49 protein-coding genes (1 of these 49 running past the window's edge) are annotated in these 57,064 nt (G+C 69.7%); 19 read left to right on the top strand and 30 right to left on the bottom strand.

From position 1 onward, the window contains the following. Window positions 1-177, bottom strand: partial view of a MerR family transcriptional regulator gene (locus D457_RS0110530; protein WP_017580628.1) — the 5' portion only. It extends 615 nt beyond the left edge of the window; the window shows 177 of its 792 coding nt (coding positions 1-177); its start codon is at window positions 175-177; its stop codon lies beyond the left edge, outside the window. Between the two features lie 448 nt (window positions 178-625). Here D457_RS0110530 and D457_RS34060 point away from each other — a divergent pair, with 448 nt between their 5' ends. Beyond that, entirely contained in the window at window positions 626-2,434 is a 1,809-nt protein-coding gene (locus D457_RS34060) for a serine/threonine-protein kinase (protein WP_160167396.1), read from the top strand. Between the two features lie 201 nt (window positions 2,435-2,635). On the opposite strand, the gene D457_RS0110520 is transcribed toward D457_RS34060, so the two are convergent. Beyond that, window positions 2,636-4,084: a DUF6891 domain-containing protein gene (locus D457_RS0110520; protein ID WP_017580627.1), complete on the bottom strand. Its 1,449-nt coding sequence runs from the start codon at window positions 4,082-4,084 to the stop codon at window positions 2,636-2,638. A gap of 220 nt (window positions 4,085-4,304) precedes the next feature. Continuing rightward, the gene (locus tag D457_RS0110515; protein WP_026116524.1) at window positions 4,305-4,499 is read right to left on the bottom strand and encodes a hypothetical protein; all 195 of its coding nucleotides are present in this window, start codon (window positions 4,497-4,499) and stop codon (window positions 4,305-4,307) included. 113 nt (window positions 4,500-4,612) lie between these two features. On the opposite strand from D457_RS0110515, the gene D457_RS0110510 reads away from it, so the two are divergent. After that, window positions 4,613-5,458: a hypothetical protein gene (locus D457_RS0110510; protein WP_017580625.1), complete on the top strand. Its 846-nt coding sequence runs from the start codon at window positions 4,613-4,615 to the stop codon at window positions 5,456-5,458. A 33-nt stretch (window positions 5,459-5,491) separates the two neighbouring features. On the opposite strand, the gene D457_RS0110505 is transcribed toward D457_RS0110510, so the two are convergent. The 3 genes from D457_RS0110505 to D457_RS0110495 all read right to left on the bottom strand — a co-directional run bounded on the left by D457_RS0110505 (window position 5,492) and on the right by D457_RS0110495 (window position 10,283). Beyond that, on the bottom strand, window positions 5,492-6,541 hold the full coding sequence (locus tag D457_RS0110505) for a hypothetical protein (protein ID WP_017580624.1): 1,050 nt from the start codon (window positions 6,539-6,541) through the stop codon (window positions 5,492-5,494). Window positions 6,542-6,877: 336 nt separating this feature from the next. After that, entirely contained in the window at window positions 6,878-9,340 is a 2,463-nt protein-coding gene (locus tag D457_RS0110500) for an ATP-binding protein (RefSeq protein ID WP_017580623.1), read from the bottom strand. A 283-nt stretch (window positions 9,341-9,623) separates the two neighbouring features. Further along, window positions 9,624-10,283, bottom strand: coding sequence for a GmrSD restriction endonuclease domain-containing protein (locus D457_RS0110495; RefSeq protein WP_017580622.1), 660 nt, complete (start codon window positions 10,281-10,283; stop codon window positions 9,624-9,626). A 548-nt stretch (window positions 10,284-10,831) separates the two neighbouring features. On the opposite strand from D457_RS0110495, the gene thpD reads away from it, so the two are divergent. After that, entirely contained in the window at window positions 10,832-11,752 is a 921-nt protein-coding gene (gene thpD, locus D457_RS0110490) for an ectoine hydroxylase (protein ID WP_193374477.1), read from the top strand. A 209-nt stretch (window positions 11,753-11,961) separates the two neighbouring features. Here the strand turns inward: thpD and D457_RS36410 are convergent, their stop codons facing one another. The 3 genes from D457_RS36410 to D457_RS0110475 form a co-directional block, all read right to left on the bottom strand. Next, window positions 11,962-16,038, bottom strand: a complete 4,077-nt coding sequence (locus D457_RS36410; RefSeq protein ID WP_026116523.1) for a TcpE family conjugal transfer membrane protein — start codon at window positions 16,036-16,038, stop codon at window positions 11,962-11,964. Between the two features lie 19 nt (window positions 16,039-16,057). Continuing rightward, window positions 16,058-16,381 carry a hypothetical protein gene (locus D457_RS0110480; protein ID WP_017580620.1) on the bottom strand — a complete coding sequence of 108 codons (324 nt, stop codon included), beginning with the start codon at window positions 16,379-16,381 and terminating at the stop codon, window positions 16,058-16,060. Window positions 16,382-16,464: 83 nt separating this feature from the next. Then, window positions 16,465-17,430, bottom strand: coding sequence for a conjugal transfer protein (locus D457_RS0110475; protein WP_026116522.1), 966 nt, complete (start codon window positions 17,428-17,430; stop codon window positions 16,465-16,467). Between the two features lie 413 nt (window positions 17,431-17,843). On the opposite strand from D457_RS0110475, the gene D457_RS0110470 reads away from it, so the two are divergent. Further along, a complete protein-coding gene (locus D457_RS0110470) occupies window positions 17,844-18,425 on the top strand; it encodes a Uma2 family endonuclease (protein WP_017580618.1) in 582 nt (193 codons plus the stop codon). A gap of 49 nt (window positions 18,426-18,474) precedes the next feature. Here the strand turns inward: D457_RS0110470 and D457_RS0110465 are convergent, their stop codons facing one another. Together D457_RS0110465 and D457_RS0110460 are read right to left on the bottom strand one after the other, a co-directional pair. Then, window positions 18,475-18,732: a Txe/YoeB family addiction module toxin gene (locus D457_RS0110465; RefSeq protein ID WP_017580617.1), complete on the bottom strand. Its 258-nt coding sequence runs from the start codon at window positions 18,730-18,732 to the stop codon at window positions 18,475-18,477. After that, window positions 18,729-18,998 (bottom strand): type II toxin-antitoxin system Phd/YefM family antitoxin, encoded by a 270-nt coding sequence (locus D457_RS0110460; RefSeq protein WP_026116521.1) that lies wholly within the window; start codon window positions 18,996-18,998, stop codon window positions 18,729-18,731. The genes D457_RS0110465 and D457_RS0110460 overlap by 4 nt, the downstream gene beginning before the upstream one ends. A gap of 361 nt (window positions 18,999-19,359) precedes the next feature. Between D457_RS0110460 and D457_RS0110445 the strand changes: the two genes are divergently transcribed. Continuing rightward, window positions 19,360-19,800, top strand: a complete 441-nt coding sequence (locus D457_RS0110445) for a VOC family protein (protein WP_017580613.1) — start codon at window positions 19,360-19,362, stop codon at window positions 19,798-19,800. A gap of 205 nt (window positions 19,801-20,005) precedes the next feature. Further along, complete coding sequence (locus D457_RS0110440) at window positions 20,006-21,031, top strand: hypothetical protein (protein WP_152514206.1); 1,026 nt, start codon at window positions 20,006-20,008, stop codon at window positions 21,029-21,031. Here the strand turns inward: D457_RS0110440 and D457_RS34645 are convergent. From D457_RS34645 to ychF, 4 genes are all read right to left on the bottom strand, one after another. Continuing rightward, a complete protein-coding gene (locus D457_RS34645; RefSeq protein ID WP_152514205.1) occupies window positions 20,992-21,435 on the bottom strand; it encodes a GNAT family N-acetyltransferase in 444 nt (147 codons plus the stop codon). The genes D457_RS0110440 and D457_RS34645 overlap by 40 nt on opposite strands. Then, the gene (locus D457_RS0110435) at window positions 21,432-21,857 is read right to left on the bottom strand and encodes a type II toxin-antitoxin system VapC family toxin (protein ID WP_017580611.1); all 426 of its coding nucleotides are present in this window, start codon (window positions 21,855-21,857) and stop codon (window positions 21,432-21,434) included. Before D457_RS0110435 ends, D457_RS34645 begins: the two co-directional genes overlap by 4 nt. Then, on the bottom strand, window positions 21,854-22,087 hold the full coding sequence (locus tag D457_RS0110430) for a FitA-like ribbon-helix-helix domain-containing protein (protein WP_017580610.1): 234 nt from the start codon (window positions 22,085-22,087) through the stop codon (window positions 21,854-21,856). The genes D457_RS0110435 and D457_RS0110430 overlap by 4 nt, the downstream gene beginning before the upstream one ends. 121 nt (window positions 22,088-22,208) lie before the next feature. Then, a complete protein-coding gene (ychF, locus tag D457_RS0110425; protein ID WP_017580609.1) occupies window positions 22,209-23,294 on the bottom strand; it encodes a redox-regulated ATPase YchF in 1,086 nt (361 codons plus the stop codon). A gap of 168 nt (window positions 23,295-23,462) precedes the next feature. Here ychF and D457_RS0110420 point away from each other — a divergent pair, with 168 nt between their 5' ends. Continuing rightward, entirely contained in the window at window positions 23,463-24,428 is a 966-nt protein-coding gene (locus D457_RS0110420) for an FkbM family methyltransferase (RefSeq protein WP_017580608.1), read from the top strand. Between the two features lie 54 nt (window positions 24,429-24,482). Here the strand turns inward: D457_RS0110420 and D457_RS0110415 are convergent, their stop codons facing one another. From D457_RS0110415 to D457_RS0110405, 3 genes are all read right to left on the bottom strand, one after another. After that, complete coding sequence (locus tag D457_RS0110415; protein WP_017580607.1) at window positions 24,483-25,181, bottom strand: alpha/beta fold hydrolase; 699 nt, start codon at window positions 25,179-25,181, stop codon at window positions 24,483-24,485. 188 nt (window positions 25,182-25,369) lie between these two features. After that, window positions 25,370-25,651 (bottom strand): hypothetical protein, encoded by a 282-nt coding sequence (locus D457_RS34640; protein ID WP_239646059.1) that lies wholly within the window; start codon window positions 25,649-25,651, stop codon window positions 25,370-25,372. Between the two features lie 92 nt (window positions 25,652-25,743). After that, complete coding sequence (locus D457_RS0110405; protein ID WP_017580605.1) at window positions 25,744-26,337, bottom strand: hypothetical protein; 594 nt, start codon at window positions 26,335-26,337, stop codon at window positions 25,744-25,746. 278 nt (window positions 26,338-26,615) lie between these two features. Here D457_RS0110405 and D457_RS0110395 point away from each other — a divergent pair, with 278 nt between their 5' ends. Both D457_RS0110395 and D457_RS0110390 read left to right on the top strand, forming a co-directional pair. Further along, complete coding sequence (locus tag D457_RS0110395; protein ID WP_017580603.1) at window positions 26,616-28,100, top strand: DNA recombination protein RmuC; 1,485 nt, start codon at window positions 26,616-26,618, stop codon at window positions 28,098-28,100. A gap of 192 nt (window positions 28,101-28,292) precedes the next feature. Then, window positions 28,293-28,880, top strand: a complete 588-nt coding sequence (locus D457_RS0110390) for a DUF6542 domain-containing protein (RefSeq protein ID WP_017580602.1) — start codon at window positions 28,293-28,295, stop codon at window positions 28,878-28,880. A gap of 41 nt (window positions 28,881-28,921) precedes the next feature. On the opposite strand, the gene D457_RS0110385 is transcribed toward D457_RS0110390, so the two are convergent. From D457_RS0110385 to D457_RS0110375, 3 genes are all read right to left on the bottom strand, one after another. Continuing rightward, on the bottom strand, window positions 28,922-29,164 hold the full coding sequence (locus tag D457_RS0110385; protein ID WP_017580601.1) for an exodeoxyribonuclease VII small subunit: 243 nt from the start codon (window positions 29,162-29,164) through the stop codon (window positions 28,922-28,924). Window positions 29,165-29,166: 2 nt separating this feature from the next. Then, window positions 29,167-30,585: an exodeoxyribonuclease VII large subunit gene (gene xseA / locus D457_RS0110380; protein WP_017580600.1), complete on the bottom strand. Its 1,419-nt coding sequence runs from the start codon at window positions 30,583-30,585 to the stop codon at window positions 29,167-29,169. A gap of 232 nt (window positions 30,586-30,817) precedes the next feature. Beyond that, window positions 30,818-31,531 (bottom strand): hypothetical protein, encoded by a 714-nt coding sequence (locus tag D457_RS0110375; RefSeq protein WP_017580599.1) that lies wholly within the window; start codon window positions 31,529-31,531, stop codon window positions 30,818-30,820. Between the two features lie 297 nt (window positions 31,532-31,828). Between D457_RS0110375 and D457_RS0110370 the strand changes: the two genes are divergently transcribed. Then, the gene (locus D457_RS0110370; protein WP_083926724.1) at window positions 31,829-32,800 is read left to right on the top strand and encodes a 4-hydroxy-3-methylbut-2-enyl diphosphate reductase; all 972 of its coding nucleotides are present in this window, start codon (window positions 31,829-31,831) and stop codon (window positions 32,798-32,800) included. Between the two features lie 991 nt (window positions 32,801-33,791). Here the strand turns inward: D457_RS0110370 and D457_RS0110365 are convergent. Together D457_RS0110365 and D457_RS0110360 are read right to left on the bottom strand one after the other, a co-directional pair. Then, the gene (locus D457_RS0110365; protein WP_017580597.1) at window positions 33,792-34,406 is read right to left on the bottom strand and encodes a DUF4245 domain-containing protein; all 615 of its coding nucleotides are present in this window, start codon (window positions 34,404-34,406) and stop codon (window positions 33,792-33,794) included. 102 nt (window positions 34,407-34,508) lie between these two features. Next, window positions 34,509-35,120: a TetR/AcrR family transcriptional regulator gene (locus D457_RS0110360; RefSeq protein ID WP_017580596.1), complete on the bottom strand. Its 612-nt coding sequence runs from the start codon at window positions 35,118-35,120 to the stop codon at window positions 34,509-34,511. Between the two features lie 180 nt (window positions 35,121-35,300). On the opposite strand from D457_RS0110360, the gene glpX reads away from it, so the two are divergent. Both glpX and D457_RS0110350 read left to right on the top strand, forming a co-directional pair. Further along, window positions 35,301-36,326, top strand: coding sequence for a class II fructose-bisphosphatase (gene glpX / locus D457_RS0110355; protein WP_017580595.1), 1,026 nt, complete (start codon window positions 35,301-35,303; stop codon window positions 36,324-36,326). Window positions 36,327-36,472: 146 nt separating this feature from the next. Next, complete coding sequence (locus tag D457_RS0110350; protein ID WP_017580594.1) at window positions 36,473-38,194, top strand: hypothetical protein; 1,722 nt, start codon at window positions 36,473-36,475, stop codon at window positions 38,192-38,194. Window positions 38,195-38,256: 62 nt separating this feature from the next. On the opposite strand, the gene D457_RS0110345 is transcribed toward D457_RS0110350, so the two are convergent. Then, a complete protein-coding gene (locus D457_RS0110345) occupies window positions 38,257-39,078 on the bottom strand; it encodes an ABC transporter permease (protein ID WP_017580593.1) in 822 nt (273 codons plus the stop codon). Next, window positions 39,075-40,004, bottom strand: a complete 930-nt coding sequence (locus D457_RS0110340) for an ABC transporter ATP-binding protein (RefSeq protein ID WP_017580592.1) — start codon at window positions 40,002-40,004, stop codon at window positions 39,075-39,077. Before D457_RS0110340 ends, D457_RS0110345 begins: the two co-directional genes overlap by 4 nt. 393 nt (window positions 40,005-40,397) lie before the next feature. On the opposite strand from D457_RS0110340, the gene D457_RS0110335 reads away from it, so the two are divergent. The 6 genes from D457_RS0110335 (at window position 40,398) to D457_RS0110310 (ending at window position 46,716) form a co-directional block, all read left to right on the top strand. Continuing rightward, window positions 40,398-41,363, top strand: a complete 966-nt coding sequence (locus D457_RS0110335; protein ID WP_017580591.1) for a lytic polysaccharide monooxygenase auxiliary activity family 9 protein — start codon at window positions 40,398-40,400, stop codon at window positions 41,361-41,363. Window positions 41,364-41,703: 340 nt separating this feature from the next. Further along, window positions 41,704-42,051, top strand: a complete 348-nt coding sequence (locus tag D457_RS0110330; protein ID WP_017580590.1) for an RNHCP domain-containing protein — start codon at window positions 41,704-41,706, stop codon at window positions 42,049-42,051. Continuing rightward, the gene (locus D457_RS0110325; RefSeq protein ID WP_017580589.1) at window positions 42,048-42,485 is read left to right on the top strand and encodes an RNHCP domain-containing protein; all 438 of its coding nucleotides are present in this window, start codon (window positions 42,048-42,050) and stop codon (window positions 42,483-42,485) included. The genes D457_RS0110330 and D457_RS0110325 overlap by 4 nt, the downstream gene beginning before the upstream one ends. A 136-nt stretch (window positions 42,486-42,621) precedes the next feature. Beyond that, the gene (locus D457_RS0110320) at window positions 42,622-43,191 is read left to right on the top strand and encodes a DUF1707 SHOCT-like domain-containing protein (RefSeq protein WP_017580588.1); all 570 of its coding nucleotides are present in this window, start codon (window positions 42,622-42,624) and stop codon (window positions 43,189-43,191) included. Between the two features lie 124 nt (window positions 43,192-43,315). After that, the gene (locus D457_RS0110315) at window positions 43,316-44,704 is read left to right on the top strand and encodes a class II fumarate hydratase (RefSeq protein ID WP_017580587.1); all 1,389 of its coding nucleotides are present in this window, start codon (window positions 43,316-43,318) and stop codon (window positions 44,702-44,704) included. Between the two features lie 173 nt (window positions 44,705-44,877). Continuing rightward, window positions 44,878-46,716 carry a serine/threonine-protein kinase gene (locus D457_RS0110310; RefSeq protein ID WP_017580586.1) on the top strand — a complete coding sequence of 613 codons (1,839 nt, stop codon included), beginning with the start codon at window positions 44,878-44,880 and terminating at the stop codon, window positions 46,714-46,716. 85 nt (window positions 46,717-46,801) lie between these two features. Here D457_RS0110310 and D457_RS0110305 read toward each other — a convergent pair whose 3' ends face one another. Then, window positions 46,802-47,458, bottom strand: coding sequence for an aggregation-promoting factor C-terminal-like domain-containing protein (locus tag D457_RS0110305; protein ID WP_026116518.1), 657 nt, complete (start codon window positions 47,456-47,458; stop codon window positions 46,802-46,804). Between the two features lie 59 nt (window positions 47,459-47,517). After that, window positions 47,518-48,222 carry an aggregation-promoting factor C-terminal-like domain-containing protein gene (locus D457_RS0110300; RefSeq protein WP_017580584.1) on the bottom strand — a complete coding sequence of 235 codons (705 nt, stop codon included), beginning with the start codon at window positions 48,220-48,222 and terminating at the stop codon, window positions 47,518-47,520. Between the two features lie 449 nt (window positions 48,223-48,671). Here D457_RS0110300 and D457_RS0110295 point away from each other — a divergent pair, with 449 nt between their 5' ends. Next, window positions 48,672-53,714, top strand: coding sequence for an SCO7613 C-terminal domain-containing membrane protein (locus D457_RS0110295; protein WP_026116517.1), 5,043 nt, complete (start codon window positions 48,672-48,674; stop codon window positions 53,712-53,714). Window positions 53,715-53,804: 90 nt separating this feature from the next. On the opposite strand, the gene D457_RS0110290 is transcribed toward D457_RS0110295, so the two are convergent. The 3 genes from D457_RS0110290 to D457_RS0110280 form a co-directional block, all read right to left on the bottom strand. Further along, window positions 53,805-55,163 carry a PhoH family protein gene (locus D457_RS0110290; RefSeq protein ID WP_039831161.1) on the bottom strand — a complete coding sequence of 453 codons (1,359 nt, stop codon included), beginning with the start codon at window positions 55,161-55,163 and terminating at the stop codon, window positions 53,805-53,807. A gap of 306 nt (window positions 55,164-55,469) precedes the next feature. After that, entirely contained in the window at window positions 55,470-56,231 is a 762-nt protein-coding gene (locus D457_RS0110285) for an isoprenyl transferase (RefSeq protein ID WP_017580582.1), read from the bottom strand. A gap of 93 nt (window positions 56,232-56,324) precedes the next feature. Then, window positions 56,325-56,936 (bottom strand): RNA polymerase sigma factor, encoded by a 612-nt coding sequence (locus D457_RS0110280; RefSeq protein WP_017580581.1) that lies wholly within the window; start codon window positions 56,934-56,936, stop codon window positions 56,325-56,327. Between the last annotated feature and the right edge of the window lie 128 nt (window positions 56,937-57,064).

Here is a 57,064-nt window from a genome sequence, read left to right as displayed (position 1 = left end):
CCGGTAGACCAGCACGCGGTGGATGCGGGCGATGTCCGCGGCCGTGTAGATCCGGTAACCGGCGGCGGTGCGCTCACTCGGCCCGGCGAGCCCGATCGCGTCCCAGTGGTGCAGCGTGCGGACGGTGACCCCGACGAGGGAGGCCACCACCCCCACGGTCTTGGCCCTGTAGCTCACAGCCCTGTCACCCGCTTCACTGCCGCTCATCATTCGTGCACTGCCACAATCGTCGTCACCCAGAGTAGGGAACGGAGCTCTCTGGAGAGGCTTCGGAGGGACGGTGACCCCTTTGGGCCGCTGATTCTCCACCCCTTCGGGTCAGATCATCAAAGTCTTTCTCACATGCCCCCACCTGCGGGTGGGGGCAGAGTTTCGCGGATTCCGGACCGCTCCGGAGATGATGAAACGCGAAGCGCTGTCTCTGACCGCAACCGGTCACCTTCCGTTGACTCCGGTTCCGCTGTCAGTGGGCAGGCTTACAGTTGGAGTTCGGTCGAAACCGGTTCATTCAACTTCACTCAACGGCGGTTCCCCCACCTCCCGCCCCAGGGCGGCGGCCGGACCTTTCACGAAAGACGGTCCGGTCCGTGCAGGACCCCCGCACCGCCAGAAGGGAAGCCAGCCCATGTCGATTCCCGGGCGTACCTCTGTCGGCCGCTATGAGTTGCGTACGAGGCTCGGCGCGGGCGGTATGGGCACGGTCTGGCATGCCTGGGACCCGGCCCTGCAGCGGGACGTCGCGGTCAAGGAGGTGCTCCTCCCCCAGGGGATGAGCGCCGAAGAACGCGCGGAGGCGCACGCCCGGACCCTGCGCGAGGCGCAGGCGACCGCCCGGATCAGTCACACCGCCGTCGTCACCATCCACGATGTGCTTGAACACGACACCAGCCCGTGGATCGTGATGGAGCTGCTGAGCGGTTCCTCGCTCCAGCACCACCTGGACACCGAGGGGCCGTTGCCAGTCGAGCGGGTCGAGCAGGCGGCGTGGTCGCTGCTGGGCGGGTTGAAGGCGGCGCACGCGGCGGGGGTGACCCACCGCGACGTCAAGCCCGCCAACATCATGTTCACCGAGGACGACCGGACGGTGCTGACCGACTTCGGGATCGCGAACGTGGACGGGAGCACCGCGCTCACCCAGACTGGTGTGTACATCGGCTCCCCCGAGTACATGGCGCCGGAGCGGTTCGAGGGCGAGCGCGCACTGCCCGCCTCGGATCTGTGGAGTCTGGGCGTGACCCTGTACTCGCTACTGGAGGGGCGTTCGCCGTTCAAGCGGGACAGCGTCACGGGGATGATCAGCGCGGTGCTGACCGCTCCGATGCCGCCCCAGCTCTCGCGGAACGGGACCGCGGAGAACCCCCGGAGTCTGGCGCTGCGCGCGTTGATCGCGGCGCTGCTGACCAGGGACGTGTCCGCCCGGCCGAGCCCGCAGCAGGCTCTGGACCTGCTGGAGCGCGAGCGCCAGGCGGCGCAGCGGCACGTGGGGACGCACCAGGCTCCGCTGCCCGACCTCGGAACCGGCCCGCGTCCGGGTCACCTGACCGGGGCGGGCGCCGGAGGAGGCCCCGGGACTGGCCCCGGAGCTGGAACCGGGATGTGGCACTCCGGGCCGCAGCAGCCGCCGCGACCGCAGCAGCACGCACCCCCGGGCGGGCCCGGCCACGACACGCCCAGCCCTTACGCACCCGGCTCCCACCCACCCAGCCCGCACACACACGGCCACAACACACCCAGTCCCTACGGCAGCGCACCCGCGTGGGGGCAGCCGCAGCAGGTACAGGCCGCCCCCACGCGTCCTCCGGCGGCTCTCCCACAGCCACAGCAGCGGGTGCAGCAGCAGGTGCAACCTCACCCGCAGCCCCAGCCCCAACTGCGGCAGCAGCACCTGAGCGGCCCCCAGCAGCCGCAGGTCGGGTATCCGCAGGCCGTGTCGTCGGCGCTGTCCGGGAACACCGCGAGCACGAGCTTCGTGCGCGGGGTGGGGCACACCGGGACCAACCCCGAGACGGTGACGGACCCGGTCAGCGGCCGGTCCGGGAAACCGCCCATGGACAAACCCTCGGCGGTGCTCACCGCCATGGTGATGCTGGGGATCAACGCCCTGGTGCTGTTCGTGCTCACCGCCATCAGCGCGGGGCAGGTGAACGACACCGCCGCCGGGACCAGCTGGGGCACCGTGGTCTTCCTGGGCCTGTGGGGTGCGCTGTCGGCCTTCGGCTCCTTCGGCCTGATCACCCGGTCCCGCCTGGTGTTCGCGCTGGTGGTGGTCGTGCAGGGGGTCGCGGCGGTGGCGCTGGCGCTGAGCATGTTCATCGTGTTCATCTACACGCCGGAGCTGTTGGTGGTCTACGCGCTGATGCTGCTGTACACGCTGAGCATCGGCGGGCTGCTGCTCATCCCCGCCAGGTCCCGCGCCTACTTCGGCCTGGGCTAGACACCCTGGCGGTCTCGGCCGCCATGCCCGGCCTCGCGGTCCCACCCGGCTCACCCGGCACGGCCTGCCCGGGTGAGCCCGGCCGGGGCCGGTCTGTCAGCTCCGGCCGGGCGGAGTCGGTCGGCCGGGCTTTCCGGTGGCGGTTCGGGGCGGCGCGGCAGTACGACCGCGCCGGATTCCCCGAGGACCGTCCCGGTCCCGTCAATCCCAGGAAATGACATGCACGTCCGGCCTGCCCAGCAGTCCCGACGTGCCCTCCTCGGCGAGCTGGCAGAACAGCTCCTCCACCTCGGCGAGAGTGCCCAGACGGCCGTGTGAGACACGCCTGGCGGGGTCCGGGGTCTCCATCCACACAGTGCGGTTCTCCTGCCAGACCATCTGCACGCACACACCGTTGAACGCATGGGCGACCACGAACGCGCCCTCGACCGGGACCACCCTGTACATCAGCGACCGGCATTCCGCCAGGTCCATGGGGATTCCGAGAGCGCTGGTTCCCGCCCCGAGGTGGAAGCCGTCGTCGTAGCAGACGTCGAGGAGCCCGCGCTCGACGGGCCGGGTGTCGCCCTTGAAGGGCAGCGAACCGTCCACCGCCCAGCGGCCGAGGATCTCCTCCAGGTGGCCGAGGGGCAACAGCAGGTCCTCTTCCTCCTTACGGCCCAAACCGTCCAGGCGCTCCGGCTCCATGGTCAGGATCGGCCCCAGCAGGGCGACCGTCCCCAGCACCCGGATCCGGTCGAAGTCGCGTTCCAGGTACAGGGCGTCCCCGGTGATATGGCTGGTCACCTCGACCTGGTACCCCGTGGGCAGCCAGGGCAGGGCAATACGGGAGAACTCCCGGACCGAGGGATCCAGGAAGCTGTGCTCACCCCACCAGGGCACGTACCGATCCTCCAGCGCGTTGGTGAGCCGGACCCGGATCCCCGGTTCCCGGTCCGCGCGGGGGCCCGGGTGCGCGGCCAGGCGGCCCCGGCGCCGACAGCGCCACTCCATGTCCACGCGGATGCGCGGGACCGACTCGTCCGGCCACACGGCGTCGAGGCCGTGCGCATGCAGGACCTCGAGGATCTCCGTCGCCGCCGCCTGCGTCCGGTTCTGCTCACGCGCCGCGAAACTGACCCACAGGCCCCCGCCCAGCAGTGCGAGTTCGATGTCGGACTCGAAGAAGTACACGACTGAGCGGGCCCTGGCGTCCCGGCGGTCGGCGTAGCGCCACACGAACTCCTCCCCGCCGTGGTGCTCCAGACAGCCGTCGCAGCAGTCGAACGCCTCGAACAGCGGCGTCCCGATCCCGGCCAGGGCCTGGCCCGCCCGTTCGAGCCGTTCGACGTCGGTCCGGGCGGACCACCGGCGCTGGGTGCGCAGGTGTTTGGCGAAACTCTGGTCCACGAAGTCGTAGACCTCGGTGGCCCGGGCCCGCAGTTCTTCCGCCTCGCCCCTGTCCGTCTCGCTCTTGCCGGGGGCCGCGCCGTCGGCCGGGGCCTCATCGAACAGGGATCGGCCGGTAGGCGATCGCAGGTGGTCGAGCAGTCGGTCATAGGCTCTTTCCAGCACCTCGGAGAAACCGAGTCGGCCCACGGCGACCATCACGGCCACCCTTTCCCGAAAGTCGTCGAAGGGACTCTCCCCGCTCGACCAGTCATCGCTCATCCGCCCAATCTCTCAGACCGGCCGAACTCGTGTGGCCCGAACCACATAAGCTGCCCCTGGCCGGATCCGGCCGGGACAGGCAGGAAGTACTTCTACCGCGCCGAAACCGCTCCTACCCGCACGGGCGGGGCATCTAGGCGCAATCCTCGCGAAGACCGACCGGGCAGCTACGGAAATCCACCGCGGCACCCGGCACCCGGCACCCGGCACCGAACGGGACTCAGCTCGGATTGTGGGCATGGTAATAACGCGCGATGTCCTCCGGCTTGTGCGTCCGTTCCTCCGACTCCCCCACCAGCAGGAGGAAACCCCGACCAAGAGGATGCGCCTGGATGGCGAAGGGCCCGTCCCCGTTCTGGGACCACACCCTGGATCCGACGTCCACCCCGACCCCGTCCTTCGTTTTCAGTGCCATGAGCCCCTGATAGCACGGGAGCCGCGTCCGACGAGCCGGTGTGACCGGATGCGGTCATCGGTAATCTGGTGCGTCCGGCGGTTCGGTGCCAGAGTTGGAGGCGCCGTCCTCCCTTGCCCGAAGGATGCTTCCCGCTGACTCCGTCACCGTTCCTCGATCGAACCCGGTCCGTTCTCGAACGGGCCCTCTCCGCCCGGACGCCGCTGAGCGGGTCCGCCCTGCTGGCCTTCACCATGTTCGCGCTGGTGGCGATGGTGCTGCCCGAAGTGTGGCTGTCCTGGGACCTGCCCAACCCGCAGATCTGGACCGCGGCGTTCCTGCTGCTGTTGCTCCTGCACGCCGAACGCCCCGGGATGCCGCGGGGCGCCTGGCTCGAACTGTGGACCGCCGCGGCCGTCCTCGCGGTGATGCACCTGGCCCTGCTGGTCTGGTCCCAGTGGGAGCCGGTCGTCCACATCAGGCCCGACCCGGCGGACATGATCCCCTGGTTGGTCGTGTGGGCCTGTGTACTGGCCATGACGGGGCTGCTCATCGCGGCCGCGTTCCGGTACCGGGCCGTGACCTGGGCGGTGGCGGCCGTGCTGGCCGCCCTGCTGGCGGCGCAACTGGCCGGGCTCATCAACCTCCAGGACCTGGAGGCGGTACTCGGCGTCCTCCTGTGCCTGAGCACCGTTCTGCTGGCCGTGCGGCACCGCAGACGCCCCGAACCCCGGACCGCGCTGCTCCTCGCCCTGTGGCCGGCCGCCCTCCTGTTCACGGTCTTCCTCGTGATGAACCACCCCATTGCCTTCCGGTCCTACGGGGTCGTGGTCATGCCCACCACCACGCTGGTCACCTGGGCGTCCCTGGGCCTGCTCACCGCCGCGGTCCTGGTCCGCGCCCGGCAGATCACCCTCGGAGCCGCCGGCGGGACCGAATCCGCGGGCCCGGGGATCTCCGGGCCCGCGTCCGGAGCCTGAGAAGTCTCCGGGTCCTTCCTGGGCCTTCCGCGGTCACTCCTGGGGGAGCTCCATGAGACCGGTGACGGCGGCGTGCACCCTGGTGACGCTCTCGTCGCGCACCCGGCGGGCGACCTCGGCGGTGTCGGCGAGCTCGGCGACCTCCGCGGAGTGCACGGACATCAGGGAGGCCTCCGCGCGCAGATCCGTGTAGGCGTCCATCGAGTCCAGGGCCTCCTGGCACTGCTCCCACTCGCGATGCGCCAGGACCGAGGCCTCCACCAAGCGGCCGTATTCGACGATCTGGTCGACCCGGACCCGGATGTGCCCCTCCACCGCGATGAGGTGCCTGCGCTGGGGTTCGAGCACCTCGCGCACCCGGGGCGAGGAGGCCTGCTGCCACCGCCGGATGTACTCCCGGCGGAGTTCGCGCTGACGGGCCAGCAGGGAGGCGATCCGCCACTCCTGCTCTCGCAGGACCGCCAGCCCCCGCGCAGTGTCCAGGGTGTCGGAGCCGCCGAGCTCCACCCGGGCGTCGGTGACCTTGTCGATGGTCTGCTGGACCGCCACCAGCAGGCCGTGGTCGGCGGCGCTGATGTCCTCGGGCAGCAGGACCCGGTCCCGGTAGTGCTCCTCCGGGGGCTCCTTCACCTGGGCCGTGAGCGTGTCCGCGGTGACCATGCCGACCAGCAGCGCGAACAGTAGCCAGGGGGCACCGGCGGGCGGGTCCAGCGGTAGGAGGTCGAACAACCACAGGGGCGCGGCCACGAGCGCTCCGCCGCCGACCGCGGCGCCGACCCCGCGCACCACCGGGTCGGCCTGTTTGCGCAGGGACAGCGCGGCGACGTAAGCGACCAGGCTGATGCTGGCGATCACCATGCCCAGGTACCAGCCGGCGGTGAGCAGGGCCAGGACCAGGGTGAAGCCGACCCCGAGCAGCTGGACACCGCCCTCGCGTAAGCGCAGGGCTCGGCTGACAGCCTCCCCATCGGTGCGCATGCGGTGCGACTCCGGGGCGTTGGCTTCCCGGTAGATGTCCTCGCGGAGTTCCTCTGGCAGAGCGGTGTCGACTACGGGGCGCGGCCGGATGACGTCCTCACTCATGGGCGGTCCCTCGTGAGTGGTGAGTGTCGGTCGGGGGCTCGTGGCGATCAGGGAGCGCGAAAGGTCGGATGGCTGGGACTGGGGTCGGCTGGCTGAGGCCGGGATCGGATGGCCGGGCCGCGGTGAGACGGGGCCGGTCCGGGTCGGAACGGAGTCCGGCCGGGGCGGGATCGGACGGGGATCGGAGAGCGGGCGGTAGTCTCCTTGATCCCCATCCTTGTTGTGCCCGAACCCGGCTCCCCGCACCCCTTTGTCATCAGTTGTCCGCACGTCCGCGACCCGCATCCGCCCGCACGCCGTTGACCTGCGGGTACGCGGCCGCGCGGGAAAGGTTCGCTACTGGTCGCGGCCGTTAGCGGTCACCAGGGAACCGTCTGCGGGCCGTTCGCGAGTGGGGTTGGTGTCCAGCCAGCGCAGCAGCCCTTCGGAGACCAGGTCGACGCCGATGCGCCCGGAGCGGCCGTCGAGGTCCCGGAAGAGGCACTCACCGTTGCCGAGGTTGCGCAGGATCGCCATGTGGTCCTCGTTGCTGTCCACACCGAGCAGCGACATCACGTCGGCGACCTCGTGCGCCTCACTGGAGCGGAAGGCGAACACCGAGGACAGGCAGTTGGTGACCTGCTCGTTGAGCATGTCGCCCGCGTTCTGGGACACCAGGATGAGCGCGGTGTTGCGGGAGCGGCCCATCCGGGAGACCTCGGGGACCAGCTTGGCGCCCTCAGGGGTGGAGGTGACCGCCCAGGCCTCATCCAGGAAGATCGCCTTGGGCAGGCGCCGGTCCAGGCCGTTCATCAGGCGGCGTGCGAACTGCGAGACCAGGTAGAGGAGCGCGACGGACAGGCGCTGTTCGTAGGAGTAGTCGTCCCGGTTGACCCCGGAGTCGGGCAGGGTGAGCCCGCCCAGGGTGAACACGGTGGTCCATCCCTCGGTGTCGATGCGGGCCTCGCCCTGCGGGTCGAAGCACAGCGAGGCCAGCCGCATCTCAGCCATCGAACCGAGGACCGCGCCGAGGTTGCGGGAGGCGGCGTCCTCGGAGGAGACCAGGTGGTCGACGACCTTGGCCAGGGACGGCTGGGGCTGGTTGGCCACCGTGGCCACCGCCTGGATCATCGCGGACTCGCGCTCCTCGCTCATGCGGGGCAGCAGCAGGCGCAGCGTCTCGGTGGCCATGGTCTTCTTCGCGGCGAGGTCGTCACCGAAGGCGAAGGGGTCGAGCAGGCCGGGCTGGGCCGAACCCAGCGACATGATGCGCGCCTTGCGGCCGCGGTGCTTGAGCAGCTCCACGAGGGACTCGGCGTCGCCCTTGGGGTCGATGGCGGCGACCGTGACCCCGCGCAGGGCCAGCTGGTAGATCATCAGCAGCGCGAGGGTGGTCTTACCGCCGCCGGGCTCACCGGTGATGGCGATGGCGGTGGGGCGGTTGCGGGCCGCGGCGACCATGGGGTCGAAGTGCACGATGGAGCGGGCCCGGCCGATGGTCTCGCCGACGTAGGGGCCGACCCAGCCGCCGCCCTGGGCGTCCACGCGGTCGCCGACGTCCACCGTGGCGGTGGGCATACCGCCCGCGATGGTGCGCAGCGGCTGGCGCTGGGCATAGGCGTTCAGGCGGATGCGGTCACCGGGCAGGGACTCGTTGAACAGGGAGATCTGGTCGCCGGTGGAGTTGATGACGTCGATGCCGATGTCGCGGTAGTGCTCCACGACCGCCTCGACGTGCTGGACCAGGAGACGTTCGGTGGGTGCGGAGACCATGAGCCGGTGCCAGCCGTAGACGAACGGCAGGCGCTCCTTGGTGATGCCGTGCTCCAGCATGCGGGCGGCGTCGATCTGCTCGGCCAGCGCGATGGGCGCCTCCACCCCGGCCTCGCGGATATGGGCGTCCATGTCGCGGGCGTGCGCGAGCTTGCGGCCGACGTCCTTGGAGGCCTTCGCGGGCGGGATGAGCTTCATCCGCAGCGAGATCTCCACGGGGAACGGCAGCGCGTCCGCGTGGTGCAGCCAGGGTTCGCCGTCGGGGAAGGGCATGAGGTCCGGGAAGCGGGAGAACGACAGGAACGCCACGTAGGTGGACCCGGCGGGCTGTTCCAGGCGCAGCATGGAGCGACCGTTGTGGATCACCCCGTCCACGAGCTGCTCGATCTCGCCGCGCCCCCAGGTGCGGCGGCCCGCTGCAGAGGGGCGGATCTCCTCGGCGGTACCGCTGACCGCGTGCCGGATGAGCCAGGCGACCTCGTCGGAGGTGGCGTGCCGGGCGTGCAGAGAGCTCGCGGCCAGGGCGCGGCCCAGGCGCTCGGACTGGTCGGTCCAGCGGGCGATCTCCTTGTCGTCGATCGCGTCGTCGTTGATCCCCAGAATCTGCTCGGTGCGCTGGTAGGCGCCGAAGAACTGGGAGAACAGACCGAGCCCCGCGCCCGCGTTGCGCGGCCCCAGGCGCACGCCGAGGTAGACCTCCTTGGTCCAGAAGTCCTTGGCCCACACGTGCCGGTACATCTCGTCGAGGTAGTCGTACCAGCCGGGGCCGGCGTCCGCGGTCTCGTCCAGCCGGGTGGCCCACTGCGCGGCCGGGTAGGTGCGGTGCGCGACGCGCAGGTGCACCTCGGCGTCGTTCATCCGGATGGCGGCGAGGGCGATGGTGATGTTCGTGGCGAGCGCCTGGCGCTCCTCGGGGGTGGTGAACTCGTAGGACACCGTGGGGAGGCGAAAGTAGGCCCAGGCCTCGTTGTCGCTGAACAGCACGCGGTCGTCGAAGTAGCGGACCGCGAGACGGGTCGCGCCCCGGGTTCCCCTGGTGCCGGTCATGTCGCGATCGCCTTGCCCTTCTGGTCACGTTGCGGCTGAGGGTGCCGCCTCCATACTGGAGCATCGCACCCGGCACACAGAAGCAAACCGGGTTACGGCGCGCCAGAATCCCTGAGCGAGGCCGGGCCGCGGGGGCTCGGGGTGGTCCGGAACCGAAAAGGGGAAAGCCGGAACGGGGCGGGGCGGACCAGAACAACGGGGGCGGAGCCGAACACGGGGGCGGCCCGGCCGTATCCGAGGGGCCGGGCCGCGTCAGGGGTTCGCCGTCAGCGAGCGGCGTCCGCTAGCAGGCGGTGTCGAGGGTGTTCTGGAGACTGGACTCCTCGGCCGAGGTGACGGTCAGGTCGTAGATGTACTTCACGTTGATCCAGGACTTGGCGTAGTCGCAGTGGACGGCCGTGTTGGGCGGCATCCACTCTGACGGGTCCTTGTCGCCCTTGGAGCTGTTGCTGGACGGGGTGGCCAGCCACAGCTGGGAGCTCGTGACGTCGTTGGCGAACTCCGTGCGCCGGGCGGTGGACCAGTCAGCGGCGCCGGTCTTCCAGGCCTCGCTGAGCGCGACCAGGTGGTCGACGCTGATGTCGCCGGGGACGTCGTACACCCACTCGTCGTCGAAGGCGCTCCACCAGCTGCCGGAGGTGGGCTGGCAGTTGGAGTCGGTGACGACGTCGTGGCCGTCCCGCTGAAGCACCACCTGGCGGGAGGTGCAGGGGCTGTCGACCACGTTCCAGTGCGGGAAGAGGCTTCGGTCGTAGCCGTCCTGCGGGCCCTTGGCGGCGACGGTGAGCGAGTTCAGCTGGGTCTGCGCGGCCGGGTCGCTGGGGATGTTCGGGGGCAGGGTGTGGTCGGCGGCGGCCGGGGAAGCCCAGCCGAGAACCATCACCACGGCGGCGGCCGAAACGGTCGCCGCGGTGCGCGCGAGCACGCGGGGGAAGGGGGTCACGTGTTTCTCCTCTTGAGCGGGTTGAGGAAATCCGGACCCCACTACTGTGAAGTAACGGTGATCTTGAAACCAGACCCCACGCGAGAATTCCGCGTGAATCGGAGGCCGCTCGCGAATAACGAAGGCGAGACGCGGTTACGGCGAAGATGGGGCCCGGATTCGTTTTGCGCCGAGATCTGCCTCAAATGCTTGTGAAATAGATCACACATAAGACTCCGCGTGGGCGGCCCTGGGTTCGATGGTTCACCGGCGCTCAGGAGTGAGCTGGGCGAACAAGAGGGATCAGGCGGATCGCCTCCAGAAGATCACGCTCGGCGACACTGTGCAGGTGAGCGCCGGAGAAGACCCTGAAGGAACGAAAAACCCCGAAGGAAAGACTTCCGGGCGCCATTCGTTTTCGCCTATATAGTATGCCAGTAATACCCAGATGATGAACGTGTAAACACCGACAGAAAAGAACAACACGATCCAGGCCGTCCGGGTTTGTTAAGTTCGCATGTCGTACGAAGGACCCCAGCCGAGAGGAGCACCCCCTCGAGGGGAGCGCCATGACTCTGCAAATGGATCTTCCGACAGCGGACGACTACCCGACCCGTAAGGCACCCGAACCCGCACTGCTCTACCGCAGGGACCCCGTCGTCTGGCACGGCGGCCCGGGGAACGGTGCCCCGAACGGACCCTTCACTCCCGAGGAACTGGACGGCTACGACCGCCGCGGCTACACGCAGGTCGAGTCGATCGTGAACCCGGTCGAGGTCGAGTCCTACCGCGCCGAACTCCGCCGCCTCAGCGCCGACGCCACCCTGCGCGCCGACGAGCGCGTCGTGGTCGAACCCGGCTCCAACGAGGTGCGCTCAGTGTTCGAGGTGCACAAGGTGAGCAAGGTCTTCCATGACCTCGTGAACGACCCCCGCCTCGTGGAGCGCGCCCGCCAGATCCTCGGATCCGACGTGTACGTGCACCAGAGCCGCGTCAACTACAAACCCGGCTTCGGTGGCGGCTCGTTCTACTGGCACTCGGACTTCGAGACCTGGCACGCCGAGGACGGCATGCCCCGGATGCGCGCGGTCAGTTTCTCCGTGGCACTCACCGACAACTTCACCCACAACGGCGCCCTGATGATCATGCCAGGGTCGCATCGGACCTTCGTCTCCTGTGTGGGCCAGACCCCGGACGACCACTACCGAGCCTCGCTGAAGAGCCAACACGTGGGCACCCCGGACCAGGCGTCGCTGAACCTGCTCGCCGACCGGCACGGCATCGACGTGCTCACCGGCAAGGCGGGCGACGTGACCGTGTTCGACTCCAATTGCATGCACGGGTCGGGCGGCAACATCACGCCCTACCCGCGCTCCAACGTGTTCGTGGTGTTCAACAGCGTGGACAACGCGTGCACCAAGCCGTTCAGCGCGGGCGACGCCCGCCCGGAGTTCCTCGCCGCACGGGAGACCGTCCCGGCGGGAAGCTAACCCCCGTGATCTTGCTACCAGTAGCAAGTTCGGCGCCGATTTCGCTTCTGGTAGCAAGATCATCCGGAGATGGACGGGGGAGGTCGGGCTGCCGGACGTGGCCGGGGAGAGGACACGTCCGGCCGGAACACTCCTGACAGACCCGCGAACACGGGCGGCCCGCACCCCTGCTCGGGTGCGGGCCGCCCGCATGCTTCGCCGCCTGGGCCTCAGGTGGCGCTGGCGGCGGGGGCGAGGGCGTTGACCAGAACCCCGCCCAGGGCCCCGTGGGCGCGTTTGGTGGCCGGACGCAGGGCACCGACGTCGATCTTCGTGTACGAGGCGCCCAGGTGGTCGTCCCAAGGGATGCGCACGATCGCGCGGCAGCGACCGCGGGCCACCCGTTCGGCGGAGTCCACGTCCTGGAGGCTGCGCTTGCTCACCCCGTTAACCACCAAGACCGAGTTGGCCCTGAGGTTGGCGTAGCCGTTGCCGTCCAACCACTCGAAGGTCATGGAGACGGCGCGCTCGGCGTCCGCGCTCGCCGGGGCCACCAGGACCAGGCCGTCGGCGACGGGCAGGGCCCTGGCCACACCGGTGGCGGCCGGGTCCAGCAGCGTCACCCCGTAGAACCCGCCGAGCAGGTTGGAGAGCTGGCCGTAGTCGCGGTCGTCCAGGGTCTGGACGTAGGGGTCGTCCAGGGTCTGCACGACCTCCAGCCCGGTCCCGGCCCGCCCCGCGTAGGCGCGCATCCGCTCGTACTCGTCCACGGAGTCGGCGTTAGCCAACAGCGCGGTGAGGGTCTCCGGGGCCTGGGCGCCGACCCGGCGGGACAGGCCGTTCGGTCCGGGGTTGACGTCGACCGCCACCACCCGGTCGTCGCGGTGCGCGGCGAGGGTGTGGCCGATCATCAGGGCGGTCACCGTCTGCCCGGCGCCGCCGGTGCAGCCGAGGACGACCAGGGAGCGCGGTTCGGCCAGCGGAGTGCGCAGCCGCTCGATGTCACTGGCGGGCAGATCCGAACGGACCGGCGCCGCTCCCCCGGTGACGACCTTGGCCAGCCGACGCCAGCCACGGGTACCGCCGGAGACAGCGGAATCCACCGGCTGGGGCTCGGGCTCCTCCGCGCGCTGGACCGGTTCGGGCTCGGGCCTGTGCGAGGGCACCCCGTTGGGGGTGTCGCCCAGCCGGGCCTGTTCGCCGGTGCCGTGGTCGAGTTCGAGGTCGGGCTTAGCCTGATCGTCGGCGGACTCGGTCCGCCGCGACGGCTCGGGCTCCTCCCCCGGCGTCGGCTGCCCGAAGAGCTGCCCGATCCGCCGCGCGTTCTGCGCGACCCGGTGGAAGACCCCGTCGTGGGAGTCGGGCCCCGCCTGCGAAGCCGGAGCGTCGGCCGGGATGTCCTGGGCGCCGTGGGATCCGCCGTCCTCGTGAGTGTCCTGAGCACCGTGAGGCTCGCGGTCCCCGTGAGCGGCATGAGACGCGTGAGTGTCCTGAGCTTCGGGGGGTGTCCGGTCCCCGTCGGCCCCCTGGGGGGCTCGGTCGGGTTCGACCGATCCCTTCTGCTCGGCAGTGGTCTCCGGGGATGCTGACCGCATGGTGCGGGAGAGGTCGTCGGACCGGTCCGGGGCGTCCTGGACCTCGGTCCCGGCTGGGGCGCGGCGGGCGCGTAGGGCGGCCGCCTCTGCTTCGGCGAGTTCGGCCTCGGTGGGCCGGACCGGGGCCTCAGCCGCCGGGTGGGTTTCGGTAGCGGCGCTGCCCTCCGGCGGGTGGGAGGCTGCGGTGGTCTCCCCTGAGCTGGTGACCGGCGGCGCGGGGTCGGTGGTTTCGTACGCGGTGGCACTCGACCTCGGGGTGGGCGTGCGGGGGTCCTTGCGAACCTCCACGAAGCTCACGAGTTCGCCGGTGCCGTGGTCGAGCTGGGTGGACGGCTTGGGCTCGTCGACCCGGGCGGCGGCAGCGGCCTCGGCGGCGCGCCGGTCGTCCTCCTCGGCCTCCTTGCGGATGGCCTCCTCGCGGGCCCGCAGCTCCCGTTCCTCCTGCTCGCGGGCCTCCTCCTGCTGGACCCTGAGCTCGCGCTCCGCCTTCTCCCGAGCTTCCTGCTCCCGGGCCTCGGCGGCAGCGCGGCGTTCCTCGCGGATCTCGCTGACCGCGATCACCGGGTTGTCCTTGTCCCCCACCTTGGGCTGGTCCGGGTGGCGGCGCTTGCCGTCGTCGAACCACTCCGAGGGGTCCCGGCGCTCGCTGTCGCGCTCCTTGCTGGGCACCGCGTCGGCGAACTTCGGCCGGGGCGGGGCCGGGGTGTCGGCCGTGATCAGGTGCTGGTCGAGCACGGACATGTGCTCGCTCCACTCCGGGCCACGCTCGGCGGGGTCCTCCTCCTCGGGCTCCACCGGCATCGCCTCGTGCTCGCCGGTGCCGTGATCCAGCTGCAGCGGCGGCTTGGCGGCGCCCGATTCGGGAGTGCTCGGCTTGGCGGTGCTCGGCTCGGGGGCGGCCGTATCGGGGTTCCGCGCGGCAAAGGAGGTCTGCGGGCCGGCTTCGGAGCGAGCGGTCGACTCCTCACGCGGCTTCTCACGCGGCTCGTCCTCGGGTGCGGACGAGGCTGGGGGCAGCCACGGCGCGGCCGCCACGTCCTCGGCGACCGAGGGCCGGCCCGAGGCCGCGGCGTAGCGGGCCGCGTAGTCGGACAGCCCCGGGTAGTCGGCCTGACCGGAGGAGGCCGCGGGCTGTTCCTCGGCGTCGAGCGCCCACGGAGTGGCGTGCGGGCGGCCCTGACGGCGGGTCCTAGCCGGACGCTCGTCCTGGTTCCCCGTCACCGGGAGCGCCCGGCCCTTGGCCTTAGATGTCCGGGCGGGCGGGGTCTGCTGGGCGCGCTCACGAACGGGAACAGACTGCTGGGCCGCCTCGGGCGCCTCCGTGCCCTCCCCGGTCTCGTCGCGCTCGCGGCGGTCGGCGTGCTCCTTGGCCACCTGGATGCCCTGGACCCGTCCGCGCAGGCGGCGGGCGGCGGGGGACCCCTCCCCGCGCTGCTCGGTCGTGCGCTCCTCGGGCTCGCCGCGGTGCCGCTCACCCGAGCCCTTCGGGGCGGGTCCGGGTTCTGCTGGGCTGACCGCGTCGGCGAGTTCGGCACTGCTCATGGCGGTGGTGTCGCTGGCGGCGTAGGCGCCCTTGGAGGTCAGGCCGAGGGGCGTCTCCCCGGAGGAGGCGCGCAGCTGGGCGAACCACTGGTCGCGATCGCGCTGCTCGTCCTCTTCGGTGACGTAGAGGGGCTCGCCGAAGTCGACGTCCTCGTCGAGCAGGTTCCGTTCCGGGGGCCGGTGGCCGCGGTCGTGGTCGCGGTCGTGGCCACCGCTGCCCTCGTGGTCGCCCGGGTCCTGGTCGCCGGAGTCGGCCCAGTCCGCGTCGGGGCCGAGGGCGAAACCGAAGTAGTTGAGCATACGGCGACCGACCCCACGATGGCGGTCCGCAGGGGGGTCGGCGGGGAGGTCGGAGGCGTCGGCGGCCAGTTCACGGTGTTCGGACTCGTTCCGCGGCTCCGCCACGGCATCGTCCTCCTGAATCGGAGCAGTACCGGAGCGGGCCGGGGCGTGCGCGCTCGAAGCAGCAGCGACCGGGACCCTCCGGGCGGGGGTGTACTCGACGTCGTCGTCAGGGACGGGAGCGGGTTCGTGTGCGGGTTCGGCGGCGCGGACGGGTTCAACAGCACGGACCGGTTCGGGCTCGGCCGTGGGCACACCGCGCAGCGGCGGCGCGGCCTCGGGCGCGGCGCGGCGGCCGCTCCCCCGGACCGGGGCTTCCTCCGCTCCCTCCAGCTCACCGAGTGCGGCGGCCTCCGCTTCCTCGGCCTCGGCGGCACGCTCCAGGGCGGCCTCCTCCTCGGCCTGGGCCCTGCGGGCCGCGGCGCGGGTCAGGGGCAGCGGCCCGGCCTCCGGGTGCCGGTGCCACACGCGCACCGAAACCCTGACCTCGGCGGGCTCGTACTCGGGTGCGAGCCGGGTGTAGACGCGGGCCTCGGTGAGGAACCGGGCCTGCGAGATGAGCAGCTCCGTGAGGCGCTTGCCCTCGATCACCGGCCGGGTGGCCAGCACGGTGATCACCCCCGGCGGTACGACCCACAGCACCAGGTGCCAGCCGTTGCCGAAGTCGAACGGGGCGTTGACGATGCTGAGCAGCACCACCCACAGCGCGAACACACCCAGCGCGACCCCGAAGGTCCCCACCGGGAGCGGCATGGGCAGCCGGAAATCGTAGAGCTTGTACAGCCGCTTCTCGATACGCCAGATGTTGGTGTACGTGGGCAGATCCACGTTTTCCGGCCTCCCTCGCCTAATCCGTCGATACGCCCATCGCTCGGGCGAGTGCCACCGCGATGACCTCGATGATGCCGGGAACGTAGAAGACGATCCCGATGAAGATCGCCAGGATGATGAACTGCATGAAGCGGGTGATCTCCCTGGTGAACAGGAAGAAGATCGCCACGATGGACACGATGACGAGGAAGAGCGGCCCGAAGAAGCCGCGCAGGAAGTCCGCGAGGCCGCCGGTGTCGGGAGCGTTCTGCGCGGGGGGAGCCTCGACCGCGAGGGAGGTCAGGTCAGTGGAGCCGAGGGCCGTCATGGAGTCGGCCGTGGCAGACAACAGGGGGAGCATGTCAGGCGTCTTCCTCCGCTGTCGTTACTGGTGAGCGCATGGTTCTTCTCGTCTCCTTGCCTACAGGCCCCGTTGTCGGTCGATCAGCCGCCGAACGAGTGCGGGGCACCCTGGATGTCACGCACGTACCACTCGTTACCGGAATTCACGACCGTGACCAGGTAGTTCTGCACCATCTGCCCGGCTTCACCCGTACCTTCACCGGCGTCGCCGGAAGGCAGGGCCCAGACCACGGCGGTTGCCACCTGTCGTACATCATCATCCCCGGTCGAGGACTGGGATGGCACCGTGATATCGGACAGTTCGACAAATTCCACACTGTTCGCCGGAAGTGGGGTGACTGTGGCACCCAGTTCCACATAGCGGTCGAGGTGACCGGCTTCCTCTGCGTAGGCCTCGAAGAAACCGGTGAGCACGCCCTCGAGCTGTTCGGCGACCTGGGGGTCCTGGTCGAAGGAGGGCGCCGCGGGCAGCTCGGCCCGGGCGGGCGCGGCAAGCAGGGCCGGGCCACCGGAGAGCACCAGCGAGGAGCCGTCGCTGTAGACGGGCACCTCAAGGCTCATGGCCTCCCCGTTGACGTCGGCGCGGATGACCACCACGGCGTTGTACTCGTCGTGGACCTCCACCGCGATCACCGTCAGGTTCTCCCCGGTGAGGCTGTCCGCGGGGAGGTTGAGCTGCCCCGCCTGGCCCTCGGGGACGAAGGTCGCCAGGGCGGCCTGTCGGGTTTCGGGATCGGCGGTGTCGAGGTAAGCGTCGGCGAAGCGGAGCGCGAAGGCGGCCGCGGCGGTCTCGGGGAACTGGACCGTCTCGGTGACCTCGGGTTCGGCGGCGGAGGTAGGCAGGGAAAAACCGTTGCGGATGGGGAACCAGATGCCGTTGAAGATGACGACGATGACGAACGCCCACAACAGCACGCGCCCCACACCGACCCACCAGCGCCCACCGGCCCCGGCCCGCAGCTTCCGGGGGCGCGGGGCGTCGAGCTCGTCGTCGACGTCGTCCGCCCGGTCACGCACCGCGGTGTCGCGCCGCGCCGTCTTGGCCATCCCCGCCTCCATCTCCTGCACACAGTGATGCGCCGGCCCCTGCGCCGACGCCCGGTCTTCCTCGCGCCGTAACCGACGCCTTCCGCCATGCCCTTGTCTACCCCATCCCTATAGTGAGGCATTGTGCGGGTTGGGAGCGGCCAGGGCGAGTCCGCGTTTCCCCGCCAACCGCACATTGCACACGGCGAAGAATCCTGACAAAAAGACCCAAAGTGCGTGAATTCACCACCCAACGCATCCTACGGTGGTGCACTTCAGCGCATTTCTGGCCTGACCGTAAAGGGATTAGTCACCGGTCGGAGAGCAAGATGTGTCCTCCGCGGTCAGGAAACCGTTGAGCGGATGTAACCGGCGCCACACCAGAATCCTCCGTCACATCGGCCCGCGGCAGACGGAGTCCGTACTTTGGACGCATGACCGCTCCGCCCGAATGGATGCGCCCTCCCCGCGAGGAGGGCTGGTTCGCGGAGGATCTGGACCACCTTCCGGAAGCGCCCCGGCACACCGAACTCATCGGCGGAGCACTCGTCTTCAGGACGTCCCCCCAAAGCTCCTGGCACAGCCGCCTCGTCACCGGCCTGACCACGGCCCTGATGGAGCAGGTCCCCGAGGGCGTCGAGGTCGAACGTGAGATGACGATCGGGCTCGACTCGCGTAATCGTCCGGAACCCGATCTCCTGGTCACGAGTGCTCCGTACGACCCGGACCGCACGTGGTACGCCCCGGAGGACGTCCTGCTGGTCGTCGAGGTGGTCTCCCCCGAGTCCGCCCACCGGGACCGCAGTGTCAAGCTCCGTAAATACGCGGAAGCCGGGATCCCGCACTACTGGTGCGTCGAGGAGGAAGGCTGGGTCCCGGTCACCCGTGTCTACGAACTCGACGAACCCACGGGCGCCTACGCCCCGGCCGGGATCTTCCGAGGGCCCTTGCGACGCCCCGTGCCCTTCAAGGTCGACCTGGACCTGACGGGACTCCTGCCCCCGCGGCGGGCCTGAAGCGGGCGGCGCCCGGAGCGGTGTCCGGGATGACGCGAGCCCTCTGGCATCAGTAGTGGTACCGGGCGGCGAGGATCACGATCTCCCGATCCGTCACCAGGTACACCAGGCGCTGTTCGTCGTCGATCCGCCTCGACCACGCTCCCGGCAGGTGGTACTTCAGTGGTTCGGGCTTCCCGAGACCGGTGAACGGATCCCGGCGGATGTCATCGATGAGCTTTTTGATCCGCGCGAGCATCTTGCAGTCGGTCTTGAGCCAGGACGTGTAGTCGGCCCAACCGTGGTCCTCGAAGACCAGCCTCCTCACTCTTCGTCCTCCGCCGTGTCAGGGTCGATCAACTCTCGCTCCGACACGGAGCCCGCCAGGGCGTTCTCGTAGGACTCCAGCAGTCGGCGGGCGTTCGCGGGTGAGCGCATGAGGTAGGCCCCCTCGCGCAGAGCGGCGTAGTCCTCCGCGGAGACGAGGACCGCGTTGCCGTGCTTGGAGACGATCTCCACGGCATCGTGGTCATCGTTGACCTGCTTGATCAAGGGAAAGAGGGATCTGCGCGCCTCGCTCGCCGTGATGGCCATGGTGAAAACCCCCTGAAGTGAGTGGTACAAGATACGGTACCATCAGCCTCTCTGGGAGTGGCTAGGATGTCGCGATGATCCCCCAAGCTCCCCTCCCCGGTGTCCTGTTGCCGCTCTTCGGACTGCTCGCGCTCGAGCACCTGGGAATCCAGCTGCTCGGCCTCGATGTCTGGTCTCGGACGCCCTGATCGCCCTGCGCGCCTTCGCCCCCGGCTGGGCCCGCCCCAGGGCGCGTTCTGGGTGACGAACACCTACATCGCCGCCCAGACCCCGATCATCCTCGGGCTGCTGGCACACGAACGGAACCGGGCGGAAAAGGTCGGTGGGGGCGAGGCCAGTACCGGGGCGTAGGGTGCGCCGCATGGACCAGAGTCTCTCCCTCGTCACCCTGGGCGTGCGCGACGTCGCGCACGCCGCCGACTTCTACGAGCGCGCGGGGTTCGAACGCCGCCACGACCTCGGCGACATCGTCTTCCTACCGACCACCGGCCCGGTACTGGCGCTCTACGGCTGGGACGCGCTGGCGGAGGACGCCGGGGTGGCCCCGGCAGGGGAAGGGTTTCGCGGGGTGACGCTCGCGGTGAACCTGGACAGCGCCGAGGAGGTGGACACCGCCTTCGATGCCTGGCTCGCGGCGGGCGCCACGAGCGTGCGCGCGCCCGTGGCCAAGGAGTGGGGCGGTTACTCCGGCTACCTTGCTGATCCGGACGGGCACCTGTGGGAGATCGCCTTCAACCCCTCGCAGGCCTTGATGCGAATCAACGCACAGGGACGACTGGAACTGGTCCGGCCAGCGGACTGAACCGGCCTGACCTGCGATATGTCAAGCGAACCGCACAGCCGCACCCATGGACTGATTCCTCTTTTCCCGGCCAGGTGCGGGCTGTCATAAAACAAAAGGCGCTCCATCACCCGGGTTCGGCAGCGCCGATCACGCATGCCACCACCGCCAGGGCAAACACCCAGTCCAGCGCCGAAAGGAAACGTTCTCCGCGCACGAAAAACCCATGAAAACCAGCAAGAGAATTCTTACCCCGGTGAGCGTGATTACCATTGCGGCGCTCACTCTGACCGGATGCAGTTCCGGGCCGGACAGCGTGTACGACTTCACCCGTGACAGCTACGTGGAGCCCGACACCGCTCTGGCGGTCGAGATCCCCGAGGAGCTTCGCGAAGCCGCCGGAGACGACGCCGAGGGACTACTGGTCACCTCAGCCATCCTGAGCTCTGTTGAGCTGGAAAGCGCGCAGTACTGCGTCGTCGAAATCAAGTTCTCCTACGCCGGGGACGCGGTCGAAGTGCTGGCCGCACCCCGATACACCGAGTCGGACGCGGCCGAGGACGTGCGAGAAGAGCTCGATGACCTGCTGCGTGAATTCAACGCGGATTCGACGGAGGATCTCGAAGAAGCCGTCATCCAGCACTCCGAAGAGTGGGTCGAGCGCAATATGAATTACGAGCTCTCCTCCTCCGAAGATGACATGAGCATCGAGGAGTTCATTGATGAATTCATGGAGTGGGAATCCCTTGATGATATTGCTGCGGACTACATCTGGGGATGGTACATCGATTGGCACGGATTTCGTGACCACATGGAAATCGACTGGGATAATCCGCCCCAGAACCCGTCCCCGACGGTCGATGGAACCCTGCAGGAGGTGACCAAGGGACTCGAGGACGTGTTCGCCGAGGATGTGGCGGAATCGGCCGAGGTGCCTGAATGGGAGAACGTCGCCTCCCGCCTCGGCGGTTGGTCGGGGCACTCCATCGACGAGCTCGACGAGGGTTCCCCGGAACCGGGTGCGTACTTCTCGGACGACCTGGAGAAAGCGACACTCGTGCGCGACTGCGCGAAGTCCCCGACCGATGAGGACGCGGTGTTCAACCTCCGCTTCCCTGTCGAGGGAGAGGACGGGATCAGCACCTTCGCCAGAGCCGAGCTCACCGTGATGAAGAACGGCGAGCTCTGGATCGCCGACAACGAGGTGAACGGCTACGTCACCGACACCAACGGCAACTGGATCACGGAGTAACCTCCGGCAGCACCCGGAACCGGGACGGAAGACGATGACGGGGGCGGGCCGACGTGGTCGGCGCGCCCCCGTTCGGATCTCGGGTGGGTGAGGCAGCGGGTCAGAGGTTGAAGCGGAACTCCACCACGGGCCTCGGCGTGCATCCAGTACGAGAACCACCCGTTTCGATTCGCCTCGTCGGCGCCGATATTCACGAGCCCGACGAGCTGATCGTCCACGCAGATCGCCCACGGTTGGTGCGCTGCCCCGGCCGAGAGCAGGCGGGCGACATAGCGCTCTGCTTCATCGACCGTCATCACGTCGCCCTGTCGCCGCATGTCGTCGTTTGATGCGAACGCTGAGAACACGGAGCCGGCGTCCGCGAGACGCGGCGGACGGAGGAACGGTGAGACCGCCTCCGTCATGAGGCACCTGCCCACGGATCGATGATTTCTACCCCAGTGTGCGCGAAGTCCTTCACGTTCCGCGTCGCGCAGGTGGCGTCGTGGGCCAGGCAAATCGCAGCGATCTGAGCATCGGCAGTGCTGATCGGTGCACCCGCCGACTCCCGAGACGCAAGCACGTCCGCGTAGCGCTCAGCCGCAATGTCGTCGAACGCCAGCACTGAACGGCTCCCCCGGTATGGCTCGATCGCCTCATCGATCCGGGTCGCCAGCACGTCCTGGCGACGATCGTCAGGAAGCCTGCGCACCACGGCGAGCAACTCGGCGAGGGTGATAGAGGTGATCGCGACGTCGTCCGTCAACGACGTGAGCCACTCGAGGACGCGGGGCTCGGGTGCCGGACGGAAGATCTCCGAGATGACGTTGGTATCGAGGACGATCACTCGAAGTCCACCGCTCGGGCGACGTCGTTACGCGCCGGGACCGGCAACTCATCGAAACCGCCGACGTCCTGCGCCGCGGACAGCAGCGCCAAGCCGATGTGCGGCCTCCGGGCCGCCTTGGTCAGGATGTCGCGAACTTCGGCCTCCATGGACCGACCGTGCTCCTTCGCCTGCGCGGCGAGCTGCTGCTTCACGTGCTCGTCGAGACCGCGAACGATGATGGACGACATAGGAACCACCTCCTGCTGCTATCAATGACGATAGCACTTGGATGTCGAGAGGTGAAAAGCCCCGCCGAGACGACGAAACTCCGCCGATCACGAAGATCGGCGGAGTTCTGACAGTGTCGGCTCAGACGTTGAAGCGGAACTCCACCACGTCGCCGTCGGCCATCACGTACTCCTTGCCCTCGATGCGGACCTTGCCCGCGGAGCGCGCTGACTGCATGTCCCCGGCCGCGACCAGGTCGTCGAAGGAGACGATCTCGGCCTTGATGAAGCCGCGCTGGAAGTCGGTGTGGATGACCCCGGCCGCCTCGGGCGCGGTGGCGCCCTTGTCGATCGTCCAGGCGCGCGTCTCCTTGGGCCCGGCCGTCAGGTAGGTCTGCAGCCCCAGGGTGGCGAAGCCGACCCGGGCGAGCTGGGCCAGGCCGGACTCGGTCTGCCCCAGGGACTCCAGCAGTTCCTGGGCCTCGTCGTCCTCCAGCTCGGCCAGCTCCGCCTCGATCTTGGCGTCGAGGAAGATGGCCTCGGCCGGGGCGACCAGATCCTGGAGCTTGGCACGCAGGGCCTCGTCGGCGAGCTCGTCACTGTCGAGGTTGAACACGTAGATGAACGGCTTGACGGTGAGCAGGCTCAGCTCACGCAGCCGGTCCAGGTCGACGTCCTTGGCCTGGGACAGGGAGACGCCCTCGTCGAGGATCTCCTGCGCGGCCCTGGCGGCCTTGAGGAGCTCCTGGGAGTCCTTGTCCTTGGCGTTGCGCTTGGCGTCCTTCTCCAGGCGCGGGATCGCCTTCTCCAGGGTCTGGAGGTCGGCGAGGATCAGCTCGGTGTTGATGGTCTCGATGTCGCGGGAGGGCTCGACGTCGCCGTCGACGTGGGTGACGTCGGCGTCCTCGAAGGCCCGGATCACCTGGCAGATGGCGTCGCTCTCACGGATGTTGGCGAGGAACTTGTTCCCCAGACCCTCACCCGTGGAGGCGCCGCGCACGATGCCCGCGATGTCGACGAAGTCCACCGTGGCCGGCAGGATCTTCGCCGAACCGAAGATCTCGGCCAGCTTCGCGAGCCGGGCATCGGGCACGCCCACGACTCCGACATTGGGCTCGATGGTCGCGAACGGGTAGTTCGCGGCCAGAGCATCGTTCTTGGTCAGCGCGTTGAAGAGGGTGGACTTGCCAACGTTGGGCAGGCCGACGATCCCGATAGACAGACTCACAAGGTCAGAGTCTATGCGGACCAACGGGTCGGCCGTGCCGTTGCCGCCGGAAAGCGGATGACGGCACCAGAAATCAATCATCAAAACACAGTGCACCCAAGTGGCTACACAGAGTAGGTTCGAGGTGCGGCCGGGCACCGCGACACCGTTCACTGAGGGGAAGACACCGTGGTCCAAGACCAGCTACGCGCGCTCGTACACCGGTACCCGTTCGTGCGCTTCGCCACCCGGCAGCTCCGCGCCCACCTCCCCAGACGCTTCGGCGGGCTGGACCCGGACCGAGTTCCGCCGCGCAACCGCAGCGTCCGACTGGACCTGCCCCGACCCGCGGACGGCCGACGCGAGGTTGGCCCGGACTCGCTCACCCTCCAGTTCCCCGGCTACCTCACCGTCCCCCGCCGCCTGGCCGGCTCCGGGCTGGCCAGGCACGAACCCGACAGCCTCGCCAGCTTCATGGCGATGCTCGACCACACCCGTCCCGGGGCGGTCCTCGACATCGGCGCGGGGGTGGGGGTGTACTCGATACTCGCCGCCGCGCGCACCCGCCGCCCCGTCTTCGCCTTCGAACCCACCCCGGAGATCGCCTCGGCCGCGCGCGCCGTCTCCTCCTCCGCCAACCTCGGCTTCACCGTCGTCGACCTGGCCCTGAGCAACCACAACGGCTCCGGGCACCTGCGCCGCGCCCTGCACAACGACATGTGCAACCGGTTGGTCCACACGACCCGGACGGGGCTCGCGCACATCACCGTGCGCACGAGCACCCTGTCCCGCTGGAACGAGACCGCGGCGACCTTCCCGACCGTGGTCAAGATCGACACCGCCGGAACCGAACCGGACGTGGTCGCCGGCGGTCTGGAGGTCCTGCGCCGCTACCGCCCCTGGGTCCTGACCAAGGTGCGCCCCGACCTGGGCGTGGAGGAACGCCTGATGGCGCTCATCGACCCACTGGACTACCTGTGGTTCCCGATCAGCGGCGACCCGCCCTACGAGGCGCGCCCGGAGATCTCCGGTCGGGCCTCCCCCGCCTGGGAGCGGATGTGGATGCTCGCACCGGAGGAGCCGCCGAACGGGTTCTGGGATTCGGTCGCCATGTGGCGCAGCGCCCTGGCTGCCTGCCAGGGATCACCCCGCTGACCTGGGCGCAGGACGCCTGTTCGGATGCGCCGGGGCAGGTGGGCCGCAAGCCGTTCAGATCCAGCCGTCGAGGGCGGTGAGCAGCCCCGGCAGATCGTCGCGGTGCACGCAGTGCCCGGCCCCCTCCACCGTGCGGACGGTGAACCCGCGCTTGTCCAGGGCACGGGCCCCCTCGGGTCCGATCGGCGAGCCCACCCCCGCGATCACCGCGAGCGAGGGCACCTCGGCCGTCTTCGGGAAGTTGTCCTTGCCCGCGACGTCCCGGGCCACCCAGGTGTAGAAGTCGGGGTCGGCGGCGGCGAAGCCCGCGAGCTCGATCCGCACGTCCTCCTCGCTCCACAGCGGGTGGAGTTCGCGCACCTGGGCGGCGTCGGCGGTGACGAACACCTCCCGCATCCGCTCCGCGGCCCCGGCGGTCAGGGGCGGGACACGGAAGGCCGGGTCGACGTAGACCGCCCGCACCGGACGTAGGTGGTCCAGGGCCAGGGAGAGCGCCACGCAGCCGATGGAGTGCCCCATGACCAGGTCGGCCCCGGGCGGCAGGGTGTCGACCAGGTCCTGGCGGAGCTCCTCCATCGAGTACTCACCGCGCGGGCTGTCTCCGTGTCCGCGCAGATCCACCCCGATCACCCGGTAGCCGCGCCGGACCAGCTCGCCCTCGACCGCGTGCCAGGTCCGGTGCAGTGCGGCGCCGCCGTGCACGAGGAGGGCGGTGCGCTCTCCGTCTCCGCTGGAGTGAGTGGCGAGGCGCATATCGGGCCTTTCTCCGGAGGGACCGCGGGTGTCACGGGGGTTTCGGAAAGCGTGGGTGCTCGGTCCCGCCCCGGCAACCCCCGCTGCTGGCCGGATCCGGTCAGCATTCGCCTGGAGAAGAGCGGTGCCCGGCCGAAAGCGGGGGCGCCCACCCGGGAGGGGGCGGTGTCCGGCCGGGGAACGCCGCCTCAGGAAGTACCGAGTGTGCCCACCATCGCGGCCAGGTCCGTCAGCTCCGCGGGGTCCTCGCCGGAGGCGTAGCTGCGGTCCGAGGTGAGCGCGCTGACCGAGACAGCCCCCTCCACCAGCAGGGCGGTACTGTCCGCGTTCTCCTTGGTCTCGGGCAGCAGCACGGTCCCGGTGCCCGCCTCGGTCAGCCGGACGTCCTCGGCGGGCTTCCGTCTGCCGAGGGCGGATGGTTGACGTTGATCATGTACTCGGCCGTGAGCAGGTCGGCGCCGTGCAGGCATGCGACGAGGCCGGCGGTGAAGTCGGCGGTGAAGCTGGGGTCGGCCGACTGGACCTTCTCTGCACCAACGACGGCAATCAGGGGCGCTCGTTCCTATGCGGCGGTCGTTGTCGTAGGAGGCTGAATCTCCAGGATGGCCGCGGTGCCGCCCACGGTTTGGTCCTCGTGCATGGTGATCACTTGACTGGGCTGAAGATGCTGCCACTGCGAGGGATCGAGGGGAGCGAGTCGGACAGTGGAGCGCCCACCAGGTCCCTGAGAGGGCGTGAACTCCACCCAGAGCTGGGCGATGTTCAAGACCGATTCACCAGCCGGGGTTCGGTTGCCGATGTCCCACATCGGTCGCAGGACGCCGTTTCCGGGGAGAGGAGTCTGCCGATGGCTCTCACCAGTGGGGTGAAGGGTGAGGTCGGCTCGGATGATTCCATTGCGCGTCTCGTAGCAGCGCCAACGGCACCAGGCCGCGCTGTTTCTCAGATGCATCTGCTCGGCGGCAGTAGCCAGGGCCTCCCAGAAGCTGAGCGGGAGCGGGTGGACGTCGCCGAGTTCTTCCAGCAGGCCGAGGGCCACTTCCCACTTGTCGTGGGTGAGGTAGTCCCAGACGTCGTTGATCGTGATGTCGTTTTCGGTGGCGATCTCTTCGCGAACCAGCAGGGAGGCCGCTTCCAGAAGCTTGGGGACGTCCATGCCCTGATTCTGGACCACTGCTTCCTGGCCACTCCAGCGCGTGAAGGCGAATCCGGCCCTGAGATCGCGGACACCCTGCGCGATGAGTACGGCGGCCGCCTGCCCAGCGGAGCCGCCCCGAACAGGCCGCGGCCCTGCTCATCGCGGCCATGGACGGGCTCCAGCTCCAGTGGCTGCACGATCCGGCTGCGGTGGACATGCCCGCCCTCATCGCCCTGCTGTCCGAAACCCTGCGCGTTGGGGAGCACACGGCCCCCGGGGATTGAGAGCATGGCGCCATGGACGCCCTCGCACTCGTACTCGTACTCCTCATCGGTCTGGCCGTCGGCGCCGCCGTGGGATGGATGCTCGCCCGCGGCCGTGACGCCGAGGCCCGCGCGGACGCCCGGGCCGCGCAGGAGCGCGCAGCCTACGTGGAGGAGCAACTCGCGGACCGGTTCCGTGCGCTGTCCGCACAGGCCCTGGACCAGACCAACCAGCGTTTCCTCGAACTCGCCGAGGGGCGACTGCGCGCGGTCAGCGCCGAGGCCGGCGGGGACCTGGACGAGCGGCGGCGAGCCGTGGAGCGGATGGTGGAGCCGCTGACCGCGACCCTGAACCGGGTAGAGACGCAGCTGCGCGAAGTGGACGCCGGTCGGGCCGCCGCCCACGCCGAACTGGCCAAGCAGGTCGAGTACGTGCGCGAGGGTTCGGAGCGACTGCGGGACCAGACGCAGTCACTGGTGACGGCGCTGCGCAGGCCCGAGGCGCGCGGCCGGTGGGGAGAGCTCCAGCTGCGCAGGGTCGCTGAACTGGCCGGGATGGCCGCGTACTGCGATTTCGAGGAGCAGGCGGTGGCCGGGGCGCAGCGACCGGACATGGTGGTGCGGCTGGCGGGCGGCAAGAACATCGTCGTGGACTCCAAGGTGCCGCTGGCCGCGTACCTGGACGCGGTGGAGACCGGGGAGGGCCCGGAGGCGACGGAGCGGCTGCGCGCGCACGCCAAGCACCTGCGCACCCACGTGGACCAGTTGGCGGCGAAGACGTACTGGGCGGCGTTCACCCCGGCGCCGGAGTTCGTGGTGCTGTTCATCCCGGGCGAGGCGTTCCTGGCCCCGGCGCTGGAGCACGACTCGGAGCTGCTGGAGTACGCGATGGAGCGGCGGGTGCACATCGCGACGCCGACGACCCTGATCTCCCTGCTGCGGACGGCGCAGTACGCGTGGCAGCAGGAGGCGCTGAGCGACAACGCCCGTGAGGTGTTCAACCTGGGCAAACAGCTGCACGCGCGGCTGTCGACGCTCGGCGGGCACGTGGAGGGGCTCGGCCGCGCGCTCAACCGCACGGTGGGCGCCTACAACCAGACCGTGGGGTCGCTGGAGAGCCGGGTACTGGTGACCGCTCGGCGATTCGGTGAGCTGGGCCTGGTGGACAGCGACCTGGACCGGCTCTCAGGGGTGACGGAGCGGCCGCGTACGGTGGCGGCACCGGAGCTCGCGGACTCCTCCCCCGGACTCGGCATCACCCCGGGACTCGACACCCCAGCGGGGTTCGACGTCACCTCGGGGTTCGACGTCACCTCGGGGTTCGACGTCACCTCGGGGCTCGATGTCGGCTCGGAGGCCGGTGTCGGCTCGGGGCCTGCGGGGCCAACCGCGCCCGAGTCGGACATGTCGGTTGTGGGCGTCGCGGACACGGCTGATTTCGGCGGTATTCGGCATGGGAGTAACAGCGGCAACGGATCGACCCAAAAAGAACCCAGGGACACCGACCACGGAGAGTGACGAAACGGCTATGCGTCCGGAACCCGCCAGAACCAGGCGGGGAGATCTCGGCGTCCAAGGGGTGGAAGCCGCGTTCACCCCGGAAGGGGCAAGTGGCCGAAATGACGACACGATCCCAGGAAAGACCCCCGAAAATTTACGAGAAGTGACACACTAAACACTGTGAGTAACAAACTTGGGAGGCGCACGACCATGCCCCCGCGCAAGTCGGACGGTCCGGAGCCCGGACAGGCCCCGTACTTCGTGCGGTCCAACGGTCGCCGCCGGGAGGTGCCGAGCGCGGACAGGACGGCGCGCAGTCACCCCAACACGAACAAGACATCACGCAGTCACCCGAACACGGCCGGAGCCGCCAGGTCAGCTGGGGCCGCCAGTTGGACCCCACCACGCCTGACCGGGCGCGGCGGGGTCCTGCTGATCGTGGTGTTCAGCTTCGCCGGAACGATGCTCGCCCACCTGACGGCCACTCCGGCCGCCCCGGGTCTGGCCTTCACCCTCGCCTGTCTGATCACCGCGGCCGTGGTCCGCCCCAGCGACCTGCTGTCGCTCTCGGTGAGCCCGCCCATCGCCTACTTCGTCGCCGTGGTCGCCGCCGAGAGCCTCCTGGCCCTGGGCAACGAGGGGTTCGCCCGGGTCCTCATCCTGGGCCTGGCCTCCCGCCTGGCCGAGGTCGCGCCGTGGCTGTTTCTCGGCACGGCGCTGGTACTGGTCATCTCGGTCTTCCGCGGCCTGCCCGGCAACCTGCGCAACCTCGGCGACGAACTCAACGGCCGCAAGTAGGGCTCACGGGCGTAGGTCCGGCCGACGGGGTGCGGGTTCGGTCAGAAGGGTGCGTCGGAGTCCTGGGGCTCGTCGGCGCGGCGTTCGTCCATGGCGGCGGCCAGCTTGGCGCGGGCACCCTCGAGCCAGCGCTCGCAGATGCGGGCCAGCTCCTCACCGCGCTCCCACAGGGCCAGGGACTCCTGGAGGGTGAGACCGCCCGACTCCAGTCTGCGGACGACGTTGTTCAGCTCCTCCCGGCTCTCCTCGTAGCTCAGTTCCGGGACCTCGGTCTGCTCGGCCATGTCTACTCCCCCTCTGTGGTGTCCGTCGTGCCGGTGGCATCCGTTGTGGCGCTGTCCGCGGCGGGCTTCTTCTTGGCGGCCGTGGACTTGGCTCCCCCGGACTTCGCGCCCCCGGACTTCGCGGCTCCGGATTTGGTGCGTTTGGGTTTGACGGGTGCGGGCTCCGCCGCCTCGGATTTCTCCGGGTCCTCCGATTCCTCCGGCTCGACGGTGCCGTCCAGGGAGTCGACCGTGGCGCGCAGGCCGTCCTCGGCGAAGCGTAGGCGCAGGGTCTCGCCCACCGCGGGTTCGGTAGCGGAGCGGACCACGGAGCCGTCCTCGCGCTGCACGATCGCGTAGCCGCGCGCCAGCGTGGTGGCCGGGGACAGGGCGTGCAGGCGGGCCTCGGTGTGGCCGAGTCCCTCCGTGGCGCGGTCCAGCGAGATCGTCAGACTCCGGCGGGCGCGATCGCGCAGTTCCAGGACCTGTTCGGTGAGGCGTTCGGTCTCCCGGACCGGGTCGGCCAGGACCGGGCGGGAGCGCACGCTCGCCAGCCAGGTGAACTCCCGGTCCACACCACCCTTGATGACCCGGCGGCCGCGGTCGCGGAGCTGGCGGATGATCTCCAGCTGCTCGCCCACGTCCGGGACGGTGCGCTTGGCGGCGTCGGTGGGGGTGGAGGCCCGCACGTCCGCCACGTGGTCCAGCAGAGGCGCGTCCTGTTCGTGGCCGATCGCGCTGACCACCGGAGTGGCCGCGGCCGCAACGGCGCGGACCAGGGCTTCATCGGAGAAGGGCAGCAGGTCCTCCATGGAACCACCGCCCCGGGCGATCACAATGACGTCGACCTCGGGGTGCGAGTCCAGGTCGTGCAGCGCCTCGGTCACCTCGCGGGTGGCGCGGTCGCCCTGGACCGCCACCTGACGGACCTCGAAACGCACGGCGGGCCAGCGGCGGCGGCTGTTCTCCAGCACGTCGCGTTCGGCGGCGGAGTCACGCCCGCAGATGAGACCGACGGTGTTGGGCAGGAACGGCAGCGCACGCTTGCGGGCCGGATCAAAGACGCCCTCGGCGGTCAGGGTGCGCCGCAGCTGCTCCAGGCGGGCCAGCAGTTCACCGATACCGACGTGCCGGATCTCCCGGGCCCGCAGCGAGAAGGTGCCCTTGAGCTGGTAGAAGTCGGGTTTGGCGTGTATGACCACACGATCGCCCGGGCCCGGAGCCGGTTCCTGGCGGCGCAGGACCGAGGTCTCGCAGAGCACGCGGATGGAAGCGTTGGCGACCGGGTCGCGCAGGGTCATGTAGGACATGCGGCCGCGCGAGTTGAGCTCGGCGATCTGTCCCTCGACCCAGATCGCGCCCAGCCGATCGATCCAACCGCCGACCGCTTGGAGTACGGCCCTGACCGGTTGCGGTGATTCCGCGGAACTCTCCATGCCCATGGCTCCAGAGCCTAGGCCAGGGCGACGACAGTTCCGCGAAGGGTCGACGTCACGGGGTTGCGTCACAGGGTTGCGGCGCGGGCTTTCGGTACCGGATCGCGGAACCGGAACGACGGAAGAACACCGCGGCCCCGGAGCCAGTGCGGGCCCGGGTGGGCCGGGCTCCGGGGCAGGATGCGACTTCGGCTGAGCCCGGGGCGTTGCGGCCGGACTCAGGTCACCGCGGACAGGCTCAGGCCTCGGCCTCGAGCTTGGCGATGCGGTTGTCGTACATCTTGATGAACTCGGAACGGCCCTCGTGCGCGACCTCGTAGGCGCGCAGGTCGCGGACCTGCTCGATGGTGAGCTTGCGCAGGCGGGCCCGGATGGACGGCAGGGTGAGCTCGTCGTAGGTGGGCACGGCCAGGTCCTCGACGGCGGGAGCGGCCCCCTTGCGGACCTTCTCCAGGACCTCGTCGCTGGCGACGGTGGTGTGCGCTTCGGCGGCCTCGATCTCCTCGGCCAGCGCGGAGCCGTCCTCGGGGACGTCGGCGGTGGCCGGGGTGGAGGCTTCGCCCTTGGGCTCCTCGACCAGCTTGGCGGCCTCGGCGGCCTCCGTGGCGGGGGCCTCGGCGGGGGTTTCGGCTTCGGTGAGGGCTTCCTCCTTGCTCTTGTCCTCGGTCGCCGCCTCCTCGGAAGCGGGCTTTTCCTGGGCGGACTCCGTGTCCGCCTTCTTCACGGGCTCGGCGTCCGACTTCTCGTCGGACGCGTTGGCGGGAGCCTCGGTGGCGGCTTCGGCGGTCTCGGCGGTCTCCGCCGGGGCCTCGGCCTTCTCCACCGTCTCCGCGGTCTCTGTCGCGGGAGTCTCGTCCTGCTTGTCCTGCACGGTCGTGACGACCGGGTCCTTGCGCCCGAAGATGCCCTTGAACAGGGAAGTCAGCTTCGTGACGATGGTCGGGTTCGACATAGGACGGGGGCTCCTGATGCTCTCGGCGTTGGGCCGGCGGCGCGCGTCCAGCAAACCAGGCAAGGCCGAGTTGAGGGCGAACCGCCTCATAACAGATGCGATGGTGAACCAGGATAGAGGAGGGAGTAACAGCATGAGCAGGCGGGAAGTGAACGATTTCGCCACTTCGAAGCCCAACCGGATACGTTCCGTTACTGTGGCGTCACCTGCACGTGGCCTCTCCGATAGGTATGCCCAGATCGGTGCCCTATCCCACACCCGAACCCACAGCCCCAGATGGCACCTAGGATGTGTTGTATGACTGCGACGACGACTGCCACGAACCAACGCCGTGTGCTACTCGCCAACCCCCGGGGATACTGCGCCGGTGTCGACCGAGCGGTCATCACCGTCGAGAAGGCCCTGGAGCAGTACGGCGCCCCGATCTACGTGCGCAAGCAGATCGTGCACAACACGCACGTCGTGCGCACCCTCGAGGAGCGCGGCGCGATCTTCGTGGAGGAGACCGAGGAGGTGCCCGAGGGCGCCATCGTGATCTTCTCCGCGCACGGGGTCTCCCCGGCCGTCCACGAGCAGGCCGCCGAGCGTCAGCTCAAGACCATCGACGCCACGTGTCCGCTGGTCACCAAGGTGCACAAGGAAGCCCAGCGCTTCGCCAAGGAAGACCGCGACATCGTCCTCATCGGCCACATCGGCCACGAGGAGGTCGAGGGCACCAGCGGCCACGCCCCCGAGCACATCCAGATCGTGGAGAGCCCGGACGAGGTCGACAAGGTCAAGGTCCGGGACCCGAACAACGTCTCCTGGCTGTCCCAGACCACCCTCTCGGTGGACGAGACCAACCAGACGGTGGACGCGCTCCAGAAGAAGTTCCCGAACCTGCTCGCCCCGCCCAGCAACGACATCTGCTACGCCACGTCCAACCGCCAGGACGCCGTCAAGGCGATGGCACCCGAGTGCGAACTCGTGATCGTGGTCGGCTCCGACAACTCCTCGAACTCCGTGCGCCTGGTCGAGGTCGCCCTGGACGCCGGAGCGGACGCCTCGTACCTGATCGACAACGCCACCCTCATGGACGAGGCCTGGCTCGAGGGCGTCACCACGGTGGGCGTGACCAGCGGCGCCTCCGTGCCCGACATCCTGGTGCGGGAGCTGCTCGACAAGCTGGCCGGCCACGGCTTCGGCTCGGTCAGCCCGGTGACGACCGCCGACGAGACACTCACCTTCTCGCTGCCCAAGGAGCTCCGCCGCGACCTGCGCGCCGAGTGAATGAGCGGTGAGCGGTAGCTGGTGCTCGGTGAGCAGCGAGAAGGCCTAGCCACATCGACAGCACCCGGCGAGGGCGCAGACCGAACGACGACGGGCCCCGGAGAACCACGCAGGTCGTGGATTCTCCGGGGCCCGTTGCATGGCCCGTAACGAGAAAACGGCAGTGAAGGCCCCGGGCTCCTCCGGTCTGCGCGAAACGCCTGGCCGTGTCGCGGCCGGTCACGCGCCCGGACGGAACAGCGGCGGCGAAGGCGGCAGACTCCCCAGCCCGGCGCGCACCGGTCCCCGTGTCGCGGCCGGTCACGCGCCCGGACGGAACAGCGGCGGCGAAGGCGGCAGACTCCCCAGCCCGGCGCGCACCGGTCCCCGTGTCGCGGCCGGTCACGCGCCCGGACGGAACAGCGGCGGCGAAGGCGGCAGACTCCCCAGCCCGGCGCGCACCGGTCCCCGTGTCGCGGCCGGTCACGCGCCCGGACGGAACAGCGGCGGCGAAGGCGGCAGACTCCCCAGCCCGGCGCGCACCGGTCCCCGTGTCGCGGCCGGTCACGCGCCCGGACGGAACAGCGGCGGCGAAGGCGGGAGCTCCCCCAGGCCTGCGCGCAGCGGGCCGCGTGTCGCGGCCGGTCATTCCCAGCGACGGAACAGCGGCGACGAGGGTGGGCAGGGAGCCGGGCAAGGCGCTCACCGGGCCGCGTGCCGCGGCGGTGGGGCGAAAGCAGGCAGGGTGAGTGGGGACGGTTTCAGAGTGGGGATGGCACCCGAAACCCGCACCTGGGACTGTCCGCTGCTTCCGAAACCCCTATATCCCCGATGATCTTGCTACCAGAAGCAAGTTCGGCGCCGAACTTGCTTCTGGTAGCAAGATCATCTTCAAACAGAGGACCGAAACAGGCACCCGGCCCCAGACACCACCACTGACCTCGCCGCCGCTTGTCCGTCGCCGACCTTGACCAGCCGCGACACGCGACCCGATTCCTGCCGGGGTGGGGAACTAGGCGTCCGCGTCCGCGTCCGTGTCCGCGTCCGTGTCTTCGTCGGGGTTCGCGTCCGCTTCCGACTCTTCGTCCGAGTCTTCCGTGTCGCGGAGGGGGAAGGTCTTCAGACTTTCGGCCAGGACGGCGAACTCGTCGACGCTGGTGCTGCCAGCGATGATCAGGGTCCGGTCTTCCTCGCGCAGAACGAGGGCGCCCCAGTCGTCGGAGTCCAGGTGCTCCCACTCCTGGTCGCCGACCATCACGGTGCCCACCGGCTCGGCGTCCTGGACGCTGCTACGCACCACGTTGTCGGGGTCGCCGTCGCTCTGGATCAGCCTCGCGTGGCTGTCCTGCGGGGTGGCGAAACCGAGGGACCACTCGACCGGGCCGGTGGTGTCCAGGGTGGAGCTGGTGGGGATCCAGCCCTCCGGAAGGTCTTCGGAGGGGGCCGTGACCGGGTAGTCGGCGGCGTCCCTGAGCACCTCGATGTCCGGGCGGAACTCCACAGTGGGAATGTGTTCGCCCGATCGCGAGGAGACCACGAACGACATCACCAGCAGGATCCCCACGAGGATCCCGAGGGAGATGGCGTAGTTCTTGAAGGTGGCGTTGGCCCGGCTGTATGAACTCATGACAATGACCAGCTTGCCCCAGGTCCCGGGGCGCTTCGACCGGGGGTGCACTTAGCGCACGTGAGCGGGGACTCGCCCGGAGCGGGAACTCTTTTCGGCCGACTAGTTCTGCAGGCGGTTACGGGGTTCGAGTTCGGTGAGCAGGCCGGTGATGTCGTCAGCGAGGCGGTGGGCGTCGGCGTCGTCGCGGCGGACGACCTCGGCGACGGCCAGGAGCATGGAACCGCTCACCACGATCAGCAGCGCCTCGTCCACGGGCTCGTCCGCCTTGCGGAACAGCGCCACGTTGCGGTCGGTCCACTGGGTGAGCCGAGAGCGCAGTTGATAGTCGAAGCCGGGCGGCCCGTCGCCGCTGAAGAACAGTCGCGCGGTCTCCCGCTCCTCGATGCAGCCGAGGAGGTAGGCGTGCGCCGCGATGTTCATCAGCCGTGTGGGATCGCTCTCACCTTCGGCTCGCGCGTCGCGGACCGCCTGGTGGGTGCGCTCCTGCTGCCGGTGCTGGAACTCCTCGTACAGGGCGATGTACAGATCCGCCTTGCCGGTGAAGTGGTGGTAGAGGCTGCCGACACTGGCCCCGGCGACCGAGACGACCTCGCTCACCCCAGCCTTGGCGAAACCCACGGTGCGAAACACCTGGGCCGCGGCCTTCAGCAGGGCACTGCGGGTGGCCGCGCCACGCGGCGAGACCCGCGCGGGCTTGTCCGTCTTGTCCACTGTCACGCCCTCACTCCTGTCCGGGTCCCCGCCAGGGTAGACCGTAACCGCCCCAGGCGACACGCTGGCGCCCCCGCCCACCCCTGCGTTCCCTCCGGCCTGGACCACTGGGGGGTCACGTCGGGTGACTACCCTAAGACGTGAATCCCACCCTGTTTCCTGACGGAAGGTGTCACGTCAATGTCGCAGTCCAGTAGCCCGTCCGCGCAGCCCTCGGCGCCCGACCGTAACCTCGCGCTGGAACTGGTCCGCGTCACCGAGACCGCCGCGCTCGCCGCGGCCCGTTGGGTCGGCAAGGGCGACAAGCTCGGCGCCGACGGTGCCGCGGTACGAGGCATGCGCCACATGATCAGCACCGTGTCGATGAACGGCACCGTGGTGATCGGCGAGGGCGAGAAGGACAACGCCCCCATGCTCTACAACGGCGAGCGCGTCGGTGACGGCGGCGGCACCGAATGGGACGTCGCGGTCGACCCGATCGACGGCACCACCCTGACCGCCATGGGCATGCCCAACGCCATCGCCGTGATCGCGATGAGCCCGCGCAACACCATGTTCGACCCCTCCGCGGTGTTCTACATGGAGAAGCTGGCCACCGGCCCCGAGGCGGCCGACGTGGTGGACATCGCCGCCTCCCCCGCGGAGAACATCCGCGCCGTGGCCCGCGCCAAGGGCAAGTCCCCGCAGGACGTCACGGTGGTGATCCTGGACCGTCCGCGCCACAAGCAGCTGGTCCAGGACGTGCGCGACGCGGGCGCCCGGATCAAGTTCATCAGCGACGGTGACGTCGCGGGCGCCATCATGGCAGCCCGCCCCGGCACCGGCGTCGACCTGATGCTGGGCATTGGCGGCACCCCCGAGGGCATCATCACCGCCTGCGCGATGAAGTGTCTGGGCGGTGTCATCCAGGGCCGCCTGTGGCCCAAGGACGACGAGGAGCGCCAGAAGGCCATCGACGCCGGCCACGATCTGGACCGCGTGCTGAACACCGACGACCTCGTCTCCTCGGATGACGTGTTCTTCGCCGCGACCGGCATCACCGACGGCGAGCTGGTCGGCGGGGTCCGCTACGAGTCCACCGGTGTGACCACCGACTCCCTCGTGATGCGCGGCCGCAGCGGCACCGTGCGCCAGGTCCGCAGCGAGCACCGCCTGAGCAAGCTGTCGGCCTACAGCGGAGTGGACCTCACCTCCGCCCCGGAGTAACTGGCGCGGTCGGAGTGGTCGGAGTGGTCGAAACAGCCCTGTGCGGCTACCGCGCGCATGCGAACCACTCCGGCCGCACCGGCATCACACTCACCACTGGCCCCGCGGCCGCGCTTGTCCCCTGAACACCCCTCGTCGGAGGTCCGATGTCCTACCCAGATCCCCCGCAGCAGCCCCAGTGGCAGCAGCCGCAACAGCCTGGCCAGGGGTTCACTCCGCCGCAGGGACCCGGTCAGCCGTACTTCGCCCCGCCCCAGCAGCCAGGCGGCCAGTACACCGGCGGTCAGTACACCGGCGGTCAGTACCCGGGGCAGCAGTACCCCGGCGGCCAGCCGCCGCAGGGCCCTGGCGCCCCCATGGGACCCGGCGGTCCCGGCCAGCCGCCCTACGGCGGCCAGTACTCCGGCGGGCAGGTCCCGCCGTCCGGGGGCGGTCGCAAGTGGCTGATCCCGGCGGCCGCCGGTGTGGCCCTGGTGGTCATGGGCGGCACCATCTGGGCGGCCGCGTCGCTGGTCAACTTCAGCGGCCCGCAGCCGGAGTCGGTCCTGCCCGGAAACTCCGTGGCCTTCGCCAAGGTCGACCTGGACATCGACGGCTCCCAGATCATCGACCTGCTGCGGTTCGCTGGCAAGCTCCCGGACGAGCTCACCGAGGACACCGCTGAGCTGGATGAGGACACCTCCGGCGCCTTCGCCGAGATGTTCTCGGACGCCTTCGACGTCAACCTGCGCCGGACCGAGGAGTGGATCGGCAACAAGGTCGGCCTGGCCGTCTGGCCCACCGGCGACTCCGAGGCCGCGGTCGCGGGCGACACGGCCATGGCGCTGGCGCTGTCCGTCGAGGACGCCGCGGCGGCCGAGGAGCAGTTCGTGGAGCTCCGCGACAGCGACGACGTGTACTTCGAGATGGTCGACGACTTCGTGGTCTTCACCGAGGGTGAGGCCGGGATCAACGACTACAACGACCAGATGTCGGAGCACGGCGACCTGGAGAGCGACGACACCTACAGCGGCGACCTCGGCAACGTGCCCAGGGGCAGCATCGCACTGGCCTGGACGGACCTGGGCGAACTCGGTCAGATGTCCGGAATCAGCGACGAGCTCTCCCGCGAACTCGGGACCTCCGGCGACTCCCTCGACGGCCGGATGACCGCCTCGGTGCGGGTGGACGGCGACTACCTCGAGGCCCGGATGGACATCTTCGGCTTCGAGGTGGAGAACGAGGACGTGTCCTGGTTGGCCGGCTCTGCGGGTTCGGGTCTGGACGCCATGGGGGGTCTACCCGCCGACACCGTGATGGCCTTCGGCGGCAGCGGTCTGGACGAGTCCCTGCGTACCGCGTGGGAGGACGACGAACTCCCGTTCCTCAACGCTGGCGACCGCACCGAGATGGAGGACTTCTTCAACTCCGTCGGCGCCCCGCTGCCGGACGGCTTCACCTCGCTCCTGGGTACCTCCACGGCCTTCGGTCTGACCGACTTCGACCCGGACTCCTTCAACTGGGAACCGTCCTTCGAGTACCGGGCGGTCGACGGCGACGAGCGCGCGCTCGAGGGCTTCCTGGACGAGGCCTTCGGCAGTCCTTACTCCGCTCTCCCGATGCCCAGCGTCAGCTCGGACGGTGACACGGTGGTGGTCTCCAACGGCCGGGGCGGCTCGGGCCGTCTGGGTGAGGATGACGTCTTCCAGCAGACCATGCAGAACCTGGACGACGCGGTGCTGGCCGGATACTTCGACCTGCGCCAGGTGCTGAGCCGGGACCAGGTGGACTCCCCCGACCAGTGGGGCGCGGTTGGTCTGGGCATGAGCGTCCTCGACGAGGGCCAGCGGGCCGTCATCGAACTGCGTTGGTCGCCCAGCGGCGGCTGACCAAGGATTCAGCACGACGGCGTGGCAGGGGCTCCCTGCCACGCCGTCGTTGTCTCCGAGGTCTAGTTCACGACCCTGCGGCGCATCTGGAAGGAGGCCAGGTTCCACATGAGCACGACGAAGCCCAGCAGCACCCCCACGTGCATCAGCGCCGTGCCCGTCTCCAGCCCGCCGAAGACGGAGCCGCGGATCAGCTCGACCGCGTGGTAGAGCGGGTTGACCATGGCCGCGGTCTGCACCCAGCCGGGCAGTTCGGTGAGCGGGAAGAACGTGCCCGCCATCAGGAACAGCGGGGTGAACAGGCCGCTGAACACGTAGTCCATGGAGCGCACCGAGGTGATCACCGCGGAGATCCAGATGCCGAAGAGCGCGAAGGCGAACCCGGCGAGGAAGGCGATGAGGGGTACCAGCAGCATCCCGGGGCCGGGCTGGAGCCCGAACCCGATCGCCACCAGCAGCGGCACGCAGCCGTAGACCCCGGCCCGCATGGCCAGCCACAGGGCCTCGCCGGTGACCAGTTCGCGCACGTCGACGGGGGCGGCCAGGATGCCCTCGTAGGTGTGCAGGAAGCGGCGTTTGATGAAGGTGTTGATGACGGCGGGCATCATCGACTGGAACATGACCGACACCGCGACGATGCCGGTGCCGAGGAAGTCGATGTAGCTGAACCCGGCGAGGGTGCCGATGAGGGCGCCCATGCCGAATCCGAAGCAGAGCAGGTAGAGGGTGGGCTCGACGACGGCCGCGAAGGTCGTGGCCCGCCAGGACTGTCCGTACAGGATCCACTCGCGGGCGACCACCCCCATGACCGCGTCGGCCTCGAAGCGTCCCGGTTTGGCGTGCCGTTCCGGGCGGGCGTCGTCGCGGCGCTGCGTCAGGCTCATTCCACGGACTCCCCGGTCAGGGTCACGAACACGTCTTCGAGGTTGCTGTCCCTGCGGTCGGGGGTGCCCAGGCGGTCGCGGACCGACTCCGGGAGCTCCTCGGCGCGCAGCACGGACAGGGTGGTGCCGGTCCGACGCGTGGTGAAGCCGTGCCCGTTGACCAGCCGCTCCAGCTCGGCCATGCCGCCCTCTCCGTCGGGTGTGTACTCCTCGACGCTGGCTCCGGCGTACTTGGCGACGAGGTCGGCGGGGGCGCCCCGCTCGACGACCCGCCCCTTGGCCATGAGGGCGACCTCGTCGGAGAGGCGTTCGGCCTCCTCGATGTAGTGGGTGGACATCAGGACGGTGGCGCCCTCGTCGCGCAGGGCGGTGATGACGCCCCACAGTTCCTGGCGCACCTGCGGGTCGAGGCCGACCGTGGGCTCGTCCATGAGGACCAGTTCGGGCCGGTGCAGGAGGGCGCGGACGATGAGCAGGCGCCGCCGCATCCCGCCGGAGAGGTCGTCGACGGGGGTGTCGCCGCGGTCGCTGAGCTGGGCCAGGCGCAAGGTGCGGGCGATGGCCTCCTTGCGGCGGGCCCGCGGGACCCGGTACAGGAACGAGAACATCCGCAGGTTCTGCTCGACGGTGAGTTCCTCGTCGAGGTTGTCGTGCTGGGGGACGACACCCATGCGGGCGCGGGCCCACTTGGACTCTGCGGGGATCGCATGGCCGAGGATGCTGATGTCGCCCTCGTCGGCGATGGACTGGGCGGTGAGCATCTTCATGGTGGTGGACTTGCCCGCGCCGTTGGGGCCGAGAAGGCCCAGGACGACTCCCTGGGGCACTTCCAGGTCGAGTCCGTCGACGGCGGCGAGTGAACCGAAGCGCTTGACGACGCCGCGCAGGTGGATGGCCGGCACGGCGGAGACGTCCCGGGAGGTCATGGCAGCGCTCCCGGGTACTGCCCGTCCGGGCTCTGGTGAGGTCATGGGAACACCGTAGACACCGGGTCGGACATTTTTCCAACCCTTTTTTCCGCGCACGCCCGACGCAAGGAATACATTTGTGGCGATTTTTATACCATCAACCGAAAACAAACCTTATAGATAAGTCAAGCATCCGTCAACCTAGCAGGTCAGAACCCTTTATTCCGGAAAAGCTTCCCTTTTCGATCCATGTCTGTATAGTCGCCATCCATACCTTTCGGACGGGCTGGAACCCCCGACTGGCCCCGTGCCACGGGCTGTCCGAAAGGTAGTCCCTCCAGCCCGGACGGCCGTGCGGACTCGCGAACCGCACGGCTCCCCCGCTAGTCCACGACTTGAGGAGAACCCCCTATGAGGTTCGGACGTCTCATGCGCTCCGCCGCCGTCCTGGCGGTCGCACCCGTCGCCGTCGCCGGCCTGGCCGCCTCTCCGGCCAACGCCCACGGCACACTCGGCAACCCGATCAGCCGGATCGCCGCCTGCTACGCCGAAGGCCCCGAGAACCCGCAGTCGGAGATGTGCGTCCGCCTGGTCGAGGAGAACGGCACCCAGCCGCTCTACGACTGGCACGAGGTCAACATCGCCAACGCCGACGGCCAGCACCGCGAGATCATCCCCGACGGCCAGCTGTGCAGCGCCGGACGGGACAAGTACTCCGCCCTGGACAACCCGGGCGACTGGGCGAGCACGGCGGTCACCAGCCTGCCCTCCGGCGGTGACCACACCTTCGAATACACCGCCGCGGTACCGCACGCCGGTTACATCGAGTACTACGTGACCACCGACGACTGGGACCCGAGCACCCCGCTGACCTGGAGCGAGCTCGAGTCGGAGCCCTTCGCCGTTGACGACCAGCCGGTCGCCGAGAACGGCACCTACACCATGACCGCCGAGCTGCCCGCCAAGAGCGGCGAGCACCTGATCTACACGATCTGGCAGCGCACGGACAGCCCCGAGGCCTTCTACACCTGCTCCGACGTCACCTTCGGCGGTTCGAACGCCCAGGTGACCCAGGCCGCCGCCGACACCGCGCCCTTCACCGTGGACGAGACCGCCTACGAGGACCTCGACCACGACCACACCGAGGCCACCACCGAGGAGGGCACCGAGGCCGCGGCCGAGGACACCCCCGAAACCGCCACCGAGGGCGCTGAGGCCGACGAGGCCGCCGCCCCGCACAGCGACCACGCCGCCGGAGGTGAGGAGCTGGCCAGGACCGGCACCGCGATCACCGCCCTCTTCGGCACCGCCATCGCGCTGATGGCCGCGGGCGCCGCCGCCCTGCACCTGGCACGCAAGCGCCGCGCCACCGCCTAGAACCCCGGGAACACGGCCCCGAGGAACGGCCCCGGACACGGAAGACCCCGTGTCCGGGGCCGCCTACCGTCCACAGGCGAAGGAAAACCCGTTGCGCTCATATCCGACCCGTGTCTACCGTTGAGGGGTCGGAAACGGACTCGAACGAGCCGGGGCCCACCAGCCCTCAGCTCTAGGACAGGTGTAGATGCCCCGGAACGCGCCGAGCGCGCCTCACAGCCGCGCGGGATTCCGCATGCCCTCACTCCAGATGGACGGCTGACCGGACCCGCCCCCGTCGAGACCCGCTCGGCGCTCTTGCTGTTGATCTCTTTTCACTCTCCAGCAAGGAGTTCCCGGGTTGTCCACCACCGACCCCACACCTTTCGTCTGCGTGCTCTGCGGTCTGTCCGTGTCCGACCTCGGACCCGACCACCAGCCGCGCGACCACTGCCCCAGCTGTCTGAGCTCCCACCACGTGCACGACCAGCACGACGGCGGCGCCTCCGACTGCGACGGGCGCATGACACCCATCTCCGTCGTCGTACCGCGCGACGGCCGCTGGAGACTCGTCCACCGCTGCGTGCGCTGTGACGAACTCTCCGAGAGCGCCGTGGCCAGTGACGACAACCCGCTCGTCCTGATGCGCATCGCCGTGCGCCCGCTCGCCGAACCGCCGTTCCCGCTCGAAATGCTCGGGGAGGTGTGAGCGTGGGCCGACGCAACCACCGCGACCGGGCACAGCCGCAGCGCCGCAAGACCGTACTGCGCGCACGCGGGGAACAGGGCCGCCAATCCGGGCCACCGGCAGCGGATTCCTTCCGCTGCGCCCACTGCCGGCTCGACGTGCCGCTGCGGGCACTGGGCACCGCACACCGCAACCACTGCCCGCACTGCCTCACCAGCCTGCACGTGGACGGCCGGGTCCCGGGCGACCGGGCCGCCGACTGCCACGGCCGGATGGAGGCGGCCAGTGTCAGCGCCCGACCCGACGGGGAATGGCTGATCATCCACCGCTGCCTCTCGTGCGGGGAGCTCAGCGCCAACCGGGTCGCGGGCGACGACAACGCCCGCGCCCTGGTCCGGCTGGCGGTGCGGCCGCTCTCGGCCACCACCGCACGCCGCGCTCTGATGCTCTTGTAGGCGTTACCTGCGAAGACGGCCGCGGGTCCGGGTCCGCCCGGACCCGCGGCCGTTCCCTCCACCACCACCGCGGCCCCTCTGTGACCGCGATTCCTCTACCCTTGGGGCCGTGAGTGAGGAAGTCTCCCCCGCCCGGATGAGGGCCTCCAACAACGACCGCGAACGCGTCAGCGAGGTCCTACGCGCCGCCGTGACCGACGGCCGGATCGACATGGAGGAGTTCGAGGAGCGCCTCCACCGGGCCCAGGAGGCCAGGTTCCTCGGTGACCTGCCCGAACTCACCGCCGATCTCCTGCCCCCCGCGGAACAGCCCATCCAGCTCGCCCCCGAGCCGATGGTCAGCTGGTTCACCACCCTCAGGCGCAAGGGCCGCTGGGTCGCGCTCCCCAACGAGCAGGCCGGGGCGGTGCTCGGGCACACCGAGATCGACATGCGCGAGGTCCTGCTCACACACAACCACCACCGGATGTCCGTGAGCACCTTCCTCGGCAAGGTCGTCATCGACGTCCCCGAGGGCGTCGAAGTCCGGATGAAGGGCTGGTCCTTCCTCGGCAGGCGCAGCACCAACGCCCGCCAGAGCACCATGTCCAACCCGCCGGTCCTGGAGATCGACGGGTTCTGCCTGTTCGGCAGCGTGCGCGTGCGCGCCCCCAGGCGCCGTCTCTTCCTCGGCCGCCGCCGCGCCCGCCGCCAGCTCAACGGCTGATCTCTGACCTGGGGCGATGTCAACATGACACGTGCAACACCGTGAACCCCGGGTGAAGTGCGATGTGCTCTGCCGCGTCTGGCAGGCTTTAGGTCACAGGTTTTCCCAGGAGAGATGGGTTGTCATGAGCGAGTTCCGTATCGAGCACGACTCGATGGGTGAGGTCAAGGTCCCCGCCAAGGCCAAGTGGCGGGCCCAGACCCAGCGTGCCGTCGAGAACTTCCCGATCTCGGGGCAGGGGCTGGAGAACGCCCACATCGCCGCGCTCGGCGAGATCAAGGCCGCCGCCGCCAAGGTGAACGCCGAGCTCGGCGTGATCTCCGACGACATCGGCAAGGCCATCCGTGAGGCCGCCCTCGAGGTCGCCGACGGCAAGTGGAACGACGAGTTCCCGATCGACGTCTTCCAGACCGGTTCGGGTACCTCCAGCAACATGAACACCAACGAGGTCGTGGCCACCGTCGCCAAGGAGCGCACCGGCGTCGACGTCCACCCGAACGACCACGTGAACGCCTCGCAGTCGTCCAACGACGTGTTCCCGTCCTCCATCCACATCGCCGCCACCTCGGCCGTGCAGAACGAGCTGATCCCGGCACTGCGCCACCTGGAGGGCGAGCTCACCCGCAAGTCCATCGAGTTCGCGTCGGTCGTCAAGAGCGGCCGCACCCACCTGATGGACGCCACCCCGGTCACTCTGGGCCAGGAGTTCGCCGGGTTCGCCGCGCAGGTCCGCTACGGCGTCGAGCGCATCGAGGCCGTCCTGCCGCGCGTGGCCGAGCTGCCCCTGGGCGGTACCGCGGTCGGCACCGGCATCAACACCCCGGAGGGCTTCTCCGCCCGGGTCATCGCCGAGATCGCCGCCAACACCGGTCTGCCGCTGACCGAGGCCCGCGACCACTTCGAGGCGCAGGGCGCCCGTGATGGTCTGGTCGAGCTCTCCGGCCAGCTGAGGACGATCGCGGTCGGCTACTGCAAGATCGCCAACGACATCCGCTGGATGGGTTCGGGCCCGACCACCGGTCTGTCCGAGATCTTCCTCCCCGACCTCCAGCCGGGCTCATCGATCATGCCGGGCAAGGTCAACCCGGTCCTGTGCGAGGCCATGCTCCAGGTCTCCTCGCAGGTCGTCGGTAACGACGCCGCGGTGGCCTTCGGCGGTGCCTCCGGCAACTTCGAGCTCAACGTCCAGCTGCCGATGATCGCGCGCAACGTGCTCGAGTCCATCCGCCTGCTGGCCAACGTCTCCACGGTCTTCGCCGACCGCTGCGTGGCCGGGATCAAGGCCAACGAGGAGCAGTGCCGCGTCTACGCGGAGTCCTCCCCGTCGATCGTGACGCCGCTCAACCGCTACATCGGCTACGAAGAGGCCGCCAAGGTCGCCAAGCAGTCGCTGGCCGAGAAGAAGACCATCCGCGAGGTCGTGCTCGAGCGCGGCTACATCAAGGACGGCAAGCTCACCGAGGAGCAGCTCGATGCCGCCCTCGACGTCCTCAAGATGACCAACTCCCAGTAGACAGGTCACCCAGGGCCAAGGGGCACCTCGCGTACGCGAGGTGCCCCCTCTCACGTGATCAGGTACCGATTCGGTTCCGCACCCTGCCCGGTAGGAACCTTCCCCACCTGGTCGGCGTCGGACATTCTTAGTCAGACCACACCGTTTCACTGCCCGCTTCGAGAGGGCGACAGATGTCGAGTAACAGCCAACAGACCATTGCGAACCGCTACGTGCTGCGCCGTGAACTCGGCCGTGGCGGCATGGGCATCGTCTGGGAGGCGCACGACACGGCCCTGGACCGGGTCGTGGCGATCAAACAGGTCATCCTCCCCGGCCACTTCACCGACACCGAACGCGACGACGCCCACGCCCGGGTCCGCCGCGAGGCCCAGTCCGCCGCACGGATCGCCCACCCCACCGTCATCACCATCCACGACGTGTTCGAATACGAACACAACCCGTGGGTGGTCATGGAACTGGTCGAGGGCGGATCCCTCCAGGAGATGCTCGCCGAAACCGGCGCACTGCCCCCGGACACCGTCGCCGACATCGCCGAATCCCTGCTCCAGGCCGTACGCGCCGCCGACACGGCGGGGGTCCTGCACCGGGACATCAAACCCGGAAACATCATGATGTCCACCGACGGGCGCGTCATCCTCACCGACTTCGGCATCGCCACCATGGAGGGCGGGCCGAGCATCACCCGCACCGGCGCACTGATCGGCTCCCCCGAATACATGCCCCCCGAACGCCTCGAAGGCGGACCGGCCGAGCACCGGGGCGACCTGTGGAGCATCGGCGTCACCCTCTACGCCGCCGTGGAGGGCACCTCCCCCTTCCGCCGCGACTCCATCACCGCCGCCATCGCCGCCGTCATCTCCGCCCCACTGCCACCCATGACCCGCGCCGGATGGCTCGAACCCGTCATCACGGGCCTACTGGAACGCGACCCGGACCAGCGGCTCACCACCGAACAGGCCCTGGAGCTGCTGCGGCGCTGCCGCGGCGGCGACGTACCGGCGACCGGGGGCGCCACCGGGGGCCAGGAGCCCCACAGCGCGCACAGCGGCGGCTACCCCGACCAGCAGGCGAGCGGTCCGCAGACGCCGTACCCGGGCGGGTACTCCTCCGGCGGGGGCTACTACGGGCAGGGGGCCTACCCGGGCGGTGACCAGTACGGACAGGAGCAGTACGGGCACGAGCAGGGCCACTACGCGCACGCGGCGGCCCCCTACGCGCAGCACGACCAGGGCGGGTACGGGGGCGGTCACAGCGGCGGCCAGCAGGGCATGGCCCACGCCGCCGGTGCTCGGGCCCCCGGCAAGCGCGGCGGCTCCGGGAAGACCTGGGTGGCGCTGGGCATGACCCTCGTGGCCGTTCTGGTGGTCGCAGGCATCGTGGTCGCGGTGTCCATGCGCCCCGAGGCGGGCTCCGATACAGCCGCGGACGACCCCGGGCGCTCCGAGGGACGCGATTCGGAGTCGGCCCAGGAGGAGCCGGAGGGCGTCCGCGTCGAAGGGACACCCCCCGAGTACGACGATGACGACCTCCAGGTCTTCGGCTCGGAGTGGTTCACGATCTCCTACCCCGGCGGCTGGACCGTCGACGACAGTCAGATCGACGACTCCATCGCGCTGTTCGTCGCTCCGGGGATGGAGCACGAGCTCATGGTGGAGGGCTGGGAGGAGAGCGATTTCACCGGCACCGCCGGGGAGTTCCTGGCGCAGACCGACGGCGGCACCGACATCGAGGACGACACCAGCGGCTACGAGGTGCTCGACTCCGAGGACTTCGACCGGGACGACTTCGACGGCGGCCTGGCCGGGCTGGACGTGGCGATGGTCGAGGCCGACCTGGTCAACACCAACTGGGGCGAGCCCGAGCGGCGGCTCTGGGTGTACGCGGTGGTCCTGGAGGAGGGCGACCAGCGGGTGTTCTACCTGGTGAGCGTGAACGTGCCCCGGGAGCAGGAGGGCGACTTCGACGACATCCACGAGGACGTCATCGAGACCTTCACCCCGCACAAGTAAACCCCCTGGACGAGGAACGGCCCCGCACGGTTCGTGCGGGGCCGTTCTGCGTTGTTCTGGAGGATCGAGTCGGCCCGAAGGGAGGCTAGTACCAGCCGACGGACTGGGAGTGGGCCCAGGCCTCGCAGGGGGTGCCGTAGCGGTCCTTGATGTAGCTGATGCCCCAGGAGATCTGGGTGGCCGGGTTGGTCCGCCAGTCAGAACCGTGGGAGGCCATCTTGTCGCCGGGGAGCGACTGCGGGATGCCGTAGGCGCCGGAACTGGAGTTCTGGGCCGTGTGGTTCCAGTTGCTCTCCTTCTCCCACAGGGGCTCAAGGCAGTTGTCGAACTGCTCGGCGCCCCAGCCCTGGGCCGCCACGGCCTGGCGGGCGATGCCCTTGGGGTCGCCCGTGAACTCGGGCGTCTCCTCGGCTTCTTCCTCCTCCTCTTCTTCCTCTTCCTCCTCGATGTCGCTGCCGGTGGCCAGGGTGATGCGCACCCCGTCGCCGTTGGCAGCGTCACGCTGGTCCTGCGCCTGATCGCGCAGGGCCTGGAGTTCGTCCTCGGTCAGTTGTTCCGAGGCCGCGAAGAACTCGTCGCCCTCGGTTTCGTCGGTGTCGACCGCGGGTTCCTCGGACTGCGGCACGGCGGCGCTGGCCGCCGCACCCGGGTCCACACCGTCGTCCGCGAAGGCGGAGACGGCGAACGTCGCGCCGGCGACCAGGGTCGCCGCACCGACCGCCGCGGTACTGCGCAGCGACATGCGGTTGAGTAGCACGGTTGCCTTTCCCAAAAGGGGGGTTTAGGGCAGGGAAAAACCTATTAATACCAGTTGTTGGCCTGGGAGTGGGACCAGGCCCCGCACGGATTCCCGTAGCGGTCCTTGATGTAGCTGATCCCCCAGGAGATCTGGGTGGCCGGGTTGGTCTGCCAGTCGGAACCGTGGGAGGCCATCTTGTTCCCGGGCAGGGACTGCGGGATGCCGTAGGCGCCGGAGCTCGGGTTCTGGGCCGTGTGGTTCCAGTTGCTCTCCTTCTCCCACAGGGGCTCAAGGCAGCCGTGGAACTGGTCCGCAGCCCAGCCCTCGTCGAGGACCATCTGGAGCGCGATCTCCTTGGCCGACCCGGCCGGTACCGGGGTGGTCGGGGCGGAGCTGCCGGAACCACCGGAGCCGCTGGAGGACTCGCTCTGGGCGGGCTCCTCCGGCTCGGGTTCGGGCTCGGGCTCGGCGATCTCGGCGCCGGTGCCGCTGGCGGACTGGACGGCCTCCTCGGCCGCGGTCCGCGCGTCGTCCCGGCTCTGCTCGCGCTGACTCTCCCGCTCGGTCTCGTCGACCGCGGGCGGGCTCGCGAAGAACTCCTCTTCCAGCTCCTGCGTCTGCTCCGGAGGCGTCACCGCGGAGGTGGCCTGGCCGGGGTCGAGGTCGCCGGTCTGCGCGAAGGCCGAGACGGTGAACATGCCGCCGGCGACCAGCGCCGCGGCTCCGACGGCGCTCATCTGGCGCAGTGAGATCCGGTTGACTATCAAGATCGCCCTTTCACGTTGACGCACGCGTGCCCTGGTCAGAGCGTTCGCGTGGGGTGTTCGCCGCCGTTGGACCGTGTGGCCCGTTCGATCTGCCGCGGCAGGGACGGCACTCGCCGTACGACCGACCGCGGAGCGGGGCTCCCACACGGGAGGGGGAATTCTCGGTGCAGCGCACCCAGCCTGCATCATCGTCACGGTAAAGTAACGCCAGTTTTACTGTGTCCTGACTCACATCACGGAATGTGTGCATTTTCCAGGCCTCTGACCTGCGTCTCAATACGAAGAGTCAAGGGCTGGTCAACGCCGGACAGGCCTGTGTCACTGCTCTCCCCCTCCCGGAGGGGAGGCCGAGGTCACCGAACGACCGATCCGACGGCTGAGTACACGCTCGTGAGCGTCTGAGTACCTGTACGGATGTGCCGTGCAGCGCCGCTGAGGAGCATGGACCCATGAACGCCCAAGGACTCCCACAGCCCCCGCCGGGAGCGCCGCGCCACTGTCCGGAATGCGCCGCTTCCCTGGCCACCGCGGCGCACGCGTGCAAGAACTGCGGGCTCAGCCTGGTCGGACCGACGGCGCAGCGCCTGTGGTGGATCGACACCGAAATCGACATGCTGCGCGGGCGCGAGCGCGCGCTGGTCCAGGAACGCCCCGTGGTCCTGAACCGGTTGCGCCAGGAGAGCCGCGAGCGCGCCCGGCAGGAGATCCGCGAACGGCTGGAGGCACAGGAGCTCTGGGCGGCCGCGCAGCAGGAGGCCTCACGGCGGGCCCCCGAACCCCTGGACCCGATCGAGATCCCGGCAGCGCCACCCGCACCAGCCACACCGGGTGTTCCGGCCAGGTCCCCGGTACCGGCGGCCCCCGCCGCCGCGGCCCATGCCCCTGCGCCTGCCGCTCCGGGCCGTTCCGGTGAGGTCAGCCGACGCTCGGCGCAGAACATTATCCTCGGCCTGGGCGGTCTACTGGTCGGCATCGCCGCCCTGGTCTTCGCCATCTGGACGTGGAGCGACATGGGCACCGGCACCCGCGCCGCCGTGCTCGGTCTGACCACCCTGACCTTCGCCGGACTGGCCCACCCGCTCTACCGGCGCGGTCTGCACGCCACCGCCGAGACCTTCGGGGCGGTGGCCGCCGGTCTGCTCTGCGTGGACGCGCTCGCGCTGTGGCTGCTGAGCGACCAGATGACCAACGGTCCCGGCTACACCGCCGCAGCGCTCGCTGTGATGAGCACACTGCTGGCGCTCTATCCGGCCCTGGTCCCGCTGAGTTCGCCGCGTGTCCTGGCCGCCCTGTTCCTCCAGCCGGTGCCGGTGCTGCTGGTGATCGCTCTGCCCAGCGACGGCAACCCCGGCTGGCTGCTGGCCGTGATCGCCGCCACCGCGCTCGCCGACGTACTGGTCCTGCGCCGCCTCGGCCCGCCCCGCCCGGGCGTCCCCGTCCGCACGCTGCGAGTCGCGGCGCTCATTCTGTGGGGCCTGGCGCTGTTCGTCACCGTCGTGACCGTGCTCGCCGCCGGTTCCTACTCCGGAGAGGACCCGCTGGGCTGGTGGTCACTGGCGACCACCCTGTTCCTGAGCGGGATCACCGCGCTGCTGGTGGAGCGCCGGCGCGCGCCCGCACCAGCTGGCCAGGCCGTCCAGGACCAGCACGCGAGTGGTACGCCCGCCCCGAGGAACCTGTCCATGTTCACGGTCCTGGGTCTGCTCAGCCTGGCCCTGATGCCGCTGGTCGCCGGTCCCGCGCACCTGCCGGTCCTGCCCCGCCTCACGGCCGCGCCGTGGAGCCTGGAACCGGCAGCGATGGCCACCCCCGCCGTCGAGCTACTCCAGCTGGACCGGGTGAGCGCGCTGCCGCCGCTGAGCTTCGTGTACCTGGCCGGAATCCTGGTCGCCACCGCGCTCGCCCTGGGCGCGGTCTGGCTCCTGCACCGCTCCGCCCTGCTCCTCACCCTGTCGTTGACCGCCCCGGCCGCGCTGCTGGCCGTCCCCCTGCTGCTCGGCCTTCCCCAGGCCGTGGCGGCCGTGTGGGCGCTGGTCGTCGGCGGCTGCCTGGTCCTGGGCTCGGCGCTGCTGGGCAGGTGGACCGGCGCGGTTCCGGTGATCACCGGAACCCTCACCCTGCTCACAGGCCTGGTCTGGGCGCTGCCCGAGCGATACACGACCTTGGCCGCCGTGCTGATGCTGGCCGTCACCGCGCTGGTCTGCGCGGCCGGGGCCCGCCGGTTCACCAACCCGGTCCGCCGCCCCGAACCGGGCGACCGGACCGCCACCCTCTACATGGCGGGCACCCTGCTGTGGGGCCTGGCCCTGCTGGTCGGCGGCGCCTACCTGGTCGGGAACCGGGGCGCGGACGGTACCGCGCAGGTCCAGTGGTGGCTGCTGACCGCCGCCGTGCTGCTGTGCGGGGCCACCGCGCTGATGCTCAGCCGGGTGCCGACCCCGTCCTCGCTGCGGCTGACCGTCGACGGCCACCAGTCGGGCACCGACCTGCGCCCGCTGTTCACCCTGGTTGGTCTGGGCCTGCTGCCGGTGGCCCCGCTGCTGGCCCTGCCGGAGCGCTCACCGGCCCTGACGCTGTTCGCCGATCGGACCTCGTGGTCCGAGCCGGTCCAGGCGATGTGGGAACCCGTGCACGCCGTGCTCGGGCTGCCCGCACAGCCCAGCGTGCTCTTCGCGGTGGGTTCGGCCCTCGGCCTCCTGCTGGTGGGCGCCCTGGTGGTGGCCCTGGTGGCCGTGATCGAACGCCGCTGGCTGCCGACCGGGCTGGCCCTGGCCGTGCCGCCGACGCTGGTGCCGCTGCCGGTTCTGTTGGGCGCGCCGTTCGCCGTGGCGGTCGTGTGGACGGTGCTGGTCGGCGCCGCACTGCTCCTGTGGGTACCGCGGCTGCGGGCCTCGGTCGGCTGGCTGCCGGGGCTGATCGGGCTGGCCACGATGCTGCTGGCCCTGTCCTGGTCGCTGCCCGAGCAGCACACCACGCTGATCGCGCTGCTGCTGGTCGCCACCGTGGCCCTGCTGTCCGCGCTGACCCACCAGAACCTGCGCGCCGCCACCGCGGTTCCCGGAACCGGAGCTACCGGGCCGGCCGACGCCGTGGGTTCCGTGGCCGCGCTCGTGTCCGGGCTGACCATGGTGACCTGGGGCGCCACTCTCTTCTTCGGGCTGGCCGCTCTGATCGCCTCCGCCGCCGTCGGCGCACCCGGGCAGGTGCCCTGGTGGCTGCTGGGCGCCGTCACCCTGCTGCTCGGCGCGACCGCGCTGGTCCTGGACCGCACCGAGCGCCGGGCAGGCTCGACCACGGACGGCGGTGCCCCGTCCGTGTTCGGGATCGGAGCGCTTCTCCTGCTGGCCGCCGTCCCGCCCGTGGTGGGACCGCGCGGCCTGCCCACGATCCCCGCGCTCGGCCCCAACGGCTCCCCCTTCGATGCCCCGACCCCGGCGATGCTGGCGCCGGCGCGGGAGTTCGTGGGTCTGCCGGTCCCGGCCGATACCCTGACGGCCCTGCTCACCGCCCTGGGCATGATGGTCGCCGGGTCACTGGCGCTGAGCACCGTACTGCTGCTGGGGCGGAGGCTGCTGACCCCGGCGATCACCCTGGTCGGAGCGCTCACCCTGGTGCCGCTGCCGGTACTGCTGGGTGCGCCGTTCCTCGTGGCGATCGTGTGGACGGTGCTGGTCGGCGCCGCACTGCTGCTGTGGGTACCGCGGCTGCGCGCCTCTGACGGCTGGCTGCCCGGGACGATCGGGCTGGCCACGATGCTGCTGGCCCTGTCCTGGTCACTGCCCGAGCAGCACACCACGCTGATCGCGCTGCTGCTGGTCGCCACCGTGGCCCTGCTGTCCGCGCTGACCCACCGCGGACTCGCCCGTCCCTCCCGCCCCTCCGCCGGGCCGGGCGGTTCCCCGGAGCGGCTCGTGTACGGGCTCACCGCCCTCACCTGGGGCGCCGGTCTGCTCTTCGGGCTCGCCGCCCTGGTGATGTCCGCGGCTGACGGCTCCGCCGCCCAGCTGCCCTACTGGCTGCTGGGCGCCCTAGCCCTGCTGCTCGGCACGACCGCGATGATCCTGGGCCGTACGGACCGCGAGCGGGCCGCCGAACCGGACCGGTCGGGCGTACCGGCCTCGTTCAGCGTGCTGGGGCTGCTGCTGGCGGCGATCGTTCCGCTGCTGGTCGGGCCGCGCGGCGTGACCGCGCTGGCGCCGTTCTCGTGGATCCACGGTGTGTACGAGGCTCCGCTCTCGGCCCTGCTGGACCCGGCGCACGTCTTCCTCGGGCTGCCCGCCCCGAACGACACCCTGAGCATGTTCACCGTCCCCTTGGGACTGCTGGTCGCCGCGCTGCTGGTCCTGGGCACGGTGCTGCTGCTGGACCGGACCCTGTTGGTGCCGACGGCGGCGCTGGTCGTCCCGCTCACCCTGATCCCGCTGCCGGTGGCGGTGGGCGCGACCTTCCTGGCCGCCCTCGTGTGGACGCTCGCGGTCGGCTCCCTGCTGCTCACCAGCTCCGCGCTGCTCCGGGAGGGACAGGGCTCCTGGATGCCCTGGACGACCGGTCTGGCCACACTCGCGCTCGCACTGAGCTGGGCCGTCTCGGAGCGCTACAGCACGGTGGCGGTCCTGCTCGCGGTGGCGGCGGCCGCCTCGGTGGTCACCGCCCTGGCACGGACCCGATTCGTGGCGATCGCTTCCACCTCGGTGGCGGTGACGGCCACCGGCGGGTTCGCGCTCACCCTGCCACTGGCCCTGAACGTGCCGGTCGAGTACGCGGCCTTCGGACCCATCGCCGTGGTGGCCGCCGTGGCCGTGGTCGCCCCGCGGCTGCGCAGCCCGCTGGTGGAGGCGGCCGAGGTCCCCGCCACGGTGTGGGCCGCCCTCGCCCTGGGCCTCACCGTCCTGAACGGCACCCGCCTGGAGCTGGTGGCGGTCGCGCTGGCCGTGGTCGGCGTGGTGAGCCTGGCCAGCGCGGTGCGGCCGGACCGCCGAGGATTCGCGGTGGTCGGCGCGGTGCTGATGTTCCTGGCGCTGTGGACCGCGCTCGCCTCATGGAACGTCACCGTCCCGGAGGCGTACACGGTCCCGCCCGCGCTCGCCTTCCTGGTGATCGGCTGGGAGTGGTCGCGCAAGGCCGACGAAACCCCGCCGAGCTGGCTCGCCTACGGCGGCGGCCTGGCGCTGCTGCTCAGCCCGACGGTGTGGCTGGTGCTCATCGAGGACGACCTGGTCTGGCGGGTCCCGACCGTGCTCGCGGTGGGCCTGGCGGTCACGGTGTGGGGTCTGTTCCAGCGCCTCCAGGCGGCCCTGGTCATCGGCGGCCTCGCCCTGCTCGTGACCTCGCTGCGCGCCTTCGGTCCGCCGCTGTGGGAGCTGACCCAGCTGATGCCCAACTGGCTGCCATTCGCCGTGATCGGGGTGCTGCTGCTGATCGTGGGCGCCCGATACGAGGCCAGCCTGACCCGCCTGCGCCAGGTCGGCCGGATGCTCTCCGAGATGCGCTAGCTGTGCCCGGAGCAGCGTGCGCCCGCCTCACGGTTCGTGGGGCGGGCGCACGTGTGCGGGTTCAGGGATTGAGGGTTCGGGGGCTAGGGGCTAGGTCTCCAGCATCTCGGTGACCAGGGCGGCGATGGGCGAGCGCTCCGAGCGGGTCAGGGTCACGTGCGAGAACAGCGGGTGGCCCTTGAGCTTCTCGATCACCGCGACGACCCCGTCGTGGCGGCCCACCCGCAGGTTGTCGCGCTGGGCGATGTCGTGGGTGAGCACCACCCGCGAGTTCTCGCCCAGCCGGGACAGCACCGTGAGCAGCACGTTGCGCTCCAGCGACTGGGCCTCGTCCACGATCACGAAGGCATCGTGCAGCGAACGGCCGCGGATGTGCGTGAGCGGCAGGACCTCCAGCATCCCCCGGTCCACGATCTCCTCGATGACGTCCTCGCTGGTCACCGCGGACAGGGTGTCGTGCACCGCCTGGCCCCAGGGCGTCATCTTGTCGTTCTCGGTGCCCGGCAGGTAGCCCAGTTCCTGGCCGCCCACCGCGTAAAGCGGACGGAAGACCATCACCTTGCGGTGCTGGCCGCGCTCCAGGACGGCCTCCAGCCCGGCGCACAGCGCCAGCGCCGACTTGCCGGTACCCGCACGACCGCCCAGGGACACGATGCCGACGTCGGGGTCGGTGAGCAGGTCGAGCGCGATCCGCTGCTCGGCGCTGCGCCCCTTCAGACCGAACACGTCCCGGTCCCCGCGCACCACCTTCACCGACTTGTCGGCCTGCACCCGCCCCAGCGCCTTGCCCTGCTCGGAGACGAGCACCAGACCGGTGTGGCAGGGCAGGTCCCTGGCCTCCTCGATCTGGCTCTCCCCTGCGGAGAACAGTTCGCTGATGTTGTGGGCGGGCACGTCCAGCTCCGCCATCCCGGTCCACCCGTGTTCGATGGCGAGCTCGGCCCGGTACTCGTCGGCCGGCAGACCGATCGAGGAGGCCTTGATCCGCATCGGCAGATCCTTGCTCACCAGGACCACGGAATCCTCCGCCGCGCACTCCACCTGGAGGTTGCGGGCGACCGTCAGGATCCGGGTGTCGTTGTCACCGAGCCGGAACCCCGCCGGCAGGATCGCCGGATCGCTGTGGTTGAGCTCGACCCGGAGCGTGCCGCCGTGGTCGTTCACCGGAACGGCGACGTCCAGACGGCCGTGGGCGACCCGCAGGTCGTCAAGTCGGCGCAACGCGTTGCGTGCGAAGTACCCGAGTTCCGGGTGGTGACGCTTGCTCTCCAGCTCGGTGATCACCACCACGGGGATGACGACCTCGTGCTCGGCGAACCGGGCCATGGCCATCGGGTCGGCGAGCAGGACGCTGGTGTCGAGCACGTAGACGCGCGTGCCCTCTCCTACCTCCGTTTGGGGGCCGGTGGGGGGCTGGGTGTCACGGCGATCGGTCGAGGAACTAGCCACTCGTTCTCCCCTTGGGCACCACGAGGGCACCCTGCTGTCACGGGATCATGGAGGACCGGGACCAGGCCCACGAGGGCCGGGTCCGGCCCTCCTCTTCGATATCCCGCAAGAGCGGAGAAGATCAACGAGACGGGGCCTCCCGAACGGATGGACGAACGCCATCCGCTGTCTACGACGTTACGCGCCCGAGAGCCCGTTTTCCAGATCCCGAACCCACCACCTGGTGAACTCCGCGTTACGAACTCGCCGTCGACAGACACGGCGCGCCCCGCGGAACGGGGGTGAGAAAGGGAGTGGGAGCGGGGGTCAGGAGCCGAAGCGCCGGTTGCGCGCACCGTAGGCACGGAGTGCACGCAGGAAGTCCACTCTGCGGAAGGCAGGCCAGAAGACCTCGCAGAAGTAAAACTCCGAGTGCACACTCTGCCACAGCATGAAACCCGAGAGACGCTGCTCGCCAGAGGTGCGGATGAGCAGGTCGGGATCGGGTTGTCCGCGCGTGTAGAGATGCCGAGCGATGTCCTCGATGTCCAGGCGCTCTGCCAGCTCCTGGATTCCGGTGCCCTTGGCCGCCTCCTCATGCAGGAGGGACCGAACCGCATCAGCGATCTCACGTCTACCTCCATACCCGACGGCGACGTTGACAACCAGACCCGGGTTGCCGGATGTGGCCTCTTCCGCCTCTTTCAGGGCACGGGCGGTGGAATCAGGCAGGACGTCAAGCGCGCCGACGGGCCGGGTGTTCCAGCCCTCCTCACGCAGCCGGGCGATGGTCTCCTCGATGATGCGCACCAGCGGGCCGAGTTCGGCCTCGTCACGGGTGAGGTTGTCCGTGGACAGCATCCACAGGGTGACGACCTGCACACCGATCTCGTTGCACCAGCCAAGCACCTCGAAGATCTTGTTCGCCCCGGCCTGGTGGCCTTGCTCAGCGCCCGGGAGACCACTGCTCTTGGCCCAGCGCCGGTTGCCGTCCATGGCCACACCGACGTGCCTGGGAATCTCCTGGCTGGTCAGGCCACGTTCGAGACGTCGCTCGTACAGCCAGTACAGGGGGTCACGGAGCCCCATTGGCGAAACCTCTCAGAGCTGGATCAAAAGACGGCGCACTCCGGTAACGGATGTGCCGACGGGGATACCTCCAGAGTAGTTCGCCCGGGGACGTCACGTCACGGCAAGGGATTTGCGCACGTGCTTACGTCCCTGGTGAATACGGGACTTCACTGTTCCCAGGGCCAGGTTCAGCTCGGCGGCGATCTCGTTGTAGTCCATCTGGCACAGGTCCCGGAGGACGAGCGGGGCCACCAGGTTGGGGCGGTCCTTCTCCAGCTGTTCGATCGCCTCCAGCAGGTCGATCCGCGAACCCGCGATGACGCTGGTGGTGCGCGGGTCCCGCTGGTGCGGCATCCGCTCGGCCTCGGTGGGGAACTCGGCGGAACGGCGCTTCATGGAGCGGTAGGTCTGCCGCGCGGAGTTGGACACCACGGTGTAAAGCCACGTGGTGAAGAGGGAGTCGCCCTTGAAGCTGTCGATCTTGCGCGCCACCCGCAGGAGAGCGTCCTGGCAGGCTTCCTCGGCATCCTGCCGGTAGGGCAGGAACCGGGCGCAGCGGCGCAGCACCTCGGGCTGGATCCGGCGGAGCAGGTCGTCCAGGGCCACGGCGTCACCGTGTTTGGCCCGACGGGCGAGGTCCTCCAGCTCCTCGTCCACGTTGCTGGCCACCCGACGCCGGGGGGCGGGGGTCGCCTCGTTCTCCGAGTTGTCACTGCTGCTCATGGCTGATCTCTTCCTGGCTTGCGACAGACGTCCGGCCGCTCGCACGAACGCGTACGTGCACCCTTATGCGAGGGTCACACGTCAATTGGACGCCTATGGGCCCCGCTCGGCTCCGGCCTCTCGAATCC

The organism is Nocardiopsis valliformis DSM 45023, assembly GCF_000340985.1.
Classification (GTDB): Bacteria; Actinomycetota; Actinomycetes; order Streptosporangiales; family Streptosporangiaceae; genus Nocardiopsis; species Nocardiopsis exhalans.
The sequence above is the reverse complement of the archived record's forward strand: the minus strand, read 5'-3'. Positions and strand labels throughout refer to the sequence as shown.

Excerpts from the sequence above, each read along its gene's own strand:
- D457_RS0110470 (WP_017580618.1), top strand. The coding sequence starts at position 17,844 with ATGACCGCTCCGCCCGAATGGATGCGCCCTCCCCGCGAGGAGGGCTGG.
- D457_RS0110440 (WP_152514206.1), top strand. The coding sequence starts at position 20,006 with ATGAAAACCAGCAAGAGAATTCTTACCCCGGTGAGCGTGATTACCATT.
- D457_RS0110385 (WP_017580601.1), bottom strand. The coding sequence starts at position 29,164 with ATGGCCGAGCAGACCGAGGTCCCGGAACTGAGCTACGAGGAGAGCCGG.
- D457_RS0110280 (WP_017580581.1), bottom strand. The coding sequence starts at position 56,936 with ATGAGCAGCAGTGACAACTCGGAGAACGAGGCGACCCCCGCCCCCCGG.
- D457_RS0110480 (WP_017580620.1), bottom strand. The coding sequence starts at position 16,381 with ATGCTCCCCCTGTTGTCTGCCACGGCCGACTCCATGACGGCCCTCGGC.
- D457_RS0110460 (WP_026116521.1), bottom strand. The coding sequence starts at position 18,998 with ATGGCCATCACGGCGAGCGAGGCGCGCAGATCCCTCTTTCCCTTGATC.
- D457_RS0110345 (WP_017580593.1), bottom strand. The coding sequence starts at position 39,078 with ATGAGCCTGACGCAGCGCCGCGACGACGCCCGCCCGGAACGGCACGCC.
- D457_RS0110475 (WP_026116522.1), bottom strand. The coding sequence starts at position 17,430 with ATGGCCAAGACGGCGCGGCGCGACACCGCGGTGCGTGACCGGGCGGAC.
- D457_RS0110375 (WP_017580599.1), bottom strand. The coding sequence starts at position 31,531 with ATGTCGAACCCGACCATCGTCACGAAGCTGACTTCCCTGTTCAAGGGC.
- D457_RS0110415 (WP_017580607.1), bottom strand. The coding sequence starts at position 25,181 with ATGCGCCTCGCCACTCACTCCAGCGGAGACGGAGAGCGCACCGCCCTC.
- D457_RS0110520 (WP_017580627.1), bottom strand. The coding sequence starts at position 4,084 with ATGAGCGATGACTGGTCGAGCGGGGAGAGTCCCTTCGACGACTTTCGG.
- D457_RS0110500 (WP_017580623.1), bottom strand. The coding sequence starts at position 9,340 with ATGACCGGCACCAGGGGAACCCGGGGCGCGACCCGTCTCGCGGTCCGC.
- xseA (WP_017580600.1), bottom strand. The coding sequence starts at position 30,585 with ATGGGCATGGAGAGTTCCGCGGAATCACCGCAACCGGTCAGGGCCGTA.
- D457_RS0110505 (WP_017580624.1), bottom strand. The coding sequence starts at position 6,541 with ATGAGTGAGGACGTCATCCGGCCGCGCCCCGTAGTCGACACCGCTCTG.
- D457_RS0110295 (WP_026116517.1), top strand. The coding sequence starts at position 48,672 with ATGAACGCCCAAGGACTCCCACAGCCCCCGCCGGGAGCGCCGCGCCAC.
- D457_RS0110350 (WP_017580594.1), top strand. The coding sequence starts at position 36,473 with ATGTCCTACCCAGATCCCCCGCAGCAGCCCCAGTGGCAGCAGCCGCAA.
- D457_RS34645 (WP_152514205.1), bottom strand. The coding sequence starts at position 21,435 with ATGACGGAGGCGGTCTCACCGTTCCTCCGTCCGCCGCGTCTCGCGGAC.
- D457_RS34640 (WP_239646059.1), bottom strand. The coding sequence starts at position 25,651 with ATGCCTGCACGGCGCCGACCTGCTCACGGCCGAGTACATGATCAACGT.
- D457_RS0110445 (WP_017580613.1), top strand. The coding sequence starts at position 19,360 with ATGGACCAGAGTCTCTCCCTCGTCACCCTGGGCGTGCGCGACGTCGCG.
- glpX (WP_017580595.1), top strand. The coding sequence starts at position 35,301 with ATGTCGCAGTCCAGTAGCCCGTCCGCGCAGCCCTCGGCGCCCGACCGT.
- D457_RS0110405 (WP_017580605.1), bottom strand. The coding sequence starts at position 26,337 with ATGGACGTCCCCAAGCTTCTGGAAGCGGCCTCCCTGCTGGTTCGCGAA.
- D457_RS0110310 (WP_017580586.1), top strand. The coding sequence starts at position 44,878 with ATGTCGAGTAACAGCCAACAGACCATTGCGAACCGCTACGTGCTGCGC.
- D457_RS0110365 (WP_017580597.1), bottom strand. The coding sequence starts at position 34,406 with ATGAGTTCATACAGCCGGGCCAACGCCACCTTCAAGAACTACGCCATC.
- D457_RS0110515 (WP_026116524.1), bottom strand. The coding sequence starts at position 4,499 with ATGGCACTGAAAACGAAGGACGGGGTCGGGGTGGACGTCGGATCCAGG.
- thpD (WP_193374477.1), top strand. The coding sequence starts at position 10,832 with ATGACTCTGCAAATGGATCTTCCGACAGCGGACGACTACCCGACCCGT.
- D457_RS34060 (WP_160167396.1), top strand. The coding sequence starts at position 626 with ATGTCGATTCCCGGGCGTACCTCTGTCGGCCGCTATGAGTTGCGTACG.
- D457_RS0110340 (WP_017580592.1), bottom strand. The coding sequence starts at position 40,004 with ATGACCTCCCGGGACGTCTCCGCCGTGCCGGCCATCCACCTGCGCGGC.
- D457_RS0110390 (WP_017580602.1), top strand. The coding sequence starts at position 28,293 with ATGCCCCCGCGCAAGTCGGACGGTCCGGAGCCCGGACAGGCCCCGTAC.
- D457_RS0110430 (WP_017580610.1), bottom strand. The coding sequence starts at position 22,087 with ATGTCGTCCATCATCGTTCGCGGTCTCGACGAGCACGTGAAGCAGCAG.
- D457_RS0110285 (WP_017580582.1), bottom strand. The coding sequence starts at position 56,231 with ATGGGGCTCCGTGACCCCCTGTACTGGCTGTACGAGCGACGTCTCGAA.
- D457_RS0110370 (WP_083926724.1), top strand. The coding sequence starts at position 31,829 with ATGACTGCGACGACGACTGCCACGAACCAACGCCGTGTGCTACTCGCC.
- D457_RS0110315 (WP_017580587.1), top strand. The coding sequence starts at position 43,316 with ATGAGCGAGTTCCGTATCGAGCACGACTCGATGGGTGAGGTCAAGGTC.
- D457_RS0110305 (WP_026116518.1), bottom strand. The coding sequence starts at position 47,458 with ATGTCGCTGCGCAGTACCGCGGCGGTCGGTGCGGCGACCCTGGTCGCC.
- D457_RS0110395 (WP_017580603.1), top strand. The coding sequence starts at position 26,616 with ATGGACGCCCTCGCACTCGTACTCGTACTCCTCATCGGTCTGGCCGTC.
- D457_RS0110320 (WP_017580588.1), top strand. The coding sequence starts at position 42,622 with ATGAGGGCCTCCAACAACGACCGCGAACGCGTCAGCGAGGTCCTACGC.
- D457_RS0110335 (WP_017580591.1), top strand. The coding sequence starts at position 40,398 with ATGAGGTTCGGACGTCTCATGCGCTCCGCCGCCGTCCTGGCGGTCGCA.